Origin of the sequence: Pseudomonas haemolytica (genome assembly GCF_009659625.1) — a bacterium.
GTDB classification, from domain to species: domain Bacteria; phylum Pseudomonadota; class Gammaproteobacteria; order Pseudomonadales; family Pseudomonadaceae; genus Aquipseudomonas; species Aquipseudomonas haemolytica.
This window is the reverse complement of record NZ_VOIW01000007.1, coordinates 1-56,243: the sequence shown is the minus strand read 5'-3', so window position 1 is coordinate 56,243 and position 56,243 is coordinate 1. Positions and strand designations below refer to the sequence as shown.

Annotated in this window: 52 protein-coding genes and 1 pseudogene (1 of these 53 running past the window's edge); 20 read left to right on the top strand and 33 right to left on the bottom strand. The window is 60.5% G+C overall.

All coding sequences use genetic code 11. The features are described from left to right. Positions 1-138, top strand: the final stretch of a protein-coding gene (locus FRT59_RS21970; protein ID WP_032879544.1) for a DUF1244 domain-containing protein. It extends 159 nt beyond the left edge of the window; only the last 138 of its 297 coding nucleotides appear in the window; the start codon falls outside the window, past its left edge; it ends in the stop codon at positions 136-138. Further along, entirely contained in the window at positions 131-472 is a 342-nt protein-coding gene (locus FRT59_RS21965; protein ID WP_034115947.1) for a HopJ type III effector protein, read from the top strand. The genes FRT59_RS21970 and FRT59_RS21965 overlap by 8 nt, the downstream gene beginning before the upstream one ends. A gap of 182 nt (positions 473-654) precedes the next feature. On the opposite strand, the gene trxB is transcribed toward FRT59_RS21965, so the two are convergent. Continuing rightward, on the bottom strand, positions 655-1,617 hold the full coding sequence (gene trxB / locus FRT59_RS21960; RefSeq protein WP_003194076.1) for a thioredoxin-disulfide reductase: 963 nt from the start codon (positions 1,615-1,617) through the stop codon (positions 655-657). A 294-nt stretch (positions 1,618-1,911) separates the two neighbouring features. Between trxB and cysZ the strand changes: the two genes are divergently transcribed. The 3 genes from cysZ to FRT59_RS21945 all read left to right on the top strand — a co-directional run bounded on the left by cysZ (position 1,912) and on the right by FRT59_RS21945 (position 4,240). Further along, the gene (gene cysZ / locus FRT59_RS21955) at positions 1,912-2,676 is read left to right on the top strand and encodes a sulfate transporter CysZ (RefSeq protein WP_153872399.1); all 765 of its coding nucleotides are present in this window, start codon (positions 1,912-1,914) and stop codon (positions 2,674-2,676) included. 54 nt (positions 2,677-2,730) lie between these two features. Further along, positions 2,731-3,909, top strand: coding sequence for a glycosyltransferase family 4 protein (locus FRT59_RS21950; protein WP_153872398.1), 1,179 nt, complete (start codon positions 2,731-2,733; stop codon positions 3,907-3,909). Positions 3,910-4,060: 151 nt separating this feature from the next. Then, entirely contained in the window at positions 4,061-4,240 is a 180-nt protein-coding gene (locus tag FRT59_RS21945; RefSeq protein WP_034115950.1) for a hypothetical protein, read from the top strand. 49 nt (positions 4,241-4,289) lie between these two features. Here the strand turns inward: FRT59_RS21945 and FRT59_RS21940 are convergent, their stop codons facing one another. The 7 genes from FRT59_RS21940 to rplU all read right to left on the bottom strand — a co-directional run bounded on the left by FRT59_RS21940 (position 4,290) and on the right by rplU (position 9,928). Beyond that, positions 4,290-5,393, bottom strand: a complete 1,104-nt coding sequence (locus FRT59_RS21940) for an NADH:flavin oxidoreductase (RefSeq protein ID WP_153872397.1) — start codon at positions 5,391-5,393, stop codon at positions 4,290-4,292. Positions 5,394-5,612: 219 nt separating this feature from the next. Further along, positions 5,613-6,095, bottom strand: a complete 483-nt coding sequence (locus tag FRT59_RS21935; protein ID WP_034115952.1) for a glutathione peroxidase — start codon at positions 6,093-6,095, stop codon at positions 5,613-5,615. A 101-nt stretch (positions 6,096-6,196) separates the two neighbouring features. Then, a complete protein-coding gene (locus tag FRT59_RS21930) occupies positions 6,197-6,661 on the bottom strand; it encodes a CreA family protein (protein WP_034115953.1) in 465 nt (154 codons plus the stop codon). 16 nt (positions 6,662-6,677) lie between these two features. Continuing rightward, positions 6,678-7,793, bottom strand: a complete 1,116-nt coding sequence (proB, locus tag FRT59_RS21925) for a glutamate 5-kinase (RefSeq protein WP_153872532.1) — start codon at positions 7,791-7,793, stop codon at positions 6,678-6,680. Between the two features lie 111 nt (positions 7,794-7,904). Beyond that, the gene (gene cgtA / locus FRT59_RS21920; RefSeq protein ID WP_005791308.1) at positions 7,905-9,128 is read right to left on the bottom strand and encodes an Obg family GTPase CgtA; all 1,224 of its coding nucleotides are present in this window, start codon (positions 9,126-9,128) and stop codon (positions 7,905-7,907) included. Positions 9,129-9,321: 193 nt separating this feature from the next. Continuing rightward, a complete protein-coding gene (gene rpmA / locus FRT59_RS21915) occupies positions 9,322-9,579 on the bottom strand; it encodes a 50S ribosomal protein L27 (protein ID WP_003176049.1) in 258 nt (85 codons plus the stop codon). A gap of 34 nt (positions 9,580-9,613) precedes the next feature. Beyond that, the gene (rplU, locus tag FRT59_RS21910; protein ID WP_003176051.1) at positions 9,614-9,928 is read right to left on the bottom strand and encodes a 50S ribosomal protein L21; all 315 of its coding nucleotides are present in this window, start codon (positions 9,926-9,928) and stop codon (positions 9,614-9,616) included. 239 nt (positions 9,929-10,167) lie between these two features. Here rplU and FRT59_RS21905 point away from each other — a divergent pair, with 239 nt between their 5' ends. The 3 genes from FRT59_RS21905 (at position 10,168) to FRT59_RS21895 (ending at position 12,122) form a co-directional block, all read left to right on the top strand. Continuing rightward, positions 10,168-11,136 (top strand): polyprenyl synthetase family protein, encoded by a 969-nt coding sequence (locus tag FRT59_RS21905; protein WP_034115955.1) that lies wholly within the window; start codon positions 10,168-10,170, stop codon positions 11,134-11,136. Positions 11,137-11,363: 227 nt separating this feature from the next. Further along, a complete protein-coding gene (locus tag FRT59_RS21900; RefSeq protein ID WP_034115956.1) occupies positions 11,364-11,705 on the top strand; it encodes a zinc ribbon domain-containing protein YjdM in 342 nt (113 codons plus the stop codon). Positions 11,706-11,864: 159 nt separating this feature from the next. Continuing rightward, positions 11,865-12,122 carry a PA4570 family protein gene (locus tag FRT59_RS21895; protein ID WP_003194088.1) on the top strand — a complete coding sequence of 86 codons (258 nt, stop codon included), beginning with the start codon at positions 11,865-11,867 and terminating at the stop codon, positions 12,120-12,122. Positions 12,123-12,185: 63 nt separating this feature from the next. On the opposite strand, the gene bamJ is transcribed toward FRT59_RS21895, so the two are convergent. Next, positions 12,186-12,803 carry a BamJ family beta-barrel-assembly machinery protein gene (bamJ, locus tag FRT59_RS21890; RefSeq protein ID WP_034115957.1) on the bottom strand — a complete coding sequence of 206 codons (618 nt, stop codon included), beginning with the start codon at positions 12,801-12,803 and terminating at the stop codon, positions 12,186-12,188. A gap of 280 nt (positions 12,804-13,083) precedes the next feature. On the opposite strand from bamJ, the pseudogene FRT59_RS27575 reads away from it, so the two are divergent. Together FRT59_RS27575 and FRT59_RS27570 are read left to right on the top strand one after the other, a co-directional pair. Beyond that, a pseudogene (locus FRT59_RS27575) lies at positions 13,084-14,148 on the top strand (methyl-accepting chemotaxis protein); the annotation flags it as partial. Continuing rightward, the gene (locus FRT59_RS27570; protein ID WP_370706066.1) at positions 14,140-15,003 is read left to right on the top strand and encodes a methyl-accepting chemotaxis protein; all 864 of its coding nucleotides are present in this window, start codon (positions 14,140-14,142) and stop codon (positions 15,001-15,003) included. The pseudogene FRT59_RS27575 and the gene FRT59_RS27570, both read left to right, overlap by 9 nt. A gap of 640 nt (positions 15,004-15,643) precedes the next feature. On the opposite strand, the gene FRT59_RS21880 is transcribed toward FRT59_RS27570, so the two are convergent. Genes FRT59_RS21880 through FRT59_RS21865 form a run of 4 tightly spaced genes read right to left on the bottom strand, consistent with a single transcriptional unit; the run spans position 15,644 to position 19,743 of the window. Beyond that, complete coding sequence (locus FRT59_RS21880) at positions 15,644-16,012, bottom strand: glyoxalase superfamily protein (RefSeq protein WP_034115959.1); 369 nt, start codon at positions 16,010-16,012, stop codon at positions 15,644-15,646. Between the two features lie 29 nt (positions 16,013-16,041). After that, positions 16,042-17,505 (bottom strand): N-acyl-D-amino-acid deacylase family protein, encoded by a 1,464-nt coding sequence (locus FRT59_RS21875; protein ID WP_153872395.1) that lies wholly within the window; start codon positions 17,503-17,505, stop codon positions 16,042-16,044. Position 17,506: 1 nt separating this feature from the next. Continuing rightward, positions 17,507-18,367 (bottom strand): MurR/RpiR family transcriptional regulator, encoded by an 861-nt coding sequence (locus FRT59_RS21870; RefSeq protein ID WP_034115961.1) that lies wholly within the window; start codon positions 18,365-18,367, stop codon positions 17,507-17,509. Positions 18,368-18,393: 26 nt separating this feature from the next. Continuing rightward, positions 18,394-19,743 carry a GntT/GntP/DsdX family permease gene (locus FRT59_RS21865; protein ID WP_152612274.1) on the bottom strand — a complete coding sequence of 450 codons (1,350 nt, stop codon included), beginning with the start codon at positions 19,741-19,743 and terminating at the stop codon, positions 18,394-18,396. Positions 19,744-19,989: 246 nt separating this feature from the next. Between FRT59_RS21865 and FRT59_RS21860 the strand changes: the two genes are divergently transcribed. After that, a complete protein-coding gene (locus FRT59_RS21860) occupies positions 19,990-20,370 on the top strand; it encodes a lysozyme inhibitor LprI family protein (protein ID WP_153872394.1) in 381 nt (126 codons plus the stop codon). A 2-nt stretch (positions 20,371-20,372) separates the two neighbouring features. Here the strand turns inward: FRT59_RS21860 and FRT59_RS21855 are convergent, their stop codons facing one another. The 4 genes from FRT59_RS21855 to FRT59_RS21840 form a co-directional block, all read right to left on the bottom strand. Beyond that, positions 20,373-21,818 (bottom strand): SulP family inorganic anion transporter, encoded by a 1,446-nt coding sequence (locus tag FRT59_RS21855; protein ID WP_034115964.1) that lies wholly within the window; start codon positions 21,816-21,818, stop codon positions 20,373-20,375. A 207-nt stretch (positions 21,819-22,025) separates the two neighbouring features. Then, complete coding sequence (locus tag FRT59_RS21850) at positions 22,026-22,919, bottom strand: NAD-dependent epimerase/dehydratase family protein (RefSeq protein WP_153872393.1); 894 nt, start codon at positions 22,917-22,919, stop codon at positions 22,026-22,028. Between the two features lie 103 nt (positions 22,920-23,022). Next, a complete protein-coding gene (locus FRT59_RS21845) occupies positions 23,023-23,919 on the bottom strand; it encodes a LysR substrate-binding domain-containing protein (protein WP_034115966.1) in 897 nt (298 codons plus the stop codon). Positions 23,920-23,971: 52 nt separating this feature from the next. Next, entirely contained in the window at positions 23,972-24,736 is a 765-nt protein-coding gene (locus tag FRT59_RS21840) for a sulfite exporter TauE/SafE family protein (protein ID WP_153872392.1), read from the bottom strand. Positions 24,737-24,920: 184 nt separating this feature from the next. On the opposite strand from FRT59_RS21840, the gene FRT59_RS21835 reads away from it, so the two are divergent. Next, positions 24,921-25,811, top strand: coding sequence for a LysR substrate-binding domain-containing protein (locus FRT59_RS21835; RefSeq protein ID WP_153872391.1), 891 nt, complete (start codon positions 24,921-24,923; stop codon positions 25,809-25,811). Here FRT59_RS21835 and FRT59_RS21830 read toward each other — a convergent pair. Beyond that, positions 25,757-27,163: an amino acid permease gene (locus FRT59_RS21830; RefSeq protein ID WP_198809863.1), complete on the bottom strand. Its 1,407-nt coding sequence runs from the start codon at positions 27,161-27,163 to the stop codon at positions 25,757-25,759. The genes FRT59_RS21835 and FRT59_RS21830 overlap by 55 nt on opposite strands. A gap of 100 nt (positions 27,164-27,263) precedes the next feature. After that, positions 27,264-28,514 (bottom strand): kynureninase, encoded by a 1,251-nt coding sequence (gene kynU, locus FRT59_RS21825; RefSeq protein WP_153872390.1) that lies wholly within the window; start codon positions 28,512-28,514, stop codon positions 27,264-27,266. A gap of 144 nt (positions 28,515-28,658) precedes the next feature. On the opposite strand from kynU, the gene FRT59_RS21820 reads away from it, so the two are divergent. Then, positions 28,659-29,132: an Lrp/AsnC family transcriptional regulator gene (locus FRT59_RS21820; protein WP_003194103.1), complete on the top strand. Its 474-nt coding sequence runs from the start codon at positions 28,659-28,661 to the stop codon at positions 29,130-29,132. Between the two features lie 131 nt (positions 29,133-29,263). On the opposite strand, the gene catA is transcribed toward FRT59_RS21820, so the two are convergent. Genes catA through FRT59_RS21805 form a run of 3 tightly spaced genes read right to left on the bottom strand, consistent with a single transcriptional unit; the run spans position 29,264 to position 31,663 of the window. Beyond that, positions 29,264-30,193, bottom strand: coding sequence for a catechol 1,2-dioxygenase (catA, locus tag FRT59_RS21815; RefSeq protein ID WP_153872389.1), 930 nt, complete (start codon positions 30,191-30,193; stop codon positions 29,264-29,266). Between the two features lie 39 nt (positions 30,194-30,232). Beyond that, complete coding sequence (gene catC, locus FRT59_RS21810; protein ID WP_034115972.1) at positions 30,233-30,523, bottom strand: muconolactone Delta-isomerase; 291 nt, start codon at positions 30,521-30,523, stop codon at positions 30,233-30,235. 12 nt (positions 30,524-30,535) lie between these two features. Then, complete coding sequence (locus tag FRT59_RS21805) at positions 30,536-31,663, bottom strand: muconate cycloisomerase family protein (RefSeq protein WP_153839176.1); 1,128 nt, start codon at positions 31,661-31,663, stop codon at positions 30,536-30,538. A gap of 114 nt (positions 31,664-31,777) precedes the next feature. Between FRT59_RS21805 and FRT59_RS21800 the strand changes: the two genes are divergently transcribed. Beyond that, positions 31,778-32,653, top strand: coding sequence for a LysR family transcriptional regulator (locus FRT59_RS21800; protein WP_153872388.1), 876 nt, complete (start codon positions 31,778-31,780; stop codon positions 32,651-32,653). 132 nt (positions 32,654-32,785) lie between these two features. On the opposite strand, the gene FRT59_RS21795 is transcribed toward FRT59_RS21800, so the two are convergent. Then, the gene (locus FRT59_RS21795; protein ID WP_153872387.1) at positions 32,786-33,778 is read right to left on the bottom strand and encodes an AraC family transcriptional regulator; all 993 of its coding nucleotides are present in this window, start codon (positions 33,776-33,778) and stop codon (positions 32,786-32,788) included. A gap of 310 nt (positions 33,779-34,088) precedes the next feature. On the opposite strand from FRT59_RS21795, the gene antA reads away from it, so the two are divergent. The 4 genes from antA (at position 34,089) to FRT59_RS21775 (ending at position 38,472) form a co-directional block, all read left to right on the top strand. After that, positions 34,089-35,480 (top strand): anthranilate 1,2-dioxygenase large subunit, encoded by a 1,392-nt coding sequence (gene antA, locus FRT59_RS21790; RefSeq protein ID WP_153872386.1) that lies wholly within the window; start codon positions 34,089-34,091, stop codon positions 35,478-35,480. Next, entirely contained in the window at positions 35,480-35,971 is a 492-nt protein-coding gene (antB, locus tag FRT59_RS21785) for an anthranilate 1,2-dioxygenase small subunit (protein WP_153839180.1), read from the top strand. Before antA ends, antB begins: the two co-directional genes overlap by 1 nt. Before the next feature lie 18 nt (positions 35,972-35,989). Next, complete coding sequence (gene antC / locus FRT59_RS21780; protein ID WP_153872385.1) at positions 35,990-36,997, top strand: anthranilate 1,2-dioxygenase electron transfer component AntC; 1,008 nt, start codon at positions 35,990-35,992, stop codon at positions 36,995-36,997. Positions 36,998-37,068: 71 nt separating this feature from the next. Then, on the top strand, positions 37,069-38,472 hold the full coding sequence (locus tag FRT59_RS21775) for an amino acid permease (RefSeq protein ID WP_034115979.1): 1,404 nt from the start codon (positions 37,069-37,071) through the stop codon (positions 38,470-38,472). A 147-nt stretch (positions 38,473-38,619) separates the two neighbouring features. Here the strand turns inward: FRT59_RS21775 and kynA are convergent, their stop codons facing one another. Together kynA and kynB are read right to left on the bottom strand one after the other, a co-directional pair. Further along, the gene (gene kynA / locus FRT59_RS21770) at positions 38,620-39,492 is read right to left on the bottom strand and encodes a tryptophan 2,3-dioxygenase (RefSeq protein WP_153872384.1); all 873 of its coding nucleotides are present in this window, start codon (positions 39,490-39,492) and stop codon (positions 38,620-38,622) included. Beyond that, positions 39,489-40,139 (bottom strand): arylformamidase, encoded by a 651-nt coding sequence (kynB, locus tag FRT59_RS21765; protein ID WP_153872383.1) that lies wholly within the window; start codon positions 40,137-40,139, stop codon positions 39,489-39,491. The genes kynA and kynB overlap by 4 nt, the downstream gene beginning before the upstream one ends. A 240-nt stretch (positions 40,140-40,379) precedes the next feature. On the opposite strand from kynB, the gene FRT59_RS21760 reads away from it, so the two are divergent. Then, positions 40,380-40,724, top strand: coding sequence for a cupin domain-containing protein (locus FRT59_RS21760; RefSeq protein ID WP_153872382.1), 345 nt, complete (start codon positions 40,380-40,382; stop codon positions 40,722-40,724). 48 nt (positions 40,725-40,772) lie between these two features. Here the strand turns inward: FRT59_RS21760 and mmsB are convergent, their stop codons facing one another. Beyond that, on the bottom strand, positions 40,773-41,660 hold the full coding sequence (gene mmsB, locus FRT59_RS21755) for a 3-hydroxyisobutyrate dehydrogenase (protein WP_034115983.1): 888 nt from the start codon (positions 41,658-41,660) through the stop codon (positions 40,773-40,775). Positions 41,661-41,675: 15 nt separating this feature from the next. Further along, complete coding sequence (locus tag FRT59_RS21750) at positions 41,676-43,193, bottom strand: CoA-acylating methylmalonate-semialdehyde dehydrogenase (protein ID WP_034115984.1); 1,518 nt, start codon at positions 43,191-43,193, stop codon at positions 41,676-41,678. 133 nt (positions 43,194-43,326) lie between these two features. Between FRT59_RS21750 and FRT59_RS21745 the strand changes: the two genes are divergently transcribed. Further along, positions 43,327-44,274 (top strand): LysR family transcriptional regulator, encoded by a 948-nt coding sequence (locus tag FRT59_RS21745; protein ID WP_153872381.1) that lies wholly within the window; start codon positions 43,327-43,329, stop codon positions 44,272-44,274. A 92-nt stretch (positions 44,275-44,366) separates the two neighbouring features. Here the strand turns inward: FRT59_RS21745 and yfiB are convergent, their stop codons facing one another. The 6 genes from yfiB to recC form a co-directional block, all read right to left on the bottom strand. Next, a complete protein-coding gene (gene yfiB / locus FRT59_RS21740) occupies positions 44,367-44,858 on the bottom strand; it encodes an outer membrane lipoprotein YfiB (protein WP_153872380.1) in 492 nt (163 codons plus the stop codon). 5 nt (positions 44,859-44,863) lie between these two features. Then, positions 44,864-46,126, bottom strand: coding sequence for a diguanylate cyclase DgcN/YfiN (gene dgcN / locus FRT59_RS21735; RefSeq protein ID WP_034115987.1), 1,263 nt, complete (start codon positions 46,124-46,126; stop codon positions 44,864-44,866). After that, on the bottom strand, positions 46,123-46,689 hold the full coding sequence (gene yfiR / locus FRT59_RS21730) for a regulatory sequestration protein YfiR (RefSeq protein WP_034115988.1): 567 nt from the start codon (positions 46,687-46,689) through the stop codon (positions 46,123-46,125). Before yfiR ends, dgcN begins: the two co-directional genes overlap by 4 nt. Before the next feature lie 142 nt (positions 46,690-46,831). Next, the gene (recD, locus tag FRT59_RS21725) at positions 46,832-48,901 is read right to left on the bottom strand and encodes an exodeoxyribonuclease V subunit alpha (protein ID WP_153872379.1); all 2,070 of its coding nucleotides are present in this window, start codon (positions 48,899-48,901) and stop codon (positions 46,832-46,834) included. After that, on the bottom strand, positions 48,898-52,569 hold the full coding sequence (recB, locus tag FRT59_RS21720) for an exodeoxyribonuclease V subunit beta (protein ID WP_153872378.1): 3,672 nt from the start codon (positions 52,567-52,569) through the stop codon (positions 48,898-48,900). Before recB ends, recD begins: the two co-directional genes overlap by 4 nt. Then, on the bottom strand, positions 52,566-56,018 hold the full coding sequence (gene recC, locus FRT59_RS21715) for an exodeoxyribonuclease V subunit gamma (RefSeq protein WP_153872377.1): 3,453 nt from the start codon (positions 56,016-56,018) through the stop codon (positions 52,566-52,568). Before recC ends, recB begins: the two co-directional genes overlap by 4 nt. Positions 56,019-56,243 lie beyond the last annotated feature (225 nt).

Below are 56,243 nucleotides of genomic sequence, written 5' to 3'. Positions count from 1 at the left end.
CGCCAGATCGAGGTCAGCCTCGATGATGCCCGTGAAGTGGTGTACGGCATGCCGTACGCCGAATGGAAAGCCCAGTACCAGCAAGAAGCCAATGCCGACCAACAGGCCGCGTTTGCCAAAGGAAAACCCCATGACTGATTTGAATACACTGCGCGCCAGCCTCAACAGCGGCGAACACGTCTTTGCCGATACCCTGGCCTTTATCGCGGCCGGTTACGACTACCAGCCACAGGCTTTCACCAATGGCACGGTGGAAAATGCTGCCGGGCAAAATGAAGGTTCGTGCAAGACGCTGGGATTGGCGTTGCTGGAAGGGTTGAACGACCAGGAAGCGTTGCTGGCGTTTGGTGAGCATTACCGTTCGGTGGTGGCGACGCCTGAGGGCAGTGACCATGGCAATATTCGGGCGCTGATTGCCCATGGGTTGGCAGGGGTGAAATTTGCTGCGCAGCCCCTGAGCCGCCAGTCCTGAGTCAAACACCAATCAAAATGTGGGAGCGGGCTTGCTCGCGAAAGCGGTGTATCAGAGCCAGATTCAGTGCCTGGCACTCCGCTTTCGCGAGCAAGCCCGCTCCCACACTTGTATTGCATTGATCATTAAATCCAGCGCATAAAAAACCGGCCTCTCAGCCGGTTTTTTTCATTTCAACAGGTTTAGAACGAAGCGTCCTTCAACCCATCGAGGTAACGCTCGGCATCCAGGGCCGCCATGCAACCGGCGCCGGCCGAGGTGATGGCCTGGCGATAGACGTGGTCAGCCACGTCACCGGCAGCGAAGATACCTTCGATGTTGGTCGCGGTAGCATTGCCTTCACGGCCGCCTTGCACCACCAGGTAGCCGTCCTTGGCCTCCAGCACGCCCTCGAACAGCGAAGTGTTCGGGGTGTGGCCGATGGCGATGAATACGCCGTCGACTTTCAGCTCGTCGAAGCTGCCGTCGTTGTTTTTCAGGCGAGCACCGGTTACACCCATGTTGTCGCCCAGGACTTCGTCCAGGGTGGCGTTGAGCTTGAGGATGATCTTGCCTTCAGCCACACGGGCATGCAGCTTGTCGATCAGGATCTTCTCGGCGCGGAAGGTCTCGCGGCGGTGAACCAGGGTCACGGTGCTGGCGATGTTGGCCAGGTACAGCGCCTCTTCCACGGCAGTGTTGCCGCCGCCGACCACGGCAACCGGCTTGTTGCGGTAGAAGAAACCGTCGCAAGTCGCGCAGGCAGAAACGCCCTTGCCCATGAACGCTTCTTCCGACGGCAGGCCCAGGTAACGCGCGCTGGCACCCGTGGCAATGATCAGCGCGTCACAGGTGTACACACCGCTGTCGCCGGTCAGGCTATAAGGCTTTTTCGAGAAATCGACTTTGTTGATATGGTCGAAAACGATCTCGGTTTCAAAGCGCTCGGCGTGCTCTTTCATACGTTCCATCAACACCGGGCCGGTCAGACCGTGGACATCACCCGGCCAGTTGTCGACTTCAGTCGTGGTGGTCAACTGACCGCCCGCCTGCATGCCAGTGATCAGCAGTGGCTTGAGATTGGCCCGGGCAGCGTAGACAGCCGCGCTGTAACCGGCAGGGCCGGAACCGAGAATAATCACTCGGGAATGACGGGTATCAGACATGACTCACTCCTATCGACCGCCCGGACCACAGGGCGGCTGGAATAAAAAAGGACCGCGAAGCACTTGGGGAAGGCTTTAACTCGCCAGGTCCTGAAAAATAATGGGTGCAGCGTATCGAGGGGGGCAAGATTAAGGAAATACGCATTAACAATCCAGCTCATAGGTGCGCTCTATGCCCTTGATCAGGTTAATCGACGCCTTTGTAACCCCGGATGTCGCCTGCCGGCCCGTGCTTTCACATCGTGCGCAAAGCCGGTAAGGTCGGCGCGTTCGCTATCCTGCTCGGAGTTCTCCATGCCTGCCCCTGCTCTTTCCGGCCCGCAATACCTGCGTGAAGGCCTCAAACTGGTGTTGAGCCCTGGCCTGCGCCTGTTTGTATTGCTGCCGCTGGCGATCAACCTGGTGTTGTTCGTCGGTTTGATCTATTTCGCCGGCCATCAGTTCAGCCTGTGGGTCGATAGCTTGATGCCGACGCTGCCCAACTGGCTAGGCTTTTTGAATTACCTATTGTGGCCGCTGTTTGTCGTGCTGGTGGTGCTGATGGTGTTTTTCACCTTCACCATGCTCGCCAACATCATCGCGGCACCGTTCAATGGCTTTCTCGCGGAGAAAGTTGAAGTGGTGGTGCGGGGCACCGATGACTTCCCGCCGTTCAGCTGGAGTGAGCTGGCAGCAATGGTCCCGCGTACCCTGGCCCGGGAAATGCGCAAGCTGGGTTACTTCCTGCCACGCGCCATCGGCCTGTTCATCCTGTCGTTCATCCCGGTAGTCAACCTGATCGCGGCGCCGCTGTGGTTGCTATTTGGCGTATGGATGATGGCGATCCAATACATTGACTACCCGGCGGATAACCACAAGCTGGGCTGGAACGAAATGCTCGCCTGGCTGCGCCAGAAACGCTGGCAGAGCATGAGCTTCGGCGGCATCGTCTACCTGGTGCTGCTGGTGCCGGTGGTCAATCTGTTGATGATGCCGGCGGCAGTGGCCGGGGCGACGCTGTTCTGGGTGCGTGAGCAAGGCGCCGAGGCGATGGCGGGGCAAGCGGTGGCCACGTCATAAATCCATCATCCCACTGACACAATGACGACATGGCCCACGGTGACACTGTGGGTCATGACGAGAGCTTCGCTTCACATCGCCCTGATTACTGAAACCTTCCCGCCGGAAATCAACGGGGTGGCCAATACCCTCGGCCGCCTGTGCGAGGGTTTGCGCTCGCGTGGTCACCAGGTCGAACTGGTGCGCCCCCGCCAGGGCGCTGACCAGAGCCGGTCGAGTGACGATCAATTGCTGCTGTGTCGCGGCTGGCCACTACCGGGTTACCCAGGGCTGCAATGGGGGCAATCGTCGATGCACAAATTACTCAGGCGCTGGGCCCGACAGCGCCCGGATGTGTTGTATATCGCCACGGAAGGCCCCTTGGGCCTATCCGCCCTACGCGCAGCACGACGCCTGGGCATCAGTGTTGTCAGCGGCTTTCACACCAATTTCCAGCAGTATTCGAACCAGTATGGCTTGAGCCTGCTGAGCCGCATGGTCACCCATTACTTGCGCTGGTTTCATAACCGTTCGAGCCTGACCCTGGTGCCAAGCGCCAGTCAGCGCCTGGAGCTGGGGCGCCGGCATTTCGAGCGCCTGGGGATGCTGTCACGGGGCGTCGACAGTCAATTGTTTCACCCAGCCAAACGCGACAACGCGTTGCGGGAAAGCTGGGCATTGAACAATGAACAAATCGCGGTGCTGCATGTAGGGCGGTTGGCCCAGGAAAAGAACCTCGGCCTGCTCAAACGCGGCTTCGAGACGTTGCAGGACCGTTACCCAACGCGCCAGATGAAACTGATCATCGTCGGTGATGGGCCACAACGGGCGATGCTGGAAAAAGAACTCCCCGAAGCGATTTTCTGCGGTGCCTTACGCGGTGAAGAACTGGCGCGGCACTACGCGTCCGGCGATGTGTTCCTGTTCCCCAGCCTGACAGAAACCTTCGGCAACGTGGTACTGGAAGCCATGGCCTCGGGGCTGGGCGTCGTGGCCTACGACCAGGCGGCTGCAGCCCAGCATATTCGCCATGGCTACAACGGCGTGCTGGCGATGCCTGGGGATGAAGATGCCTTTTGCGACGCCGCCAATTGGCTGCTGGAGGAAACAGAGAGCTTGCGGCGCATGCGCCTGAATGCGCGCCAACATGCCAGTCGCCAAGGCTGGGCAGCGATTATCGAGCAATTCGAGCATCACTTACGCGGTGTATGCGGGGAGAGTTTCGCCCTTCCAGCGCAATCTTACGTGCGCTGAACAATCTGCCAATGATATGAAGCGTGCGGCGAGCCTGTTACAGGCCACTCAAGTTTTGCCTGGTATTTAAAAGGGGAACCATTGGCCGCAGAACGCCAACCATTGATACCTGCTGGCCAAGCAGGCCCTTTTAATAATGGAGATATTGAACATGCCAACTTATGGAATGGGTGTACGTAATGGCGTCAACATGCCAACCGCGGAATGGACACGCCAGCAGCAATGGCTGGATCAAGCGCGTGCAGAGCCGCCAACCTACGGTCAGCCTGGGCATAAAGACACACTCAAGACCGATCACCACAAAGAGCTGAATAAGCGACCCGAGTATTAACCCCTAAAGCGACAAAACTCCCTGTGATCATCACAGGGAGTCCGGCCCCTTAGACCAGAGTCGTCAACGCCTCACGACTGAACGGCAAGATGTCGCCCTCGCGCCCCTCGCGCACCTTCACCGCCCAATCCGGGTCAACCAGCAGCGCACGGCCCACCGCCACCAGGTCGAACTCATCATTGTTCAGGCGCTCCAGCAGCTTTTCCAGGCTGGCAGGTTGTGCGACCTTGTCGGTGTTGACCATGAACTGCAGGAACTCGCCATCCAGGCCGACGCTGCCCACGGTGATCGTCGGCTTGCCGGTAAGTTGACGTGTCCAACCGGCCAGGTTGAGGTCGGAGCCTTCAAATTCCGGCTCCCAGAAACGGCGGGTGGAACAGTGGAAAATATCCACGCCGGCGTCAGCCAATGGCTTGAGAAACTCAGCCAATGCCTCCGGGGTTTGCACCAGGCGCGCGGTGTAGTCTTGCTGCTTCCACTGGGAGAAACGCAAGATAATCGGAAACGCCGGGCCGACCGCAGCACGGGTCGCCTGGATCAGCTCGATGGCAAAGCGCGAACGGTTGGCCAGGCTACCGCCGTATTCGTCGGTGCGCTGGTTGCTGCCTTCCCAGAAGAACTGGTCTACCAGATAACCATGGGCGCCGTGGATTTCCACGCCGTCCATGCCGATGGCCTGGGCGTCCTTGGCGGCTTGGGCGAAGGCATTGATCACGTCCTTAATGTCCTGGGCAGTCATACCGTGTACGACCACCTTGCCGTCCTTGAGCTTCTCCATCGGGCCGTAGGCTGGAACGCTGGCATCAGGCTCCGTACCAATACGGCGCACACTGCCCACATGCCACAGCTGCGGAATAATCTTGCCGCCTTCGGCGTGCACGGCGTCGACCACTTTCTTCCAGCCGGCCAGCGCGGCTTCACCGTAGAAATGTGGGACATTGGGGTAGCCATTGGAAGCCTGATGACCGACCACTGTGCCTTCAGTGATGATCAGGCCCACACCGGCAGCCGCACGACGGCGGTAGTACTCGATGACTTGGGAGTTGGGTACGCCACCCGGGGAGAACGAACGGGTCATCGGGGCCATGACGACGCGGGAGGACAATTGCAGTGCACCCAGTTGAAACGGTTTGAACAAGGCTTGGACAAGCATGGAGCACTCCACCGGGAAGAAATTTATGACGATTATAATATGGGGAGTGAGTAGTGCTTGATAGCACTATTGATCTGGGTGATTAAGGGGGTAAATGCAGCCGAATACCTGTAGGAGCGAGCTTGCTTGCGAAGAACTCAAGGACACGCGTCAAACCAGGATAAGCGCGTTATCGTTGGCGATCTTCGCGAGCAAGCTCGCTCCTACAGTGGGTATGTTTCAGCTCAGGGCTTTTTCGATGGCCTGGATGATAGTCGGGTCGTCCGGGGACGTACGTGGCGAAAAGCGCGCAAGTACCCGGCCATCCTTACCCAACAGGAATTTCTCGAAGTTCCAGGTGATATCACCCGGAAACTCGGCGCCCTCGCCCGCCAGCAGGCGATACAACTGATGACGATCCGGACCGTTCACCTCCAGCTTGCTGCCCAGGGGAAAGGTCACACCGTAGTTCAGGCTGCAGAACTCGCGGATCTCTTCCTCGCTGCCCGGCTCCTGGCCTGCAAACTGGTTGCACGGCAAACCGAGCACCGTGAACCCCTGGTCCTTGTACTGCTGGTAGAGGTTTTCCAACGCCGCGTATTGCGGGGTCAAACCACATTTGGACGCCACATTGACCACCAGTACAACCTGGCCCTTGAAGGGGGCCAGTGGCAGCTCTTGTCCGTCCAAGGCTTTGAGTTTCAGATCGTGGAAAGCACTCATGACGAACTCCAGATATCCCATGTTCTTTGCATTGCAGCCTTTGGAGCTTACAACCCGCAAGGCTGCAATCATAGACGCCGATGACAAAACGCGCCTGCGGGTTACTGAGCGGTCGGCCACGGCAAAATCGGGATCGCTGTTACCGCGTTCTGCGGGCTGCCTTCGATCAGGCGGTCGCTGTAGACCAGGTACACCAGGGTATTGCGCTTCTTGTCGAGGAAGCGCACCACCTGCATGGTCTTGAACACCAGCGAGGTACGCTCCTTGAATACTTCGTCACCGTCCTTGAGCTCGCCCTTGAAGTGGATCGGGCCAACCTGGCGGCAGGCAATCGACGCTTCAGCGCGGTCTTCGGCCAGGCCCAGGCCACCTTTGACACCACCGGTCTTGGCGCGGGACAGGTAACAGGTCACGCCATCGACCTTGGGGTCGTCAAACGCTTCGACCACAATCCGGTCGTTAGGGCCGACAAACTTGAACACCGTCGAGACCTGGGCGATTTCTTCGGCCGAGGCCAGCAGTGGCATGACCAATAACAGGCCGAGTAATCCCTTCATTACACGCATCGGGTATTCCTTTCGTTTAAACCAGGATGAGGTTATCGCGGTGCACCAGCTCCGGTTCCGCCATATAGCCCAAGAGTCCGACAATGGCGTCAGACGATTGTCCAATAATCTTCTGCGCCTCGAGAGCGCTGTAGTTGGCCAGGCCACGGGCGATCTCACGACCGTCCGCGACGCACACCACCATCTCACCACGGCGAAAGCTGCCCTGTACCAGCTTGACGCCCACCGGCAGCAAGCTCTTGTTGCCTTGGGACAACGCCGACACCGCGCCCTCGTCCAGCACCAGGGTGCCACGGGTTTGCAGGTGTCCGGCCAGCCATTGCTTGCGCGCCGCGAGCATGCCGCGTTCCGGTGATAGCAGCGTACCGATGCGCTCACCGGCCTTGAGGCGATCCAGCACACGCTCCAGGCGCCCGCCCACGATGATGGTGTGGGCGCCGGAACGCGCAGCCAGGCGCGCAGCGCGCAGCTTGGTCTGCATGCCACCACGGCCCAGGGCACCGCCGACACTGCCGGCGACTGCATCCAGCGCCGGGTCATCGGCGCGGGCTTCGTAGATCAACTGGGCGTCGGGGTTGTTGCGCGGGTCAGCGTCGAACATGCCATCGCGGTCGGTGAGAATCACCAGCAGGTCGGCCTCTACCAGGTTGGCCACCAGGGCGGCCAGAGTATCGTTGTCACCGAAACGGATTTCATCGGTGACCACCGTATCGTTTTCGTTGATCACCGGGATGACCTTGAGCTCCACCAGCGCGCGCAATGTGCTGCGGGCGTTGAGGTAGCGCTTGCGGTCGGACAGGTCGTCGTGGGTCAGCAGGATCTGCGCCGTGTGGCGGCCGTGCTCGGCGAAGCTGGACTCCCAGGCTTGCACAAGGCCCATCTGACCGATGGCGGCGGCGGCTTGCAGTTCGTGCATCGCGCTGGGTCGCGCGGTCCAGCCGAGGCGGCTCATACCGGCGGCAACGGCCCCGGACGACACCAGCACCAACTCGACACCTGCTTCATGCAAGGCCACCATCTGCTCGACCCAGACGCTCATGGCTGCGCGATCCAGACCTTTGCCGTCCGCCGTCAGCAGCGCACTTCCGATCTTTACGACCCAGCGCTGCGCACCTGTCACTTTGCTCCGCATCATCTTCAACCTTAAAGTGAGGGCCGCGCGACCCAGCGCCGCCCATAACGTTATACCCGGATACCAAAACGCCGCTCTATAAGGAGCGGCGTTCAAGTTTATCGCAACGGATCAGTCGCGCACGTAAATGATTTCCGGGCCATCTTCATCATCCACGTCTTCTTCGTCCCAGTCATCGTCGCCGATGTCGTGGACCGATTTCACGCCGCTGCGGCGCAGGGCGCGCTGGTCGTCCAGGGCCTGCAACTGGGCGCGGGCTTCGTCTTCGATCTGCTGGTCGAGCTCGGCGAGCTCGGCCTTGAATACCGGGTCGGCCGCCAGGCGGTCGGCGCGGTCTTCCAGGTAACGCATGATGTCGCGGGTCAGGCGCTCAGTGCCTTCTTTGGCAATGGCCGAGATCACATAGACCGGACCTTCCCACTCCAGGCGATCGACGATCTCCTTGACGCGCTCTTCGTGCTCTTCCTCGAGGATCTGGTCGCACTTGTTCAGTACCAGCCAGCGATCACGCTCGGCCAGGGCCGGGCTGAACTTGGTCAGCTCGCTGACGATCACTTCGGCGGCGTCCGCTGCACTGGTGTCATCCAACGGCGCCATGTCAACGAGGTGCAACAGCAAACGGGTGCGGGACAAGTGCTTGAGGAAGCGAATCCCCAGGCCTGCGCCGTCGGAAGCGCCTTCGATCAGGCCGGGAATGTCGGCGACCACGAAGCTCTTCCAACGGTCGACGCTGACCACGCCCAGGTTTGGCACCAGGGTGGTGAACGGGTAGTCGGCGACTTTCGGCTTGGCGGCCGATACCGAACGGATGAAGGTACTTTTGCCGGCGTTCGGCAGGCCCAGCAGGCCAACGTCTGCCAGTACTTTCATTTCCAGCTTCAGGTCGCGCTGCTCGCCCGGCTTGCCCGGCGTGGTCTGGCGCGGTGCACGGTTGGTACTGGACTTGAATCGTGTGTTACCCAGACCGTGCCAGCCGCCCTGCACAACCATCAGCTTCTGGCCGGCCTTGGTCAGGTCGCCAATCACTTCCTGGGTCGCGGAGTCGATGATCGTGGTGCCGACCGGTACGCGCAGTACCAGGTCTTCACCTTTTTTACCGGTGCAGTCGGTGCTGCCGCCGTTGGAGCCACGCTCGGCATCGAAGTGCCGGGTGTAACGGTAGTCGACCAGGGTGTTGAGGTTTTCGTCGGCCATCATGTAGATGGAACCGCCGTCACCGCCGTCACCGCCGTTTGGGCCACCGTTTTCGATGAATTTTTCGCGACGGAAACTCATGCAACCGTTACCGCCATCGCCTGCTTTTACTCGGATGGAAACTTCATCAACAAACTTCATAACAAAACGCCTCTCGCCGCATGGACGAGCTTAAGAAACCAAGACATAAGACTCTTGCAAAAATGAGCGCAGCGACCTCAATCAACGACCGCACAACCAGCGCTTGAGCCCATCACAAACAGCTTTGCAAGAGACTCACCCCACAAACGAAAAAGCCCCGTCGCAAGACAGGGCTTTTCCAGCGATCTCGCAATTAAGCTGCGACAACGCTCACGTAACGGCGGTTGAACGCGCCCTTTACTTCAAACTTGATCACGCCTTCGATTTTCGCGAAGAGGGTGTGATCTTTACCCATGCCTACACCGTAACCGGCGTGGAATTGGGTGCCGCGCTGACGCACGATGATGTTGCCCGGAATGATTTTCTGGCCGCCATACATCTTAACGCCAAGGCGTTTGGCTTCTGAGTCGCGACCGTTACGGGTACTACCACCAGCTTTTTTGTGTGCCATGAGTCAATTCTCCTAGTGAGGAATTAGGCTGAAATTAAGCCTGAATACCGGTGATTTTGATCTCGGTGTACCACTGGCGGTGGCCCATACGCTTCATGTGGTGCTTACGACGACGGAACTTGATGATGCGGACTTTATCGTGACGACCTTGGGAGATCACTTCAGCCACAACGGTAGCGCCAGCAACAACTGGAGCGCCGATGTTCACGTCATCGCCATTGGCGACCAACAGAACGCGATCAAAAGTAACGGATTCGCCGGTAGCGATTTCCAGTTTTTCGATCTTCAGGTATTCACCTGGGGCGACCTTGTATTGCTTGCCACCAGTAACAATTACTGCGTACGACATGGTATTTCTCCGATAATCCTGCTCACCCAGCGCTTTATAAGAAGAGGTATTGGCTGGCATGGCTGCATGGGATGGACGTCCCGAATGCAATTGCGTAAGGCAGGTGCTGCCCAGGAAGTTCAGGGTGCGCGATTGTACGCAAGCCTTTGAAGCGTTGCAAGTAGCCGTCTATCGCGCCTTGACACTAGGGGGCCTGAGTCCTAGCATGCCGCGCAACCCTTCTGGAGCGACTGTCGCTGATGCAACCCCAAGCTTTCTACCGCGCGGTCGCGGACGATTTTAGCGCCGTCGACGGCATCATCAAGCAGCAGCTGACGTCTAAAGTGCCGCTGGTCTCCAAAATTGGCGACTATATTACGTCGGCGGGCGGCAAACGCCTGCGTCCTTTATTAGTACTGCTGTGTGGCAAGGCCCTGGGCCGTGAAGGCGATGACCTGCGCCTGCTGGCCGCCACCATCGAGTTCCTGCACACCGCCACCCTGCTGCATGACGACGTGGTCGACATGTCCGGCATGCGCCGTGGCCGCGAGACCGCCAATGCCATGTGGGGCAACGCGCCGAGCGTGTTGGTGGGTGACTTCCTGTATTCGCGCTCGTTCGAAATGATGGTCGAGCTGGGCTCGATGCCGGTGATGAAGATTCTTTCACAGGCCACGCGCATCATCGCCGAAGGCGAAGTGTTGCAGTTGTCCAAAGTCCGCGACGCCAGCACCACCGAAGAAACCTATATGGAAGTGATTCGCGGCAAAACCGCGATGCTCTTCGAAGCCTCAACCCACAGCGCCGCTGCACTGTGTGGCGCCACTGCCGAACAGGCCGAGGCGCTGCGTACCTTTGGTGATCACCTGGGCGTGGCGTTCCAACTGGTGGACGACCTGCTCGACTACAAGGGCGACGCCGAAACCCTGGGCAAGAACGTCGGTGACGACCTGGCCGAGGGCAAGCCGACCTTGCCGCTGATCTACACCATGCGCGAAGGCACGCCGGAACAGGCCGCCCTGGTGCGCAAGGCGATCCAGAAAGGCGGGATCGAAGACCTGGAGGCTATCCGTGCCGCCGTCGAAGCCTCAGGTTCCCTGGAGTACACCGCACAACTGGCGCGTGACTACGTGGCCCGTGCGATCAAGTGCCTGCAAGCACTGCCTGCCAGCGAATACCGGGATGCATTGGTTGAGCTGAGCGAATTCGCGGTGGCGCGTACTCACTGAGCAATATCTGAGAACGCGGGCTAGTGTGGGAGCGGGCTTGCTCGCGAAAGCGTAGTGTCAGTCAATATCTTATAAATTGACCTACCGCTTTCGCGAGCAAGCCCGCTCCCACATTTTGTTTGTATTGCCAATATTTAGAATGTATTGCCACTCTAGGCGGCCCTACCCAGCCACAAACCCCTATATAATGTGCGACTTTTAGCCATCCTGACTTTCAAGGAGCTTTAGTGAGCACGTTGCCACCCTGCCCAAAATGCAATTCCGAATACACCTACGAAGACGGCGCCCAGCTGATCTGCCCGGAATGCGCCCATGAGTGGTCCGCCAATGGCGAGGCCGAAGTGGCCAGCGATGAAACCGTGAAGAAAGATTCTGTGGGTAACGTCCTGCAGGACGGTGACACCATTACCGTGATCAAGGACCTCAAGGTCAAGGGCACGTCCCTGGTGGTCAAGGTCGGCACCAAGGTCAAGAACATTCGCCTGTGCGACGGCGACCACGATATCGACTGCAAGATCGACGGTATCGGCCCGATGAAACTCAAGTCCGAGTTCGTGCGCAAGGTCTGATCCTGCTGTATCCATCCCGCGCCCGCCGCGGGATGGCGTTTTGCCCTCCCCGTTGATCGAACGCAATACCCACACAGAAAAACCCAGAAACCGCCAATAGACACTTGCTATTCTACGAATAAGAATTATTCTCATTGAAACCCATCAAGGAGAACGACCATGACTTATTTGATAGATGCCTGGCTGGACCGTCCACACCCTTACCTGCGGATCCTGCATCGGGAAACCGGCGAAGTCTGTGCGGTGCTTGAGGAAGAAGCGCTGAACGAACTGCAGGATCAGGGAGACCTGGACGTCAATGGCCTGAGTTCCAGTGAGCCTGGAGTACTGAAGGAAGTGGTGAGGAATTTATTTCTGTTCTGCTATGCCCGTGCGTTGCGCCCGGCGACGGAGCTGAATGGCAAGTTCCATCCATGAACAACCTGGCAAATCCCTGTTGGGGCGAACGCATTCGCCTCAACAGGTAATCAACAACAGGTCTTACAGAACGTCGAGCAGCTCGACGTCGAACACCAGAACGCTGTGCGGCGGGATGCTGCCAACGCCTTGAGCGCCGTAAGCCAGTTCGCTCGGCACGTACAAACGCCATTTGCTGCCGGCATTCATCAGTTGCAGGGCTTCGGTCCAACCGGCGATCACGCCGCCAACCGGGAATTCTGCAGGCTGGCCACGCTCGTAGGAGCTGTCGAACACAGTGCCGTCGATCAGGGTGCCGTGGTAGTGAGTACGCACTTGATCTTCACGGGTCGGCTTGGCGCCGGTGCCGGCAGTCAGCACTTCAAATTGCAGGCCGGAAGCCAGGGTGGTGATGCCATCACGCTTGGCGTTTTCAGCCAGGAATGCCAGGCCTTCGCCTGCTGCGGCTTCAGCCTTGGCAGCGGCTTCGGCTTGCATGATTTCGCGGATCACTTTGAAGCTGGCAGCCATTTGCTCTTGGTCAACACGGCTTGGCTTGCCCGCGAACGCGTCGGTCAGGCCAGCCAGGATCGCGTCCAGGCTAACGCCCGGTGGCGGGTTGTCGCGCAGTTGGTCGCCCAACTGACGGCCGATACCGTAGCTGACGCGGGTTTCGTCGGTGGACAGATTAACTTCGGACATGAAGAGGCTCCGCTGTAGGGCAACACGGTTTCCCGCGTCGCCCAGAACTAAAAGGGCCCGCAGACTAGCACACAAGACCGGCCCGTGATCAGCCCCCCTCCCCGGCTACCAGAGCGCCAGGTCGTAGGTCAGGTACAGCCGCAATGGCGCCCCTTCGTCACCCCGCAAGAAAAGTACTTCAGAATCATCCTTTGCCGCCGATACAGCCCTACACATCTTGGCTGGCTCAAACAACAACACACCGTCCAGCAGACAGACATCACTCTTCAAGGAGCTTTCGATGAACAGCTGGTTCGGTAACATCAGCGTCAACCTCAAACTCGGCCTGGGCTTTGGCCTGGTGCTGGTCCTCACCTCGATCCTGGCACTCACCGGCTGGACCAGCCTGGGCGGCTTGATCGACCGTAGCAACTGGATGAGTGACATCACCCAGCTCAACGCCTCGCTGACCAAGCTGCGGATCGTGCGCCTGCAATACATGCTGGCCAACGGCGACGAAGCCGTGGCGCAGAACGTGCAGACCAGCCTCGATGCCTTCGCCGCCCAGCAACAGAAGCTGCTGGACACGTTCAAGAGCCCGGAAAACCTCAAGCTGCTCAATGACCAGAAAGCCGTCATTACCGCTTACCGCCAGTCCCTGAATAAAATGCGCGAGGCCTACCGTAATGGCAACGCTGCACGCGACGTCATGGGCGCCAAGGCCGACATCGCCAATGCACAAATCAATGCGTTGGAAGCCAATGTGCAGCAGTCGCCCGATAGCCCGGAGCGCTTCAGTCAATTTTTGGCCGTGACCCAAGCCAAGAGCGAGTTCCAGCAGGCTCGCTACGAAGTGCGCGGCTATACCAATAGCCCGAGCGCCGAAACCGAAACCCGTGCCGCTGCGCAAATCGAAAAAGCCGTCGCCGGTTTGAAAGCCCTCAGCGCCGCATTCGGTGCTGGCCAGCAAACCGCATTGACCGCACTGGAAACCGCGCTCGGTGACTATCGCAGCGCCGTGCAAAGCTACAAGGCAGCCAACGCCAACATCGTTACCGCCCGCGCCGAAATGACGACACAAGGCGCCGATATCGTCACGATCAGCGACAAGCTGTACGACATCCAGCTGGAACGTCGCGACACTGAAAGCACTCAGGCCCGTAGCCTGCAATTGATCAGCACCTTGCTGGCCCTGCTGGTCGGCATCATCGCTGCCTGGGTGATCACCCGCCAGATCACGCGCCCGATCCAGGACACGCTAGCCGTGGTGGAACGCATCGCTTCCGGCGACCTGAGCCACAACATCCAGGTGACCCGTCGTGATGAGCTGGGCGTGTTGCAACAAGGCATCCAGCGCATGGGCACGACCCTGCGCGAGCTGATCAGCGGCATCCGCGATGGCGTGACTCAGATTGCCAGCGCCGCCGAAGAATTGTCGGCGGTGACTGAACAGACCAGCGCCGGTGTGAACAGTCAGAAGATCGAGACCGATCAGGTCGCCACCGCCATGCATGAAATGACCGCCACCGTGCAGGAAGTGGCGCGCAATGCCGAACAGGCTTCCCAAGCCGCGTCCGACGCCGACGGGCAAGCCCGCGAAGGCGACAAGGTGGTGGCCGAAGCCATTGCCCAGATCGAGCGATTGGCCGCCGAAGTAGCGCGTTCCACCGACGCCATGACGCACCTGCAGCAAGAGAGCAACAAGATCGGCAGCGTCATGGACGTGATCAAGGCCGTGGCCGAACAGACCAACCTGCTGGCCCTCAACGCCGCGATTGAAGCCGCACGTGCCGGTGAAGCCGGCCGTGGCTTTGCCGTGGTCGCCGACGAAGTGCGTGGCCTGGCCCAGCGTACGCAGAAATCCACCGAAGAAATCGAAGGCCTGGTGGCCGGCTTGCAAAACGGTACCCAGCAAGTGGCCAGCGTGATGAATAACAGCCGTAGCCTCACCGACAGCAGCGTCGAGCTGACGCGCAAGGCAGGCGTATCCCTGGAGAACATCACCCGCACGGTGTCGAACATCCAGTCGATGAACCAGCAGATTGCAGCGGCCGCCGAACAGCAGAGCGCCGTGGCCGAAGAGATCAGCCGCAGTATTGTGAATGTGCGGGATGTGTCCGAGCAGACAGCGACGGCCAGTGACGAGACGGCCAAGTCGAGTGTGGAATTGGCGCGTTTGGGCAGCCAGTTGCAGCAGATGGTCAGTCATTTCCGGGTTTGAAAAACCAAAAAAGCCGCCTCGATTTAAGCCGAGGCGGCTCCACTTCTCAGACCTTACAGGTCATCAAAGCTGTCCCGCAGGAATGTCCACACGTGATAAACACGTAGGGCATTTACTACGAGGTTCCACGTACGTCGTGCAAGCTTAGACATACTCGGCCCTCCTTGAGTTGGGCCCCACCTCCAGCGCACTTACCGGAACACGTGAGCCTTTGGACGCGGGTCAATGCGTCCTTTGAGGTGGCCGGGCTAGTGGTCCTTCCGCATCAATCCGGCACGGATTACTAGCCCGTGGCGGTCGGTCCAGAATTCGCGCGCATACCCGGCCCCCCCAAAAGCGACAAACGCAGAACGGGGAAGATCCTAACCAACATTCCCGTCTAAGGTGTGTCCAACAGTGGTCAAATATCCAGTATCGCCCGATAGATTCATTGCAAGCTTTTGCAGTCAAATCAGGCAAGAGAAAGATGCCTAAAGTATCCATGCCGGCCATCGTTCCGTGTTGCGTGACGACGTGACCGGCGGTAGTATCCACCTGCGGGTCAATGCGTCCTTTGAGATAGCAAACCCCAGCCACTCACTGGGTTTGCAATAAAAAACCGCCCTACTAAGGCGGTTTTTTATTGCCTGCCATTTCCCCATCAGCCCTCGCCTTCCTCGACAAACACCAGCCGATTCCCAAACGGATCACTGATGCTCATCTCCCGCGAGCCCCAAGGCGTTTCCTCAACCCCGGGCTTGGCATAACGGTAATCTTTGGCCAGCAACTGCTGCTGATACGCGTCCACTTCTGTCGCCTGAATCCGCACCGCCGACCCCGGCGACGCATCGCCATGGTGCTCGGACAAATGCAGCACACACTCGCCCAGTGACACTTGCAGGTACAACGGGAAATTCGCCTCGAAACGATGCTGCCAATCGACCTTGAACCCCAGGAAGTCGACGTAGAATTCCAACGCCTTGGCCTCATCGAAAATCCGCAGGATGGGGGTGACTTTTCCTAAGTGCATGGCGACTGCTCCGTGTGTGAGAACGCCCACTATAGAGACGAAAACCCGCCACGCAAATCCCCACTGCGCGCCAGGAATCGCCCCGGCCGCTGACCATTGGCCTGCCCATCGCGGTAACTCAACACGCCATTGACCCACACGCCATCAATCCCTTCTGCCGCCCGTTGCGGCGCCTTGAAATCGGCCACATCGCGCACCCGCAGCGGGTCGAACAGCACCAGGTCGGCCCAGTACCCTTCACGGATTTCGCCACGCTCGGATAAGCCAAAGCGCGCTGCCGATAAACCGGTCATCTTGTGCACCGCCGTGTGCAACGGGAACAAGCCGACATCCCGGCTGAAGTGCCCCAGCACCCGTGGAAACGCACCCCACAAGCGCGGGTGGGGAAACGGGTCTTCGGGCAACCCATCCGAGCCCACCATCGACAGCGGATGGGCGAGGATGCGCCGCACATCGGCTTCATCCATGCCGTAATAGACTGCGCCAGCCGGTTGCAGGCGACGGGCAGCGTCGAGCAGCGAAACGCCCCACTCGGCAGCGATATCCTGCAAGTCGCGCCCGCCCATTGCCGGGTGCGGCGTCGACCAGGTGATGGTGATGCGAAACGCGTCGGTGACTTGCTTGAGGTCCAGGGTCGAGGAGCTGGCGGCATAGGGATAGCAATCACAGCCCACTGGATGATTTTTTGCCGCGGCTTCAAGCGATGCCAACAACTGCGGACTACGCCCCCAGTTACCGGCACCGGCGCATTTAAGGTGGGAAATGATCACCGGTACCTTGGCATGACGGCCGATCAGAAACGCCTCCTCCATCGCCTCCAGCACCGGCTCGAATTCGCTGCGCAAATGGGTGGTGTACACCGCACCGTAGGCCGTCAGCTCTTCGGTGAGTTGCAACACTTCATCGGTCTCGGCACTGAACGCGCTGGCGTAGGCCAGGCCTGTGGACAAACCCAGGGCGCCGGCTTCCAGGCTCTCTTGCAACTGCACGCGCATCGCCGTGATTTCACCGGGCGTGGCCGTGCGGTGCAGGTCGTCCATATGGTTGCTGCGCAGGGCTGTGTGGCCGATCAATGCGGCGACGTTCACCGCCGGATGGGCGTCTTGCACTGCGTTGCGATAATCGCTGAACCGCGGATAGCAGAACGCCTCACTGTTGCCCAGCAAGTTCATTGGGTCCGGCGGGGCGCCGCGCAAACTCACCGGCGAGGCACTGATGCCACAGTTACCGACAATCACCGTGGTCACGCCCTGGCTGAGCTTGGGCAGCATCTGCGGCTGGCGGATCACCACCGTGTCATCGTGGGTGTGCACATCGATAAAGCCCGGTGCCAATACGCGGCCATGGGCGTCGATGACCTGTTCGGCCTCGGCTGTGGACAAGTCGCCAATCGTCTTGATACGCCCTTCATGCAATCCCACGTCGGCGACATACCCTTCGGCGTTGCTGCCATCAATGATCAGCGCCTGGCGAATCAGCGTGTCGTACTTCATATCAATCTCCAAGCGGCAGGCTGTCGGGGCCGCCGCGGTAATCGTCCAGGGCCAGTTTGATCCGGCGCAGGCGTTCCTGGTTGTCGTCCGGCAGGGCCAGCGCCAGCTCAGTGGCGAGCAGGTCGATGGCCAGCAACATGCCGTAGCGGGCCGCGGTGGGTTTGTAGATAAAACTGGTTTCCGCCGGTTGCAGCGGCAGCAACACATCTGCCAACTGCGCCAGGGGGGAATCGGCAAGCGTGATAGCGACGATGCGGGCGTCGTAGTTGCGCGCCAGCTTCACCACATCCAATAGCTCGGGCGTCAGCCCGGTGAGGGAGCACACGATCAAGGCATGTTCCGGCCCCAGGGTCGCAGCGGTGACACGCATCATCACCGGGTCATGGCTGGCGGCAATCGGGTAGCCCAGCCGCACCAGGCGCACCTGCAATTCATCACTGCACAGGCTCGACGGGCCGCCCATGCCGAACGCATGGATCATGCGCGCCTTGCCCAGCAGGTTGACCGCATCGACGAAACTGCGTTGATTGAAACCCGACAGATGCTGACGCAACGTCGCCTCGATATCGCCCAGGATCTGCCGATGAAATGCCGACTGTTCCGGCAACCCCGCAGGGTCCAGAAAGCGGCTGCCCACACCACTGGCCTGGGCCAATTGCAGGCGCAAATCGCGCAAGTCACGGCAACCGACGCTGCGGGCAAAACGTGACAGGGTGGCGGTACTGACCTCGGCCCGCTGGGACAACGCCTCCAGGCTGGCCGAGGCGGCAAAGCCCACATCCTCAAGCATCAGCTTGGCGATACGCCCTTCGCCGGCGCTGAAAGAGTCCTGGCGGGCGCGGATCTGGTAGAGGATGTCCATGGGGGCTCCGGGTTACAGAATGAGGCTCATAAAACCAGTGACAAGCCGTAGGTGAGACCGAAGGCGACCACCGAAATCAGAGTCTCCAGCACGGTCCAGGTCTTGAAGGTCTGGATCACCGTCATATTGAAGTATTCCTTGATCAGCCAGAAGCCACCGTCGTTGACATGGGAAAAGATCACCGAACCCGCACCGGTCGCCAGCACCAGCAATTCGGGGTGTGGATAACCCAAGCCCAAGGCGACCGGCGCGACCACGCCCGACGCAGTGGTCATGGCTACCGTGGCCGAGCCGGTGGCGATACGCATCAGGGCGGCGAACAGCCAGCCCATCACCAGCGGCGACAAGTGGAACGCATGGGCCAGGCCGAGGATTTCATTCGTCACACCGGCGTCCACCAGGATGCGATTCAACCCGCCGCCCGCACCCACCAGCAAGGTAATGCTGGCGGTCGGCGCCAGGCATTCGTTGGTGAATTTGAGAATCGACTCACGGTTAAAGCCCTGGGCCAGGCCCAAGGTCCAGAAGCTCACCAGGGTCGCCACCAACAGGGCGATCACCGAGTTGCCGATAAACAGCAGGAACTGGTTAAAGCCGGTGCCCGGGGTGGAAATCACGTTGGCCCAGCCGCCGATCATCATCAGCACCACCGGCAACAGGATGGTGCCCATGGTCAGTGCAAAACTGGGCAGGCGGGTGCGCGGTTCACGCTCGATGAACTGGCGCTCCAGCGGGTTTTCCGCCGGCAGGTGAATGTACGGCACGATGAATTTGGCGTAGACCGGGCCGGCGATGATCGCCGTGGGAATACCAATCAAAATCGCATACAGCACGGTCTGCCCGACCGAGGCGTTGTAGGCCAGCACCGCCATCATTGCCGCCGGGTGCGGCGGCACCAGCGCATGCACCACCGACAGGCCGGCGACCATCGGCAGGCCGACCATCAGGATCGACACGCCCACGCGCCGCGCCACCGTAAAGGCAATCGGCACCAGCAGCACAAAACCGACCTCGAAAAACAGCGGCAGCCCCACCAGGAACGCGATGCACACCATCGCCCAGTGGGCGTTGCGCTCACCGAAGCGGTTGATCAGCGTACGCGCCACCTGCTCGGCGCCGCCGGATTCGGCCATCATCTTGCCGAGCATGGTGCCCAGCGCCACCACCAGGGCGATATGCCCCAGGGTTTTACCCACACCCGCCTCATACGACCCCATGATGGTGTCCGCCGGCATCCCGGCCATCAGCGCCAGGCCGATGGACACCAGGGTGATGACGATAAACGGGTTGAGTCGGTAACGTGCAATCAGCACGATCAATGCAATGATGGCGATGGCGGCGTATGCCAATAGCCCGAAGCCCGGTGATGCGGCCATGCGGTACTCCTCGGAAAGGGTCACGTCGAATTGGTTGTGAAACTCATAAATCATTACCGAGGAGTATTTTCAATTTTTATGAAAGTAATTTTCGCCCACAGATAAGCGCTGTCGCTTGGGGATATGTGCAACGCCAGCCTATGAAAATTCGGGGGGTGTTCTTACATGAAGATCAGAGGATGCCGGAAACTCAAGCGCCGCCCTCGAGTCATAGAATGCGCCTCTACTCTGTTCAGGAAACCGCCCATGATTCGCACCACAATCGCCGCCAGCGCCCTGCTTCTTGCCCTATGCGCCAGCGCCTATGCCGCCGACAACGCCGCATTGAAAAAATGCATGGACAGCGCCAACACCACTGCGGACATGGTCAATTGCAACGCCAGGCAAACCAAGGTGCAGGACGAGCGCCTGAACCGCGCCTACAAAACCGCCCTCGCCGCCCAGGAAGGCGCGCGCAAGCAGCAATTGCAAGACGTGCAGCGCCTGTGGATCAAATACCGCGATGCCAATTGCTCCTTCGCCGGCAGTGCCACCGGCGGCACTATTGATCAGGTCAACGGCTCCGGCTGCGTGCTCGACATGACCCAGACCCGCGCCCAGGAGCTCGAAGACCTGGTCGGGCCGTAATATCAGTCATGCTGAACCTTGGCACGCTTGAGCAGCTTCTTGCAGCGCTCGGATAAATGCAGCACCCGCAGGTGTTTGCCGGCCTTGGTATAGCGCTCGCGCAGGGTCATCAGTGCGGCAATCGCCGAATAGTCGACAAAGCTCAGGTGACGGCAATCCAGCGTGACCTGGGCCGGGTCGTTGGCCGGGTCGAATTGATTCAGGAACGGCGTGGTCGAGGCAAAGAACAAGGTGCCATGCAGACGGTAAAGCTTGCTGCCGTCGGCCTCCAGGTGTTCATCCGCGTACAGCTCCCGCGCCTGTTGCCAGGCAAAGTTAAGCGCGGCGATAACGATGCCGCACAGCACAGCGGTGGCCAGGTCGGTAAACACGGTGATGATCGTCACCGCCATGATCACCAGTACGTCATTGAGCGGCACCTTGTTGATCACCCGCAGCGACGCCCAGGCGAAGGTCTGCTGCGACACCACGAACATCACGCCTACCAACGCCGCCAGCGGAATCCGCTCGATCAGCGGTGACAGAAACAGAATGAACAACAGGATCATCACCCCGGCAAACACGCCAGAGAAACGCCCGCGCCCGCCGGAGCTGAGGTTGATCACGGTTTGCCCGATCATCGCGCAACCGCCCATGCCACCGAACAGGCCCGAGACCATATTCGCCGCGCCCAGGGCCACGCTTTCGCGGTCGGGGTAGCCACGGGTCTCGGTGATTTCGTCGGTGAGGTTGAGAGTCAGCAGGGTTTCCAGCAGGCCGACCATCGCCATCAGAAACGCGTAGGGCGCGATGATGCCGAGGGTTTCCAGGGTCCAGGGAAGTTGCGGCAGGGCGAAGCTCGGCAAACCGCCGGCGATATGCGCCATATCGCCCAACGTGCGCGTCGGCAGGCCAAGCAGGTACACCGCCAGGCCGACACCCAGAATCGCCACCAACGCGGGCGGCACGGCCCGGGTCAGGCGTGGCAGCAAATAGACAATCGCCATGGTCACCCCAACCAGCCCCGTCATCACATACAACGGCGTGCCACTGAGCCAGCTGTCGCCGCTCTTGAAATGCTCCAATTGCGCCAGCGCGATAATAATCGCCAGGCCGTTGACGAAACCAAGCATCACCGAGTGCGGCACCATGCGCACCAGCTTGCCCAGGCGCAGCAGCCCGAACGCGACCATGATCAACCCGCCCAGCAGCACCGTCGCCAGCAGATACTCCACCCCGTGTTGTACCACCAGCGCGACGATCACCACCGCCATCGAGCCGGCCGCGCCCGAGACCATGCCCGGGCGACCGCCGAACAGCGCAGTGAGGGTACAAATGATAAAAGCGCCGTAGAGCCCCATCAGCGGGTTGAGATGGGCGACCAGGGCGAAGGCGATACATTCGGGCAGCAGCGCGAAAGACGTGGTGAGGCCGGCCAGGGCATCGGCGCGCAGACGGGTGAGGTTCATGGAGTACCAGGGCGTTGCGGGGGATAAGGCGAGGAATGGTACGGAATTGCAACGGGATGGGCCAGTAAAGTGTAACTACAAGTGAACCGAGTCGCCGCCATCGGGAGCAAGCCCCCTCCCACACTTGAATGCATTCCAAAGTTGGAACTCGGTCAAATGTGGGAGGGGGCTTGCTCCCGATAGCAGCTCCTCGGTCTCAAGCGAACATCACACCATCTCGTTGCGAATCCACTCCACCACCGACGTACGCTTCGGCACCCAGCCCAGCAATTGGCGCGCATGCTTACCGCGCACCCGGCTATTGGAGCCCAGGCCATAGTTGGCCATTTCATAACCCCACTCGGCCTCAGCCTCGGCCAATGGCCAATCCTGCGGCTCGCCCAGGTTCAGCGCTTGGGCAATCGCGGTGGTCATGTCGATAAACGCCGCCTCACTGCTTTCCACAAAGTAAAACGTACCCGGTAGATTTTTGGTCAGCGCCAGCAGGTACAGGGCCACCACGTCTTCGATATGCACGTTGGACCAGATGTTCTGCCCTGGGCCCACATGGCGCACCACACCACTTTTGCGCGCCTGTTTGAGCAAGCGCGGCAATTGCACGCTGTCACGCTTAACGCCCAGGCTGTGGCCGTAGATCAGCGTGTTGCAGATCACCGCCGAATTCACGCCGTTGCTGGCCGCTGCCAGGATCAGGTTGTCGATCGCCACGCGTGCGGCCTTGTCGACAGTCGGCTCCGGCAGGTTGTCTTCGAAATAGATGACATCGCTGGCCTTACCGCCCGACGCATCGCCGACGATGCTCGAACCGCTGGTGTGCAGGAACGGTTTGTTCGAGCCTTTCAACGCGGCCAGCAAGGTTTCTACGGCGGCACGATGATCGCTGCTGGCGGCATTGATAACGGCATCGGCTTTGCGCGCCTGTTCGGTCAATACGGCGCTGTCGTCGAGAGTGCCAATCACCGGGGTGATGCCCAGGGCGGTCATCTCGGCAGCTTGTTCGGCGCTGCGCACCAGGCCGGTGACGTGATGGCCGGCCTTGACCAGGCCGGTGGCAATGGAACCGCCGATAAACCCTGCGGCGCCGGTAACGAATACGTTCATGGAAGTGACTCCTGACTGGGTAAGTGATGGGTCCAGTATCAAGCACCCCTCCCGGCCGAATAAGCCCGTATTGCCCAATTCACTCTTGCGTATAGGTCACGAATCAGCAGGCATACCGCGCCAGCTTGGCTTGAATGAAGTCCAGGAAGCACTGAATGCGCAATGCCAATTGCGAGTTACGGTAGAACACCGCATGGATCGGCTGGCGATAGCCGCTGTTGAACGCCTCCAGCACCGGCACCAGGCGCCCGGCATCGATGTCGTCGACCGTCATGAAGTTCGACAGGCAGCAAATGCCCTGCCCTTCCAGCGCCAACTGCCGCACGGTTTCGCCACTGGACGCACTGACGCTGGGCTGGATCAGCCAGCGGTCACCTTCCACATGGCGCAGCGGCCAGTGGTTGAGGGTGTCGGTGTGGGTGAAGCCAAGCAACGTGTGGGCGGCCAATTCGGTTACCGTCGTCGGCGTGCCGTGCTGCTTGAGGTAGTCGGGGCTGGCGAGGATATGCAGCGGGGTAGAACCCAGGGAACGGGCATGTAAGGTCGAGTCGGCCAGGGCGCCGATACGAATAGCGATGTCGGTACTTTGCTCGAGCAGGTCGATGATCAGGTCATCGCTGTTCAGCTCCAGTTGGATGTCCGGGTAGCGGCTGCGAAATTCGGCGATGTACGGCACGATCCCATGCAGCATGAACGGCACTGCGGCGTTGATCCGCAGGCGGCCCGCCGGTTTTTTCTGGCGCGACGACAGGCGTTCTTCCAGCTCATCCATCTGCGCCAGGATCACCTTGGCTTGCTCGAAGAAGTACTTGCCCTCCTCGGTCAGGTCCATGCGTCGTGTGGTGCGGTTGATCAGCGTGGTCTCGAGCTTGGCTTCCAGGCGCGACAATGTGCGGCTCACCGCCGACGGTGTCTGCCCAGCCTGCTCCGCAGCGGCAGAAATCGAACCGCACTCAATCACGCTGACAAAAATCTGTAGCTCATCGGACCGGGCTTTCACAAGCGCTCCCTCGTTATCGGTTCAGCGCAGCTTACACCGAGAGGCAGGACACTTAACCACTGATCAACAGATGGCCTCCCAGCAACGCCATGCCGATGAAGAACACACGCTTGAACAGCACCGCGCTGATACGCTGGCGCAGTGCCTGGCCTAGCCACATCCCCAACAGCGCTGGCACCAGGGCCAACAGCGAGGCGCCGATTTCACCGCCACCCAAGGTGCCACGCCACGCCAGTCCCGCGGCCAGCGCCAGCGTCGACACGCTGAACGACAGGCCCAGCGCCTGCACCAACTGATCGCGATTCAAGCCCAAGGCTTGCAAATAGGGCACAGCGGGAATCACGAACACGCCGGTAGCCGAGGTGATAAGGCCGGTGACGACCCCGCACAGCGGCCCCAGCCAACGCTCGGTTGCCGGGTTTACCCGGAACACCGGCAGGAACAAGCCGCTCAATGCGTACACCAGCAACGCCGCGCCCAACCCTCGCACCACCCAAGGCCCGCCGCCCATGCCCAGCCACAAGGTACCAAGCCCGGTACCGAGGAAAATCAGCAACAGCATGGGCCACAGGCGTTTGAGCAAGGCACTCAAATGGCCACCGAACGCCAGTTGCCAGAGGTTGGTGATAGTCGAAGGAATGATCAGCAGAGCCGCTGCCTGCGCCGGTAACATAGCCAGGCTGAGCATGCCCATGGCTACGGTAGGCAGGCCGAGGCCGATGATGCCCTTGACCGTGCCGGCCAGCAGGAAGGTGGTGATGATCAGCCCTGTCAGGGCTGGGCCAAGGTTTTGGTAGAACGCTAGGAAGGTATTCATGGACCTATCTTGGCGCTTTTCAATGATCGGGGAAATTCGCCATATACTGAGGCAGCCTCTTGTTTTTTGTGAGGCTGATGCCCTCTTCGCGAGCAAGCCCGCTCCCACACTTGAATCGCATTCCAACTGTGGGAGCGGGCTTGCTCGCGAAGGGGCCCGCACAGTCACCGGAAAACTTCCCGCCATGCACTTTGACCTGATCGACCTGCGCCTCTACCTGCACATTCTCGACACCGGCAATATCACCGCCGGTGCGGCCCGCAGCCATTTGTCCCTGGCTGCCGCCAGCGCACGCATCCGGGCGATGGAGTCGTCACTGGGCATCGCGTTTCTCGACCGTGGCCGCCGTGGCGTCACCCCAACGCCTGCGGGCAAAGCCCTGGCCCGGCACGCTCGCTTGCTGCTGCAACAGGCCGACCACCTGCAACAAGACCTGGCCGAATACGCCAATGGCGTCAAAGGCCAGGTACGGCTGCTGTGCAACACCACCGCCCTCAGCGAATACCTGCCTGAACTGCTGGCGGATTTTCTGCGCGAACACCCCAACCTCGATATCGACCTGCAAGAGCTGCCCAGCCTGCGCATCACCCACGCATTGCGCCAGGGCACGGCCGACCTGGGGATTATTTCCGATGCAGTGGACACCCACGGCTTGCAGGCCCTGGCGTTTCGCGACGATCCGCTGGTGCTGATCATGCCCCTTGACCACCCGTTGACCACAGCCAGTTTCATCGACAGCTTGCAGTACGACTATGTGGGCCTGGCGGCCGACAGCGCGCTGGCGGTGTACTTGGAGGAACAGGCGTTGCACGCAGGCTTTCGCCTGCAAACGCGCATTCGCGCCGACGGTTTTGATGGGTTGATTCGTATGGTTGCCGGGGGCGCTGGCCTGGGCATCGTGCCTCAGGCCGCCTTGGAACGTTGGCCGTCGCAGCGCCGCTTCAAGGCCCAACCGCTGCAAGAAGAATGGGCCTGTCGCAAGCTGCTGTTATGTGCACGCTCCTTCGAACAACTGCCGGGTTACGCCAAGGCTTTGTTCGACGCCTTGGCCCTGCCCTTGCGGAAAAACCCGTAATACACCGCCGACAGAATCAGCAGAAACGGCACGCCAAACACCAGGGTCATCTTGAACGCCTCGGTGAAATAGGTGGTGATCATCACCGCCCCCATCAGCACCAGCCCCAACAGCGTGCTGTAGGGAAACAAGCGCAGCTGGAACGACAACTTCGCCCCACCATGACGTTTGCGGTAACGACGGAAGAACAGGTGCGTGAGAAAGATCATGAACCAGGTGAAGATCGCACCAAACATCGAGATCGCCATCATCAGGGTGAACGAGCTTTCCGGGTACACCAGGTTAAGCAAGGTCGCCAGGGCGATGCCCGAGCTGGACAGCAACAAGGCATTCAGCGGGATACCGTTCTTGCTCAAGGCACCCATGGCCTTGGGGGCGAAACCGGCACGGGACAGGCTGAACATCATGCGCGTGGTGATGTAGAGCTGACTGTTCATCGCCGACAGCGCCGCGATCAGGATCACGAAGTTCATCACTCCAGTAGCGCCGGGAATGCCGATGGTCTGCATCACCGTCACGAACGGGCTCTGAGTCTGGCCGGCCTGGTTCCACGGCACGATGGCGAGCATCAGCGCCAGGGTCAGCAGGTAGAACACCACCAACCGCACGATGGTGGCGCGAAAGGCTTTCTTCACGGCCTGCTCCGGGTCGGCAGCTTCACCAGCGGCCACGGCGATCATCTCGACGCTGAGGTAGCTGAAGATCGACACAATCACCGCGATCCACATGCCGCTCAAGCCATGGGGAAAAAAGCCGTCATGGGCCGTGTAGTTCTGCACGCCATAGTCCGGGTTGCCGGAGCCGAACACCACATACACCGCAAGGATGATGAAACCGACGATGGCGCTGATCTTGATCGTCGAGAACCAGTATTCGAAGTTGCCGAAGGTCTTCACGCTGATGGCATTGAGCAGGATCAACACGCTGGAAAACGACACGATCCACACCCATTCCGGCACGTTGGCGAACCAGTACTTCATGTACATCGCCACCGCCGTGACCTCGGCGCCCACCGCCAGCACAATCGCCGCCCAGTAGGCATAGCGCACCAGGAACCCGGCCAGTGGGCTGATGTAGAACTCGGCGTAGGCGCCAAAGGAGCCGGAGGTGGAGTGGGCCACCGTCATCTCCGCCAGGCAGCCCATCAGCAACAAGGTGATCAACGCGCCAATGGCGTAGCTCACCAGCACGCTCGGCCCGGCATAGCCGATGGCATAGGCGCTGCCCATGAACAGCCCTGTGCCGATGGCGCCACCGATGGCGATCATGCTCATCTGGCCGGAGGTGAGCTGGCGCCTAAGGCCCAACTCGCGGTGGGTAATCTCTGCAAAGCCGTTGTCTGGCGTGGTCACTGGTGTGCCCCTTTATTATTGTGATTGCACTATTTAACTGATGACACAGGTCTCCTGTGGGAGGGGGCTTGCTCCCTCCCACATTGGTTTTGCGGTGCTCTTAAGTAACGCTGTTGCGAACTTTGAACTGCGGCTGGTCCCAGGCTTTCTGGTCAAGAATTTCACCGAGGATTTCCACGGCGTCCCACACCTCGGTAAAGCGCGTATACAGCGGCGTGAAACCGAAGCGCATGATCCGTGGTTCGCGGTAATCGCCGATCACGCCGCGGGCGATCAGAGCCTGGATCACTGCATAACCTTCGGGGTGTTCGAAGCTGACGTGGCTACCCCGCCGGGCGTGTTCACGAGGGGTGATCAACGTCACGCCATGGGCGGCGCAACGGCTTTCGACCAACGAGATAAACAGGTCGGTCAATGCCAGGGATTTAGTGCGCAGGCTGGCCATATCGGTCTGGGCAAAAATCTCCAGGCCGCATTCCACCATGGCCAACGAGGTAATCGGCTGCGTACCGCACAGGTAGCGCGCAATGCCGGCGCTGGGTGCGTAGTTGGACTCCATCGCGAACTGGCGGGTATGCCCGAACCAACCCGACAACGGCTGGCGCACCAGGTCCACCAACGCCGGGTTGACCCACACAAATGCCTGGGAGCCCGGCCCGCCGTTGAGGTATTTGTAGGTGCAGCCAATCGCATAATCAGCGCCGGCCTGGTGCAGGTCGACAGGTACCGCGCCGGCCGAATGCGCCAGGTCCCAGAGGCTCAGCGCGCCGCACTCATGGCTGAGGGCGGTGAGCGCTTGCATGTCGTACATGTAGCCGGTCTTGTAGTTGACGTGGGTGAGCATCACCACCGCCACGTCCGCGTCGATGGCCTGGGGCAGTTCGTCCGGGCTGTTGACGAGACGAAGGGAATAGCCCTGTTGCAGCAGTTCAGCGAGCCCCTCGGCGATATACAGATCGGTGGGGAAATTACTCGCTTCGCTGACGATCACCTTGCGCGCCGGTGCCCGTTGGCGCTGCACACTCAACGCGGCGCTGAGCACCTTGAACAGGTTGATCGAGGTGGTATCGGTGATCACCACTTCGCCATCGCGCGCACCGATCAGCGGCGCCAGGCGATTGCCCAGGCGCTGGGACAAATCCGCCCAGCCAGCGCTGTTCCAACTGCGGATCAAGCCATTGCCCCACTCCTCGGCGATCACCTGCTGCGCCCGCTCCAGCGCCGCCACCGGGCGAGCGCCGAGGGAGTTACCGTCGAGGTAGATCACCCCCTCGGGCAAGGCGAACTGGGCGCGCAGTGGCGCCAATGGATCCTGGGCGTCGAGGGCTTGGCAATGGCTTCGAGTGGTCATGGGTCGTCCTGGTTTTTATAAGTGAATATGGAGCAAATAATGAACGAAGATTTACAGAATTTTCGTGCAAAGTGGTGGGTAACAGGCTAATTAAGCTGTAGGAAATTCGAATTTAACCTCTAAACACGCGGATATATTCTAAGCATGATTCTCGACGCCACCGACCTGCGCCTCCTGCACTTTCTGCAACAGGATGGGCGTATCAGCAACCAGGAACTGGCGGAAAAAGTCGCGCTGTCGCCGTCCGCGTGCCTGCGCCGTTTACGCTTGTTGGAGAGCGAAGGAATCATCAGCGGCTACCGCGCGGTGCTGAATGCCGAGCAGTTGGGGATCGAGCTGGAAGCCATCGTGCACCTGTCGTTACGCCAGGATGTGGAAGACTGGCATGAGACGTTTATCAAGAAGGTGCAAGGCTGGCCGGAAGTGGCGAGCGCCTACGTGATCACCGGCGCCAGCAACTATGTGCTGCGGGTGCAGGCGCGTAACCTCAAGCATTTTTCCGACTTTATCGTGAACCACCTGAACCGCACGGCGGGGGTGATGGATATCCGGTCGGAGATTGTGTTGCAGAAGATCAAGGATCGGGATGAAGTGTTGGATCTGGTCCTACGCAAATAACACCATCACTGCAGATCAATGTGAACTAAATGTGGGAGGGGGCTTGCTCCCGATAGCGGTGGGTCAGTGAGTAAATAGGTGACTGACACTCTGCTATCGGGAGCAAGCCCCCTCCCACATTTTGTCCGCATTCAGTCTTCGAGGGCGCGGACTCGTTGCATGCGTTTTTGCTCCACCGGTGCATCAGCCACCTGCAACTCAAAATCAAAATCAATCTGCGCAAACCGCCCCTCCACACCAAACTCCCGCGCCAACTGCGGATCGTCACTGAAGCAAATCTCGGCAATCAGCTCATCCCGCGTGGCATAGGCAAAGTCATCATGCAGGTACGGGTCATCCGACAGGTTGATCTGCGTGGTCAGGTGCCGGTGCCCGGGCGCGGAGATGAAGAAGTGGATATGCGCCGGCCGCTGCCCATGGCGCCCCAGTTGGTCGAGCAACTGTTGCGTCGGCCCGGTTGGCGGGCAGCCGTAACCCGAAGGCACGATGCTGCGAAAACGGTAGTTGCCCTGGGCGTCGGTCTCGATGCGTCGGCGCAGGTTGAATGCCGACTGGGTCGGGTCGAACCACGAATAGGTACCGCTCGTATTGGCCTGCCACACATCGACAATCGCCCCCGCCAGCGGCTTGCCCTCGGTATCGCGCACTTGCCCGCGCATGAACAACGGCACCGCGTCGTCCTTGCCATCATCCAGCCGCGCTTCGTACTTGGACAGTGGCGCACCGGCAACGTACAACGGGCCTTCGATGGTGCGCGGTGTGCCGCCGGACTTGCCGGCTTGCTCATCGGCGGCGTCCATCAGCAGGTCCAGGTAATGCTCCAGGCCCAACCCCGCGGCGAGCAGGCCGGCCTCCTGATTTTTACCCAACTCATTGAGGTAGTTGACCGCCTTCCAGAACTCTTGCGGGGTCACTTCCAGGTCTTCGATGATGTTCACGGTGTCACGCAGGATCCGATACATCAGCGCCTTGGTGCGCGGGTTGCCGGCATCATTGAGGTTGCCGCTGGCTTCTTCGAGAAACTGTTGGGCATGGGCAGTCTGGGACAGGTGGATGGTCATGGTGCACTCCTCATCTTGTTATTAGCTTTAAAAAGGGGCTCAGCGGTCGTCTGCATGGATCGACGACGGGTGTCGGCACAGGGCATTCACTTCAATAGCCATGTAGGGAAACAGCGGCAGTTGCATCAGCAGGTCATGCAGGTCTTGCACGCTGTCGACATCGAATACGCTGTAGTTGGCGTAGTGCCCGGCGATGCGCCACAGGTGGCGCCATTTTCCCTCTTGTTGCAGGCGCTGGGCCAGGGCTTTCTCTTCGGCCTTGAGGCTGGCGGCGCGCTCGGGGTGCATGTCGACGGGCAGGTTCACGGTCATTTTTACGTGGAACAACATGGCAAGTGCCTCTTAGCGTTTGTCACGACGGAAGAACGCCAGGCGCTCTTCATCGAGCGTCAGGCCCAGGCCCGGCGCAGTGGAAACATGCAGCTGGAAATCGCGATACACCGGTTGCTCGGTGAGAATGTCTTCGGTGAGCAGCAACGGCCCGAACAGCTCGGTGTCCCACGCCAGTTTGTTCAGCGTGAGAAACGCATGGGCCGAGGCCAGGGTGCCGATACCACCTTCGAGCATAGTGCCGCCGTACAGGCCGATACCGGCCGCTTCGGCGATCGCTGCCGTGCGCAAGACCGCACGCGGGCCGCCGTTCTTGGCGATCTTTAGGGCGAACACCGTGGCCGCACCTTCGCGGGCCAGGTTGAAGGCGTCCTCGACACACTCGATGGACTCATCGGCCATGATCGGCACCGGGCTCGACAGGTTCAGCCGGGCCATGCCGCCACGGTTATTGCGTGAGATCGGTTGCTCGATCAAGTCGATGCCGTTATCACCCAGCACCTGGCATGCCCGCAGCGCCACGGCTTCATCCCAGGCCTGGTTGACGTCGACGCGCACGCTGGCGCGCTCGCCCAGAGCTTTCTTGATTGCGATCACATGGGCCAGGTCGCGGCTGACTTCGCCGGCGCCGATCTTCAACTTGAAGATGCGGTGACGGCGCAGGTCGAGCATCTTCTCGGCCTCGCTGATGTCCTGTTCGGTGTTGCCGCTGGCCAGGGTCCAGGCCACTGGCAGCGCATCGCGTACACGCCCGCCGAGCAGTTCGCTGACCGGCAGGCCCAGGCGTTTACCGAGGGCGTCAAGCAAAGCGCTTTCGATGCCGGACTTGGCAAAGGTGTTGCCGCGAATGCTGCGCTCCAGGCGCAACATGGCGGCGTTGATATTGCTCGCGTCCTGGCCGATCAACAGCGGCGCGAAATGGCGGTCGATGTTGATCTTGATGCTGTCGGGGCTTTCATTGCCGTAGCTCAGGCCACCGATGGTGGTGGCTTCACCAATGCCCTCGATGCCGTCAGCGCAACGCAGGCGGATGATCACCAGGGTCTGGTTTTGCATAGTGTGCATCGCCAGCTTATGCGGGCGAATGGTGGGGAGGTCGACGATGAGGGTTTCGATCGACTCGATGGCGCAGATCGGCATGGCAATACCCGTTGGGTTCTTTATAGGTTTTGGCCGATTCTGTGCCGTATCTTTGCGAGGTTCCAATATAGAATGGGTCTCAATCAATACCTTTAAAGTATGAAAGGAGCCGACATGGAACTGCGTCACTTGCGCTATTTCCAGGTGCTGGGCGAGACCCTCAACTTCACCCGCGCCGCCGAACGCCTGCACATCGCCCAGCCGCCCTTGAGCCGGCAGATCCAGCAACTGGAGGATGAGCTTGGGGTCACTCTGCTGGAACGTAGCCGGCCCTTGCGGCTGACCGAGGCTGGGCGGTTTTTCTATGAGCATGCCAATGTGCTGCTCGAGCAACTGGGCAAGGTCTGCGACAACACTCGGCGCATCGGCCTGGGCGAGAAGACCTGGTTGGGCATCGGCTTTGCGCCCTCGACCTTGTACGGCGTGCTGCCGGAATTGATCCGGCGGCTGCGCAACCATGAGGCCCTGGAGCTGGAGTTGGGCTTGTCGGAGATGACCACCCTGCAGCAGGTCGAAGCACTCAAGGCTGGGCGCATCGATGTGGGTTTCGGGCGGATTCGCATCGACGACCCGGCCATCGTCCAGCGGGTGCTGGTGGAGGATCGCCTGGTGGCCGTGCTGCCCAGCGGCCACCCGTTGCTGGGCGCACCCGCCACCCTCGCCCAGTTGGCCGCCGAGCCCTTTGTGCTCTACCCGGGCAACCCGCGCCCCAGTTATGCCGACCATGTGATCGCGCTGTTCGATGCCCACGGTTTGAGCGTGAAGGTAGCGCAGTGGACCAACGAGTTGCAGACCGCCATCGGCCTGGTGGGCGCGGGTATGGGCGTGACGTTGGTGCCGGCATCGGTGCAGGTGTTGCACCGGGCGGATATTGGCTATACGCCGATTGTGGAAACCACCGCGACCTCTCCGATCATTCTCAGCCGACGGGTGAATGATCAGTCGCCTGGGCTCAGTCATTGCCTGCAACTGGTGGAAGAGTTGATCTGAGATCTTCCGATCACCACACATCCCCTGTGGGAGCGGGCTTGCTCGCGAATGCGGTGTGCCAGTCAATACATGTGCCGGCTGAGCCACCGCATTCGCGAGCAAGCCCGCTCCCACATTTGATCGTCATCAGGTTCAAGTACTGCGCAGGCGCTTGCGCTGCAACGTCTGGCTGGGAGATTCATCGAACAGCTTGCGGTACTCCGCCGAAAACCTGCCCAAATGAGTAAACCCCCAACCCAGGGCGATTTCAGAGATGGTACGGACCGTGCCATGTTCAAGAATCTCCTGGCGCACAGCCCCCAACCGATGCTTCTTCAGATAAGCCATGGGCGACAGCGCGAAGTACTTGCGAAACGCATCGAACAGCTTGAACCGCGACACCCCTGCTGCCACTTCCAGGTCTTCCAGGTGCACCGCCTCACGCGCGTTGTCATGGATGTATTGCCGCGCACGGATCAGGTAATGCGGCAGTTTTACCCCCAGCACGTCACGCAGTTCTTCGGAGTAGTTATTCGGCTGGGCCAGGATCAGCCCCTTGATCAATGAGCTTTCCAGGTCGCGGGTAAACGCCGCCTGTTCGTACAACTCGCTGCTGCATTCCAGCTCGGCGATGAAATAACGCGCCATGCGCCACCACGCGGCCGGGGCGCCGTCCACCGCGTCCATCACCGATTCAAAGCGCAGCGGCGCGTCGATGGGCCGTTGCAGCAAACCTTCCAGCGACTCGCTCATCGCCGCGCGGGTAATCACCACCTGCAACTTGCGGCAGTCTCCGGAAATCGCCAGCACCTGATGTTCATTGGGCGAAATGATTACGCCAAGGTCGCGGTTGGAACTGAGGCGCTCACCGTTCTTGCTCAGCTCCTGCTCGCCCACCAGCGGCAGGCTCAGGCTGTAGCTGCTGAAGTGCTCGGCGTCTTCGATGTCGATGGTCACGTCGGTGCCATATTCGATCACACCCAAGGTGGTGGCGCGGGACTTGAACACATTGGCACTGTGGTGAAAACGCAGGCGCTCGGGCGTCGCCGTTGCCAGGCGATGGGGCCCACAGATGCCGGACATCCAGCTGCGGGCACCCTCCAGGTCGAAGCGTTGAATATGAATATCGCGTGTCTGGCTACTCATCAGGCTGCACCCACGGCGGTTAGGCGTTTGCGCGCTCTGGCGGCGCGTCGTTGAACATCGACAGCAAGTTCCAAGCCACGCCAGCGCGGTTGCCACTGAGTGGATAGCAAAGGCCGACTATGTGGATAAACCCCAGGCTGTTACGACCTTCACCTGCAATCACAGTAGCGCATGCCGTCACCTGCGCGCACCGGCGTGGGTATTTGCTGCCCAACTTTGCGGCCCAGCTTCCCCCATTAAGCGGATAGCCCAGCACCTCGTCGCAGCCTCTTAATGGTTCACCGTTTAGCCATGATCAAAGGTGCCTCCCATGAGTGGTGCAAGAAGCGTCGAGCAGTGGAAAAGCTTTATCGAAAGCTGCCTGGATTTTCGCCCGACCGATGCGGTGTTTCGCATCGCCCGTGACATGTTCACCGAGCCCGAGTTGTTCGACCTGGAGATGGAACTGATCTTCGAGAAAAACTGGATCTACGCCTGCCACGAAAGCGAACTGGCGAACAACCACGACTTCGTGACGATGCGCGCCGGGCGCCAGCCGATGATCATCACCCGCGATGGCGAGGGCCAACTCAACGCGTTGATCAATGCCTGCCAACATCGCGGCACCACCCTCACCCGCGTGGGCAAGGGCAACCAGTCCACCTTCACCTGCCCGTTCCACGCCTGGTGCTACAAGAGCGACGGCCGGCTGGTGAAGGTCAAGGCACCGGGGGAATATCCAGAGGGTTTCGATAAAGCCACCCGCGGCCTGAAAAAGGCCCGCATCGAAAGCTACAAGGGCTTTGTGTTTATCAGCCTGGACGTGCAGGGCACGGACAGCCTGGAAGACTTCCTCGGCGATGCCAAAGTGTTCTTCGACATGATGGTGGCGCAATCCGCCACTGGGGAGTTGGAGGTGCTGCCGGGCAAGTCGGCCTACACCTACGACGGCAACTGGAAACTGCAGAACGAAAACGGCCTGGACGGTTATCACGTCAGCACCGTGCACTACAACTACGTGGCCACCGTGCAGCATCGCCAGCAGGTGAATACCGAGAACGGCACGGGCGCAAGCACGACGCTGGACTACAGCAAGCTTGGCGCCGGTGACGCAAATACCGACGACGGCTGGTTTGCTTTCAACAATGGCCACAGCGTGCTGTTCAGCGACATGCCCAACCCCAGCGTGCGCTCCGGCTACGCCACCATCATGCCGCGCCTGGTGGAAGAGCACGGCCAGCAAAAGGCCGAGTGGATGATGCACCGCCTGCGCAACCTCAACATTTACCCCAGCCTGTTCTTCCTCGACCAGATCAGCTCACAGCTGCGCATCATCCGCCCGGTGGCCTGGAACAAGACCGAGATCATCAGCCAGTGCCTGGGCGTGAAGGGTGAGTCTGACGCGGATCGCGAAAACCGCATTCGTCAGTTCGAAGATTTCTTCAATGTTTCGGGCATGGGCACGCCGGATGACCTGGTGGAATTCCGCGAAGCCCAGCGCGGTTTCCAGGGGAGGCTTGAACGCTGGAGCGATATCTCACGAGGCAGCCACCGGTGGGAAACCGGCCCCACGCCCAACAGCGAGGCCATCGGCATCCAACCGGCAATGACCGGCACCGAATTCACCCACGAAGGCTTGTACGTCAACCAGCATCGCAACTGGCAGCAGTTCCTGCTCAAGGGCCTGGACCAGCGAGCGCTGACCCTGCGGGAGGTGAAGTGATGAATGCGCAATTGCAGTACCAGATCGAGCAGTTCTTCTACCGCAAGTCCCAATTGTGCGATGCCCAGGACTGGGACGCCTACGTGCAGTTGTTCGACCCGCAGAGTGAGTTCCACCTGCCGCAATGGGACTCGGAACACGTCTACACCCGCGACCCCAAGCGCGAGATGTCGTTGATCTACTACGCCAACCGTTCGGGCCTGGAAGACCGAGTGTTCCGCCTGCGCACCGGCAAGGCCGCCTCGGCGACGCCAATGCCGCGCACCTTGCACTTGATCAATAACGTACGCATTGCCGAGCAAGCCGACGGCACGCTGGAAGTGCGCTTGAACTGGCACACGCTGTTCTATCGCCTGGCGACCTCGGAGCAGTTTTACGGGCACGCGACCTATCGCCTCAAACCCGAGGGCGACAGTTGGTTGATCACCCGCAAGCACGCGTTACTGCTCAACGACACGATCAACTCGGTGCTGGATTTCTATCACCTCTGAAGCACCGGAGCTTTCTAGATGAATCACAAAGTAGCCTTCAGTTTTGCCGATGGCAAAACCCTGTTCTTTCCGGTCGGCGCCAATGAAATCCTGTTGGATGCGGCCCTGCGCAACGGCATCAAGATCCCGCTGGATTGCCGCGAAGGCGTATGCGGTACCTGCCAGGGCCGCTGCGAATCGGGGGATTACACCCAGGACTATGTAGACGACGAGGCCCTCTCCAGCCTCGACCTGCAACAACGCAAGATGCTCAGTTGCCAGACTCGAGTGCAGTCCGACGCCACCTTCTACTTCGACTTCGATTCAAGCCTGTGCAATGCGCCCGGGCCGGTGCAGGTACGCGGTACGGTGAGCGACGTGCAGCAGGTGTCCACCAGTACGGCGATCGTGCAGGTGCAACTGGACCAGCCACTGGATTTTCTGCCCGGCCAGTACGCTCGCGTCTCGGTGCCCGGCACCGACAGTTGGCGCTCTTACTCCTTCGCCAATCGCCCGGGCAATCAATTGCAGTTCCTGGTGCGCCTGCTGCCTGATGGAGTGATGAGCAACTACCTGCGGGAACGCTGCCAGGTGGGTGATGAAATGCTGCTTGAGGCGCCATTGGGCGCGTTCTATCTGCGCCACGTCACCCAGCCGCTGGTGCTGGTGGCGGGCGGCACCGGGTTGTCGGCATTGCTGGGCATGCTCGATGAACTGGCAGCCAGCGGCTGCGTACAACCCGTGCACCTGTACTACGGCGTGCGCGGCGCCGAGGACTTGTGCGAAGCGGCGCGTATCCAGGCCTATGCCGCGAAAATCCCGGACTTTCGCTATACCGAAGTGCTCAGCGCACCCTCCGAGGACTGGCCCGGCAAACGTGGCTACCTCACCGAACATTTCGACCTGGCCGAATTGCGGGATAGATCGGCGGATATGTACGTGTGCGGCCCCCCTCCAATGGTCGAATCCATTCAACAATGGCTGGCGGATCAGGCACTTGATGGCGTTCAGCTGTATTACGAAAAGTTTACGCAGAGTAATATCTGACCCTCAGCACTTCTGAGGGGCCGATGCGGCGTGCACTCACCCTTGAGAAAAACAAGTAGAAGGGAATGTTAATGGCGGATGACATGGTTAACCCGGTGGGCCTCAAGCGTGGCCTGAAGAACCGGCACATTCAGCTGATCGCTTTGGGAGGGGCGATTGGTACAGGCTTGTTCCTCGGCTCGGCCGGGGTACTCAAGTCGGCGGGGCCGTCGATGATCCTGGGCTATGCGATTGCCGGGTTTATCGCGTTCCTGATTATGCGCCAGCTCGGCGAAATGATCGTCGAAGAGCCGGTAGCCGGCTCCTTCAGCCACTTCGCGCACAAATACTGGGGCGGTTACGCAGGCTTTTTGGCGGGCTGGAACTATTGGGTACTCTACGTCTTGGTGGGCATGGCCGAACTGACGGCCGTGGGCAAGTACATCCAGTTCTGGTGGCCAGAGATTCCGACCTGGGTCAGCGCGCTGGTGTTCTTTGTCGCGGTTAACCTGATCAACACCCTGAACGTGAAGTTCTTTGGTGAAGCCGAATTCTGGTTTGCGATCATCAAGGTGGTAGCGATTGTCGGCATGATCGTACTCGGCTGCTACCTGTTGTTCAGCGGCACTGGCGGCCCGCAAGCCTCGGTCAGCAACCTGTGGAGCCACGGCGGTTTCTTCCCCAATGGCGGCATGGGGCTGTTGATGTCCATGGCCTTCATCATGTTCTCGTTCGGTGGCCTGGAACTGGTCGGCATCACCGCTGCCGAGGCCAGCGAGCCACGCAAGGTGATCCCCAAGGCGATCAACCAAGTGGTGTACCGCATCCTGATTTTCTACGTCGGTGCGCTGACCGTGCTGTTGTCGCTGTACCCGTGGGATCAACTGCTGCAAACCCTCGGCGCCTCGGGCGACCCCTACAGCGGCAGCCCGTTTGTGCAGATCTTCTCGCTGATCGGCAACGACACCGCCGCCCACATCCTCAACTTCGTGGTGCTGACCGCGGCGTTGTCGGTTTACAACAGCGGCGTGTACTGCAACAGCCGCATGCTGTTCGGCCTGGCCGAGCAAGGTGACGCACCCAAGGCGCTGATGAAGCTCAACAAGCAAGGCGTACCGCTGCGGGCGTTGGCGATTTCGGCGTTGGTAACGATGCTGTGCGTGGTGGTCAATTACGTCGCGCCGCAAAGTGCCCTGGAGTTGTTGTTTGCCCTGGTGGTTGCTTCGCTGATGATCAACTGGGCGCTGATCAGCATCACCCACATCAAGTTCCGCAAGGCCATGGGCGAGCAAGGCGTGACGCCGTCGTTCAAGACCTTCTGGTTCCCGTTCAGCAATTACCTGTGCCTGGCGTTCATGCTGATGATTATCAGCGTGATGCTCGCGATCCCGGGTATTCGCGAATCGGTGTATGCGATGCCGGTTTGGGTGGGGATTATTTACGTGGCCTATCGGCTGCGCGTAAGTAAGACGAAAGCGGTAGCCGCAGCGCAGTAATACCAATGTGGGAGGGGGCTTGCTCCCGATAGCAGTATGTCAGCCGGTATATCTGGTGACTGACACTCCGCCATCGGGAGCAAGCCCCCTCCCACATTTTTAACTGCATTCCAAATGAAAAGCCCCGGTGATCCGGGGCTTTTTTGTTTAGAGGGTGGAACGCACTCGCCAGAGTTCGGGAAACAACACGGTGTCGAGCATCTTGCGCAGGTAACCCACGCCTTCAGTACCACCGGTGCCAGGCTGGAAACCGATGATCCGCTCCACGGTCGTGACATGGCGGAAGCGCCATTGGCGGAATGAATCCTCCAGGTCGATAAACTTCTCGGCCAACTGATACAAATCCCAATAACGGCTAGGGTCGCGATACACCTCACGCCACGCCGCTTCAACAGATTCATCATGCACCGTGGCCGCCGTCGGGTCGCGTTCGGCGCGCTTGGGGTCAATCGCCAGCCCGGCCTTGATCATCAGGTTAATCGCCTCGTCATACAGCGACGGCGTGGCAATCGCCACCTGCAGTTGCTGCAACAATTGCGGGCGATGCGCATGGGGCCGCAGCAGCGCCGGGCTCTTGTTGCCAAGGATGAATTCGATCTCGCGGTACTGGAACGACTGGAACCCCGACGACTGCCCCAAGAACGGGCGAATCGCCTTGTACTCCGACGGTGTCATGGTCGCCAGCACCGCCCAGGCGTGCACCAGTTGATCAAAGATCCGCGACACTCGCGCCAGCATCTTGAACGCCGGCGGCAACTCGCCCAGGCGCACGTGTTCGCGGGCGGCCTTGAGTTCGTGGAGCATCAGCTTCATCCACAGCTCCGAAGTCTGGTGCTGGATGATGAAGAGCATTTCGTTATGATCCGGCGACAGCGGGTGCTGGGCGCTGAGAACCTTACCCAGGTCCAGGTAGTCGCCGTAGCTCATGGACTCGGAAAAATTCAATTCGGCGTTATGCCATTCTTCCGGTGGCTGGGCGTCGGCAGGCTTATATTCTGGAGAGAAAGGACATTGGCTCATCGCGTAGGCTCCTTGAGCGGGCGCAGGATTGCGCGGACCGGGCTGGCATCGAGGTTGGCAAAGCGCAGCGGCAGCGCGATCAACTCATAGTCGCCCTCCGGTACCTCATCGAGCACGATGCCTTCGAGGATCGCCATGCCGTGACGGGCTACGGCGTTGTGCGAATCCATGGTCTTGGACTGTTGCGGGTCCAGGGACGGCGTGTCGATACCAATCAGGCGCACCCCCAGGCCGGCGAGCAGCTCGATGGTTTGCGGGGCGATGGCGGTGAAATTCGAATCCCACTCGGTGAGTGGCGCTTGTGGATAAGTGCGCAATAGTACGCGCTCCGGCATGTTATCCACACGCCCTTGCAACTGATGAGGCTGTACCAACGCGCCGCTGCCCAGGCAATGCAGTACCCGACAAGGCCCCATGTACACATCCAGCGACACCTCGCCAATCGGCGCGCCGTCGGCGCTGTAATGCAGCGGGGCATCCACATGGGCGCCGGTATGCGGTGACAAGGTCACGCGGCCCACATTCACCGGGCACTCAGGGCCGAACTGCCACACGCGCTCTTCCTGGAACGGCGTATCGCCCGGCCAGGTCGGGGTCGCCGTGCTCAAGGGCGGGCTGATATCCCACCACGTTTTTATTGGGTTCATTGCAAGGCTCTCACTGGGTACTGGGGTGAATGATACGAGGGCCAGCTCTGAATTTTCTTGCGAATTCTCGCGTGAGACGGGAATTCTTTCGCACGAACTGCGAGGAAACAGCGAATTGATGATGGGATATATCAAATAGACCCGGCTGCGCTTCTGGGCATCCCGATGTCGAGTACAGACCACCAAGCCTGCCTGCGACGCTATAGGGTTCGACTCTTCATCCCTTGCCTCGGAGTCATCATGTCCAAGCCCATCACCGTACTGCGCGACACCCACCCACTGCCGGTCCTGGATGCCTGCAAGTGGGAAAAGCTCGAAGGTGACCCACACACCGTCAACCTCAACGCCTACACCAGCGAAGACGGCAGCAAAATCATGGGCACCTGGATCTGCACACCGGGCAAGTGGTACGTGGAATATGTGAAGTGGGAATACTGCCATTTCCAGGAAGGCTACTGCGTGATCACGCCTGATGGCATGCAGCCGATCCATCTACGCGCTGGGGATATCTTTGTGGTGGAGCCGGGGATGAAGGGGACGTGGGAAGTGGTTGAGACGGTGCGTAAGTATTTTGTGTTCGCCTGACCCGCAAAACCCGGGAGCCAGTCATTGGCTGGCTCCCGGAAAAATGCCCTACTCAGGCTTGCGATAACTGTTGATGATCGCCGAGAAGTCCTTACCCCCTTCCCCACGCTGGCTCATTGATTGATACAACTGCTGGGCCACCGCACCGAGGATCACCGGCTGGTGTGCCTGGCGCGCCGCTTCAGTGGCAAGCCCCAAATCCTTGAGCATCAGGTCGGCGCCGAAACCACCGGTATAGCCGCGCGATGATGGTGCAGTTTCAATCACACCCGGCCACGGGTTGTAGGTATCGGAACTCCAGCAGCGCCCAGTGGAGCTGTTGATGATGCCGGCCAGCACTTGGGTGTCGATGCCCAATGCATCGCCCAGGGCCATGGCTTCACTGACGCCGACCATGCTGATACCCAGTAGCAGGTTGTTGCAGATCTTGGCTATTTGCCCGGTGCCAACCTCGCCGCAGTGCACGATATTGCGGCCCATCTGCGCCAGTACCGGTTGCAGGGTGGCGAACAGTTGCGGGTTGGCGCCGACCATAAAGGTCAGCGTCCCGGCTTGCGCGCCGCCGGTGCCACCGGACACCGGTGCATCGGCCACTGCCACGCCCTGTTTTGCCGCCGCGGCCGCTACATCACGGATGGTCTGCGGGTCGATAGTGCTGCAATCCACCGCTGGCACACCTTGGCCGATGCCTGCGAGCACGCCATCTTCATTCAGCCAGACGCTGCGCACATGGGCGGCGGCCGGCAGCATGGTAATCACCAGTTCAGCGTCTTTCGCCGCATCACGGGGCGAACTGCTGATGGTGCCGCCGAGTTCGGCCAACTCTTTGAGTACCGTCTGGTTAAGGTCGAACAGGTTCAGCCGGTGGCCGGCCTTGATCAGGTTGCGGGCCATGGGTGCGCCCATGTTGCCCAGGCCGATAAATGCAATCTTCATGGTCGTCTCCCGGGATCAGCGCAGGTTGATGGTGGTGTTAACGCCATCGTTGACCGTGTCGTCGTCGAACCAGCGGCTGGTGACGGTTTTGGTCTGGGTGTAGAACTGCACCACTTGCTTGCCGTAGGGGCCGAGGTCGCCAAGCTTGGAGCCGCGCGAGCCGGTGAAGCTGAAGAACGGTACAGGCACCGGGATCGGGATGTTGATACCGACCTGGCCCACATCGATTTCGCTCTGGAACTTGCGCGCCGCCGCACCGCTCTGGGTGAACAGGCCAGTGCCGTTGCCGAACGGGTTGGCGTTGACCAAGGCGATGGCCTCATCAAGGGTCGCGACTTCAAGCACCACCAACACTGGTCCGAAGATTTCCTCGGTGTAGATGCGCATGTCAGTGGTCACGCCCGAGAACAGGGTCGGGCCGACAAAGTTACCGTGCTCGAAGCCCGGCACCTTGATGTCGCGGCCGTCCAGTTCGAGCTTGGCGCCTTCTTTCACGCCGCTTTCGATCAACTCCAGGATGCGTGCCTTGGCGCGCTTGGAGATCACCGGACCAACGTCCGTGCCGGCTTCGCTGCCCGCGTTGACCTTGAGCTTCTGCGCCAGGGCCTTGAGATCCGGCAGCCACTGCTTGGACGCGCCCACCAGCACCACCACCGACGTGGCCATGCAACGCTGGCCTGCCGCGCCAAAACCGGCGCCGACCAGCGCATTGAGGGTGTGTTCACGGTTGGCGTCTGGCAGCACCACCGCATGATTCTTGGCGCCCATCATCGATTGCACGCGCTTGCCGTGCTTGCCGGCGAGGTCGTAGACATGGGTGCCCACGGCAGTCGAACCGACGAAGGACACGGCCTTGATGTCTTTATGGGTACACAGTGCATCCACCACGTCCTTGCCGCCATGCACCACGTTGAGCACGCCAGCCGGCACACCGGCTTCCAGCGCCAGCTCCACCAGCAGCATGGTCGACAGCGGGTCCTGCTCGGACGGCTTGAGCACGAAGGTGTTACCGCAAGCGATGGCCATCGGGAACATCCACAGCGGAATCATCGCCGGGAAGTTGAACGGGGTAATGCCGGCGCACACGCCGATGGGCTGGCGCAGGGTGTAGGTGTCGACGCCGCCGGCAACGTTCTCGGCAAACTCGCCCATTTGCAGGGTGCCGATGGAGCAGGCGTGTTCGACCACTTCCAGGCCACGGAAAATATCGCCTTCGGCATCGGCAATGGTCTTGCCCTGCTCGGCGCTGAGGACGACGGCGATACGCTTGGAATGTTCGCGGATCAAGGCTTGCAGCTTGAGCATGATGCGCATGCGCGCGCCGATCGGCGTCAGCTTCCAGGTCTGGAAGGCGCGATGGGCGGCGTCGATGGCGGCGTTGACTTCATCGGCAGTGGCAAATGGGACTTTGGCCAGCACTTGCTGGGTGGCCGGGTTGACGATGTCTTGCCATTCGGTGGTCTTGGACTCGACCCACTCGCCGTTGATCAGCAACTTGACCTGTTGCACGGAAATATCGGCAGATGCGTTCATGTGGTCTCCAGAATCTTGTATTTATGCAGAGAACCAAGGCGTTGAATCGCCTTGAAGAATGAGGCGTTCGGACTGTTTTTGGAGTATAGATGTGCAAACTTCTAATAAGAACGCACATAAAAGCCGGTCCAATATGCAAAAAAACATCACCTCCCTGGGCTCCCTGAACTGGGATGACCTGAAGTTTTTCCTCGAAGTGGCCCGTACCCGCAAGGCCAGCGTGGCCGCCAAACGCCTGGCAGTGGACTACACCACTGTGTCGCGGCGCATCAGCTCACTGGAAGTGTCGCTCGGTACCCTGCTGTTCGAAAAATCCCGGACCAGCGGCTTTGTCCTCACCCCCGAGGGCCAGCGTTTGCTCGGCTACGCGGAGTCGATCGAAAGCACGTTGCACATGGCCTGCGAACAAGTCTCCGGCTCCGGCGTGGCGCTGTCCGGCCATGTGCGCATGGGCTGCACCGAAGGTTTCGGCAGCTTCTTTGTCACTCCGCAACTGAGCCATTTCGTCGACACCTACCCGGCGATCTCGGTAGACATCCTGCCCCTGCCCCACTTCATCAGCCTGTCCAAGCGCGAAGCCGACATCGTCATCGCCCTGGAACGCCCGGAACACGGGCCATATGTGTGTTGCAAACTGTGCGACTACAAACTCCAGCTGTACGCCACTCAGGATTACCTCGACCAACACCCGCCGATCCGCAAACCCGCGGATTTGGCCGAGCATCCGTTTATCAGCTATGTGGATGACCTGGCGTTCAGCTCGGAGCTGCTGTACCTGGCCAACGTAGTGCCCGGCGCCAGCGCCAGCCTGCGCAGTACCAGCGTGATCGCGCAGTACGTGGCGGCACAGCAAGGGCGGTCGATGGCGATATTGCCGTGCTTTCTGGCGGCGCAGGATCCGCGCTTGTTGCCGGTGCTGGGGGAGCAGATTGCGATTACGCGGCAGTTCTGGATGTATTGCCGGGAGGATCTGCGCAAGTTGAAGCGGATTACGTTGTTGTGGGATTACATCAGGGAGGTGACAGAGCAGAATCAGGGGTTGTTGATGGGGGAGACGCGGGAGATGCGGTTTGCGGAGTGAGACGCCTTGAACCACGCAGATCGCAAATGTGGGTGGGGGCTTGCCCCCTCCCACATTTTGAATGTATTTCAAGTTAAGGCAGGTGAATTGCCTTAGTCCGCGATCACTACGATCGACACCCGCCGATTCTCGGTTCGACCCGCCGTCGTCGTATTCGACGCCACCGGCTCGCTGCTGCCCAGGCCACGCAGTTGGATATTTTCTTCTTTCATACCCACATTGGTCAGCACCTTGCCCACGCTTTTGGCGCGGCGCAGGGACAGCGCCACGTTGTAGGGTTCTTTGCCCGAGGCGTCGGTGTGGCCGTCAACGCGCACGCGCTCGATGCCTGCGCCTACCAGGGCCTTGCCGATGCGTTCGACGATGGCGGTGCTGGGTTTGTTGAGGGTTTCGACGTCGCTGCCAAACAGCACTTTGCCGGACAGGCCGAAGGCCCAGCCTTCATCGGTCAGCTCGAAGCCTTGTTGTTTGAGTACGGCAACTTGCGCCGGGGTCAGGCCCTTGGGCGGTGGCGTCTGACAGCCGCTGAGGGCCAGGAAGGCAACGAGTAACGAAATAAACAAAACGCGTGTGTTAGCGAACAAGGGAATCAACTCCTGTGTTGAACGTTGACGACGGGGTGCTCCGACTCCGCCGTTTGCTGGCCGCCCGAGGACTGTCGTTTGGCCTGGTACATCGCCGTATCGGCGGCGTTGAGCAAGGTGCCGGGAGTGGCGCCATGATCGGGATAAATGGCGATGCCGATACTGAGGGAGGTCAACACCTCGGTGCCTCCGGGCAGTGGGATCGGCACGTCCATGCTTGAAATAATTTTGTCGGCGATGCGCTGGGCGTCTTCGGCCTTGTGCAGCGGCGCGAGCAATACCGCAAATTCATCGCCGCCCAGGCGCGCCACCAAGTCATTCTCACGCAGTTGCGCACGCACGCGGTCGGCAACGGCCACCAGCACGGCGTCGCCGGCGGCGTGGCCGAAGCTGTCGTTGATATCTTTGAAGCGGTCGCTGTCGAGAAACAGCACCGCCACTCGCTCGTTAACCTTGGCAGCACTGCGCAAGGCGCGGATCAAGCGGCCTTCGAAGAACGCGCGGTTGGGCAGACCGGTGAGGCTGTCGTGGCTGGCCTGGTGAGCCAGGGTTTCGTTCTCGCTTTGCAGGTGACTCTGCCAGGCTTCCATCTCGCCCAGCAGGGCGTTGAAGTCGCTGCCCAGGCTGTCGAGTTCGGCGATCTGCGCCGAGGGTACGCGGCGGTCGAAGTCGCGCTCGCTGCGGGCGGCGTGGGCCACGGCGGCCAATCGTTGCAATGGCACGGTGATGCCATTCAACAGACGTCGCGACAGGTGCAAGGCCACCCAGGCGCTGAGAGCGGTGCAGATCAGAATCCCGACCAGGCCGCTGAGCAAGAAGCGCAACAGGCTGCCACCATGGCCAACCAGGTGCAGGCTGCCCACGGTTTGCCCCTGGCGCAGGATCGGCTGGCTGATGGGCTGTTCAAGCAGGGCATGCGCTATTTGCAGCTCGACCCGTGACAACATGCCAGTTTCCGGGCGCACCCAGCGCGCCAGAAGCTTGCCGTTGATATCAAAGACTTCCGCCTGGGCCACTTCCTCCGTGGAGGCAATCAGGCTCAGGGCCTCGGTGGCCGCCGCGCTGTCGTTGAAGACCACCGCCGCTTCCACGGTGTAGTTGATGGAACGGGCGATCAGGTGCAGGTTGTGCTCGGCGTACACACGCAGGGCGAGTACACCGAGCAGGGTCAGGGAGACACTGGCCAGGGTTACCGCCACCAGGGCCAGGATCATATGCCCACGGGCAATGACCGAACGCAGGGTCGGCCGCACTTTATTACGACTCATGACCCAGGCGCTCGACGGCGGGATAACTGCAACACGCTGGGATGGATGCGCACGCCGCTGCGAGCGACGGAATCCAGGTTGACCTCGAACGATACCTGCTCATCGCCCACCCGCAGGCAGAACAGGCTGCCCACCGTGCATTGGTCGCCCCCTTCGCTGATGCTGAGCACTGGGTGGCCAATCAGCGAGGTGAACAAGCGGTTGCGCTCGTCGGCAGTGAGTTTGCCGATGTAGACGGCGTCACAGGCGCTGACAATATCGGGATTATCGACCAGCAGGCGGCGCACCAGCACCGGACGGCCGGTGGCTTGTGTGGTGCCTTTGACCAAGTCATCGGTGTACTGGGTCGGCCCGACAATGCACAGCCGCAACTGCGCAGGTTCCACCGGCCACCGGGCATAGCTGAGGATACCGAGAACCACTTGGGTGACCGACTGGGCGCGATGATCAGCCGGGCTGGGCGTCTGCGCCCATACGTGGGGCGCGAGCAGGCACAGAACCGCCACCAGTAACATGCGTCTCCAGCTCAAACTGCGCTCTGTGGGCGAGACAGCCACGTTCATGCAGCAATTCTCTCCGGTGTTTTCCAAGGTGATGCCGCAACGATAGCACAGCGGCGAAAATTCCCACGAAACACAGCTTGCGCGGGGCGCACTATTTTTTCAGAAAAATCAGACATCTGAATCAGAAATATTGCATGACCAATTAGTCAGTTTTTTCAGGCATAGCGTCCAGCTCCAGCATGAGTCCGCTCAAGCGTTTAACCTTGCGCCGCACCGCTTCCTCAAACACGCCTCCCCGCAGCTCGATCAGGCTGAACCAACGCTTGGCGCGGGTGATGCCGGTGTAGATCAGCTCTTTGGTCAGCACCGGGTTCAGGGCATCCGGCAGGATCAGTGCGGTGTGGGTGAACTCCGACCCCTGGGATTTGTGCACGGTCATTGCGTACACGGTTTCCACGTCATTGAGCCGGCTGGGCAACACGAAGCGCACGCCACCCTGGCCATCGTTTCGCGGGAAGGCCACGCGCAGCACTGGGGGGCCACCGTCGCTTTCGGGCAATTTCAGCGCGATGCCGATATCGCCGTTCATCAGGCCAAGGCCGTAGTCGTTGCGGGTCATCAGCACCGGACGGCCTTCGTACCACTGTTCGTCGCCTTCGATCAGACGCACTTTGCGCAGGGCCGCAGTGATGCGCAGGTTCAGCCCCTCGACACCCCATGGGCCTTTACGCACGGCGCAGAGCAGTTGGAACGCGTCGAAGGCTTGCAGCAATTGTTGCGCCCAATGGGTCCAGGCGTGATCGTCACGCGGTGTATCGAGAGGTGGGCGTGCCGATTGCAGCAGGTTCAGATAGTAGCGATAGCCTTGGGCACCCTCGCCCTGCCCGTCCAGTACCAGGCGCTCAAGGGCGTGATCCTGTTCGCCCTTGAGGCTGACGCAGAACAGGTCGTCGTGACGACGTGCGGCTAACAGCTGGCGGGCCTCTTCGGCGTTTTGCTGGTTGACCCAGCGCGCCAGTTGGCCGATGCCGCTGCCTTCCCCGAAGCGTCGCGAATAGCGCAGCATCACCACTTGCTGGGCCAGGGGATGGCTACCGTCGAGATCTTCTTGCAGGCCGCTGGCACTGAGGTCTTCGCCGCTGACCGCTTGCAGCCATTGGCGCGTGTGCGGGCTGTACCAGCCGGCTTCGGCATCGCGGCACAAATCGCCGAGTACGGCCCCCGCTTCCACCGACGCCAGCTGATCCTTGTCGCCCAGCAGTATTAAGCGGGCATGGGGCGGCAAGGCGTCGAGCAGGTTGGCCATCATTTCCAGGTCGATCATCGAGGCTTCGTCTACTACCAGCACATCCAAAGGCAATGGGTTACCCAGGTGATGACGGAAGTGCCGAGTTCCCGGGCGGCTGCCCAACAGGCGGTGGACAGTAGTGACCTGGGTCGGGATTTTTTCCCGCACATTGTCGGGCACTGTCAGCGACAGCACTTGCTGACTGATGGATTCGGTCAGGCGCGCCGCGGCTTTACCGGTCGGCGCGGCCAGGCGGATGCGCAACGGGCTGCCGGCCTCCACGGCGGGCGCCTGCAAAAGTGCGAGCAGGCGTACCACCGTGGTGGTTTTGCCGGTGCCGGGGCCGCCAGTGACAATACTGAATGCGCCACGGGTCGCCAGCGCGCAGGCAAGTTTTTGCCAGTCAATCACGCCATCGGGCGCCGGTTGATCGAACAGGCGATTGAGGCGCTGCGGCAAATCGGCGGCGGCCCTTTCCACGGTCGCCAGGCGCAAACGCAGGGCACTGTCGATACGTCGCTCGTAGGCCCAGTAGCGGCGCAGGTACAGACGTTTGCCAGACAACACCAACGGCCGGCTCTGGGCCGCGTCGCTGCTATCGACCGCCAGCGCGACCAGTTGGCTGCAAGCCAGGGCATGACACCAATGGGCGCCGTCCAGACCGTGCAGCAACTGCGACGGCAGCAGCATGGCCCCGGTGTGCAGGTCGCCTTCGGGCGGCAGTGACAGGGCGAAATCCGGCGCATTAAGGGTTTCGAACAGGTCCAGGCAGACATGACCATGGCCCAACTGGTGGCTGGTCAAGGCTGCAGCCAACAGCACCAATGGATCAGAATGGGGATCAAGCTCGTACAGGAAGCCGACGAACGCTTTGTCCAAGGCACGCAACCAACCACGCTCGACCCAACGCTCCAGCAGTTGCAACAGGTCCGCGGCGCGGTTGAGGGGCAATAGCTCCTCCAGCGGTAACGGCGACAGGCTCATAGCAGCACTCCTTGTTCCCAGGCGGGCTCAACCTTGGGCGGAATGGGCTTGCCCTGGAACAACAGGTCCAGCCCCTCGATCAGCTCACGGGGCGGCCGGGTGAAATACGCACCCTGGCTCACCGACTGGGTACCGCGCAGGAACAGGTACAGAGCACCGCCGACATGCTGGTCGTAATCGTAATCCGGCAGGCGTGCCTTGAGCTGGCGGTGCAGGGCCAGCAGGTAAAGTACGTATTGCAGGTCGTACCGATGCTCAAGGATCGAATGCTCCATGGCATCAAAGGTGTAGGCCGAATCGTCAGGGCCGAGCCAGTTGGATTTGTAATCCGCCACGTAGTAGCGGCCATCGTGCTCGAACGTCAGGTCGATAAAACCCTTGAACATACCGTTGAGCAGCACCGGTTCGGCGGCCACGCGGGAGACACCGCCGTGGGTGTGTTGGCACACAAGTTTGTCGAGGGCAAGCACATCGACTTTGTGACTGGCGAACCAGAACTCCATTTCGATCTGGTACTGCTGCAGGCCGCTGAGGGTGACGTGCTCGTTGTACAGGGGCAACGGCGTTTGCAGCAGATGACCCAGCCAGCCGCTGAGGGTGACGATCCAGCCTTCCCAGTTGCGTCGGTTACAGCGAGCGCCCACGGCTTTTTCGATGGCCTCGGGCGTCACGTTGAAACCCTCTTCACCGGCCCACTCCAACAAACCGTGAAGGAAGGTGCCTGGATTGGGGCCGCGTGGGAAACGGTGAATATCACCGCCGGACGCCACCACTTCCCGTGGTGCATCAGGGTCGAGGCGCTCGTCGTCGAACAGCTTCTGGGCCTGTGGGCTTTCTGGCGCTTCGAGGTTGGCGGCGCTCATGCTGTCGCCAATGCGCAAGGCGCTGTAGGACGCGATCCACCAGTTTTCCGCAGCCTTGCGTTTAGGCAGCAACGGCGCGAGCAAGGTCGCTTCATTGCGCGGCGGGTGGAACACGATGTCTTGCGCATCCGGCACAAGGGCATAACTGATCGCCGGGCAGCCTTCCTGCAAGTCCAGCAACCAGCGCGCCAGACCGGCGGACTCGCCCAGCGACGCGCCGGCACCGAGCAAATAGCCCAAGGCCGACAGGTGCAAGACCGAGCTGCTGTTATTGCCACGCTTGAGGTCGGCGATGCCCAGCCAGCACGCGTGTTTGGCGCGGGTCAACGCCACGTAGAACAAGCGCAGGTCTTCGGCCAGGCGCTCGTCGTCGGCTTGGGCAATCAGCTCGGCCGTCGGCCGCAGGCTCACTTGGGATCGGCCCTGTTCATCGTGGTAATGCAGCGGCAAGCGACTGCCATCCACGGGTTTGGCCGAACAGATAAAGGGCAGAAACACCAAGTCGTATTCCAGGCCCTTGGATTTGTGGATGGTCACCACTTTGACCAGTTGCTCATCGCTTTCCAGGCGCAGGATCTGTTCTTCACCGGCCTGACCCGACAGCGCCAGGTGTTCGGCCAGATGACGAATCAACGCCTGCTCACCATCCAGTTCCGAGGCGGCCTGTTGCAACAGTTCACTGAGGTGCAACAGGTTGGTCAGCACACGCTCGCCATCGCTGCGGGCGATAAGGGTTTGCGGCAGCTTGAAGTCATGAAGCAGGCGACGCAGCATCGGCAGCACGCCTTGGGTACGCCAGATGGAACGGTAGCCGCGGAACTGCATGACGCGGGATTCCCACGCCAGTTCGTCCTGGTTCAGACGCTCCAGTTCCGCCAGCGACAGGTTCAAGGTGATGCAGGCCAACGCGGCGCGCAGCGGGCGCTCGACATCCGGCTCGGCGCACGCCTTGAGCCAGGCCAACAGGTCGTGGGCTTCCTGGGCGGCGAACACCGAGTCTTTATCCGACAGGTACACACTGCGCACGCAACGGCTGGCCAGCTCGGCACGCACGGCCTGGGCTTCCTTGCCGTCGCGCACGAGGATGGCGATGTCTGACGGCAGCACACCCTTGAAGCTGTGATCTTTTACAAAGCCTGCGGTGCCTTGCTGCCCACCATTGAGCAACGCGACGATCTGCGTGGCGCAGGCGGCAGCCAAGTGCTGACGATAAACCGCATTGGAGATCGGCTGGTCGGTGGGCAGGTGCCAAAGGTTCATGGCCGCAAGCGCTTGGCCGTCGACCTGCAGGTGCTCTCTGCGGCCCTGGGACAGTACCGGGTGGAACGGCACCGGGTTTTCGCCATCGGGCTCGCGAAACAGGAACGCGCCACGGCCGGTTTCCGCACGCTGGAACACGTGGTTCACCGCCTCGACCATCGCATGGCTGGAACGGAAGTTGGTGCCCAGGGTGTGATGACGACCGGTGGTGGACTGCCGGGCACGCAGGTAGGTGTAGATGTCGGCGCCGCGAAAGGCGTAGATCGCCTGCTTAGGGTCGCCGATCAGGAACAAGCCACTGTCAAGGTGGTTTTCCTCGATGCGGTAGATGCTGTCAAAGATGCTGTATTGCACCGGATCGGTGTCTTGGAATTCATCAATCAGCGCCACCGGGAACTGCTCGCGGATCACGCTGGCCAAGCGCTCGCCACCGTCGGCTTGAAGGGCGGCGTTGAGGCGGATCAGCATGTCGTCGAAGCCCATCTCTGCGCGGCGACGTTTCTCTTCTTCGAAGCGTTTACCTACCCAGCCGGCAGCGTGTTGCAACACCGCCGCGTCTGGCGTTGGCAAAGCGTCGAGGCTGGCCTTGAGGCCGGCCATGGCGTCGATCCCGGGGTGCTGCGGCGGTTCGCCCTTCCAGGCTTCGGCCATGCCGTCGGGCGTGAGGCGCGTGAAGCCGGTGCCGATGTCCAGTTGTTCCAGGGTTTCATCAGCGGCCCAGGCGCTGATCTTTTCGAACCAGGGTTCGAAATAGCGCGCTTGCATCTTGCGCCCATCGACAGCTTTGGCCGCGACGGCTTGCAGGCAGATATCCCGCAGCTCGACGGCCCATTGTTGCCAAGGCGCCTTCAGGTTTACCAGCGCGGCACGGCGTTCTTGCAGGCAGGCGTTGATCAGTTCGGCCGGCTCGCGGCTTTCGTCGGTTGGCCGCTCGCTGCCGAACAGCGCACGCACTCGCGGCATCAGTGCAGCGGGGCCGCCCCAATGGCTGCGCACCCAGTTGAGCGCGTCGTCGTGCATCGGGTAGCAGAACAGCCGCCAGTAGTCGCGCAGCACTTCGCCCAGCAGGTCGCTGTGGTCGGTTTCCAGGGTCTGGGTGAACAGGCTGCCGCTGTCGAACGCGTGTTCGCGCAGCATGCGCTGGCACCAACTGTGAATCGTCGAGACAGCGGCTTCATCCATCCATTGCGCGGCGATGTCCAGGCGGTTGGCGCAGGCGGGCCATTGTTCAGGGGCGTATTGATCGCGCAAGTCGGCGATCAACGCATCGGGCTGCTCGATTTCGTCGCGGAAGAAACGCGCGGCTTCGGCCAGGCGGATGCGGATGCGTTCACGCAGCTCTTTGGTAGCGGCGTCGGTGAACGTCACAACGAGGATTTGCGGCGGTAGCAGTTCGCGGCCGAAGCCGGAGTCATCACCACCGTGGCCGAGCACCAGGCGCAGGTACAAGGCAGATATGGTGAAGGTCTTGCCAGTGCCGGCACTGGCCTCAATCAACTGGCTGCCTTTAAGCGGGAACGCCAGGGCCAAAGGTTTGCCAATCATGCGCCGGCCTCCGTGTTGGAGAGTGATCGCCATGGGGCGTTGATCAGGGGGCGATACAGGGTTTCGCACCAGCCTTCGAATTCTTCACTGGCAACCAAAGAGGCGTAGTCGGGAAATTGTCGCGTGAGTGCGGGCGTTTCGCGGCGCTCGCCGTCGGTGGTTATGCCATCGCCTTCGTAGGCTTTACTGGCCGCGGCTTGGGCCTTGGCAGGATCGGTCTGGCCGAGCCAGGCGAAGGCGGTTTTCACCGCGACAGGCAGCGGTGTGCTCATGCCGGTGTGCCAGGCCAGCAGCAGGTGGCCAAGGATTTCCTGCGCAGTGGGCTTATCCAGCGGGGCCAGCAGCAAGGTGTCGTCACTCGCGACCAGGCCAGTGCTCAATGGCAGGCCGCAGGCGCAGGCCACCACATGGTTGACCCAAGGGCGGATCAGGCGATGCCACTTGCGGGTCTTGATCGAGCCAATGCTGTTGGGGATGGTGGTAACGCTTAACAAGCCACCATCAGCGCGTCGATGCAGGCCGCTGATCCAGCCTTCAAGCTGGATGCCCTGATACTCGAAACTGATCGGTTCAGCGCCGGTATGCGGGGTTGGCCAAAGCGCCAGAAGTTGTTGATAGCGCTGCACCAAATCAGGCAACGGCTCGATCAGCTCATTACGCAGACACTCACCAAAACCGACCATCGGCAGCAGGCCGCTGCCTTGCAGGCGCAGGGCCTGGGCATTGAGGGCCTGGTCGAGGTGATCAGGCTGGGTCAGTGCGGCGCTCAGCAGGCTGTCGCTGAGGCTGTAACGTTGCAGCGCGTCCAGGACGAAAGGCTCTTCGTCGGCCAGCGGCACTTCGGCGGCTTCGAAGAACACTTTCAGACGCTGACTGAAGAAATGTTTAACCGGGTTGCGCAGGAAATCCTGTAACTGGCCGAGGCTCAAGGGTTCTTCCTGTTGATGTTGCGCCAACGCATTCTCTGAGCTGATGGCGACCGGCGTTTCATGCAGTAATTGCCATTCGCGCGCATAGCTGAACAGCGGATCACCTGCGTGGAAGTAGCGGGCGCTGAAGGGCTGGAGCGGATGCTCCTGGGTCATTGCGTCGATAAGCGCTTCATCGTTTTTGACGTGCTGCCAGCCGCTGGCGAGGTGATCGCGCAATTGACCGATCAACACAGAGGCCGGGCGATCGCTGTTGTCGCGGATGCTGCGGCCTACCCAACTGATATAGAGCTGGTCGCGGGCCGACAGTAGCGCTTCGAGCAGTAAGTAGCGGTCGTCTTCACGGCGTGAACGGTCGCCGGGGCGGTAGTCGCTGCCCATCAGGTCGAAGTCCAGGGGCGGCTGGGCACGCGGATAGTCGCCGTCGTTCATGCCCAGCAGGCAGACCAGCTTGAATGGGATCGCCCGCATGGGCATCAGGGTGCAAAAATTGACAGCTCCAGCGAGAAAGCGCTGGGACAGGCGCCCTTGATCCAACCCGGCCAGCCATGCCTCACGGACCACGGTAAGCGGTAACTCATCCTGCAATCCAACAGCCTCGCAGGTTTCCAGCCAGGTCTCTCTTAATTGTTCGAGATGGCCTAGCAGGTAGTCATCGTGCTCACTGCTGGGCAGGAAAAACAGCTGCATCAGGCGTTGCAGTCGCTCGCCCCACACCTGGGGAGAGGCTGGTTGTGAGAGCGCCTGATGGGCGTCGTTCAAGGCATCGAGCAAGGCTACTAGTGGGCCGATCAGCGCCGCATCGAGGCCGCCGATTTCGTCGTAGGGCTCAATCCCGGCGCAGGCCGTGCCAGTGCCGACGGCATAGCCCAGCAACATACGGCGCAGGCCGAATCGCCAGCTGTTTTGCTCCAGCGCTTGAGGTAAACCTAACCCGGCGCGTTGCTCGGCGTTGAGCCCCCAGCGGATGCCCGCGCCTTCGATCCAGCGATGCAAGGTGGGCAGGTCGCGCTCTTTGATAGCGAAACGTTCGCGCAGGGCGGGAACGTCGAGCAGGTCGAGGATTTCGCTGACGGGGAAGCGGCTGTCGGGGAGTTTCAGCAGGTGTTCGACGGCGATCAGCAGAGGGTCGCGGCCGCGTTGGCCTTGGTCGGTGAGGGTGAAAGGGATGAAGCGTGGGTCGTTGCGTTCAAGCTGGCCGAAAACCGCACGGATGTGCGGCGCATAGCTGTCGACGTCGGGGACCATGACGATGATGTCCCGGGGGCGCAATGCTGGGTCGGAACTGAAGCGTTGGAGCAGTTGGTCGTGAAGGATTTCCACTTCGCGCTGGGCGCTGTGGGCGATGTGGAAACGGATCGAAGCATCGAGCTCCAGGTCGACAGCGGGCCATAGCTCACGGGTTTCACTCAGTGGGCGCAGTTCGAGGATATCGTCCTGGAGCTGGTTGAGCAGCGTGGTGGGTTGGCTGTCGCTGAACAGGTCAATGCGGCCATCGCGGAATGCGGCGCGGTAGCTGTTGGGGTCATCGTAACTGTCCAACAGGCTGATGTAATCGCGGCCCTGCTTGCCCCAGGCGGCGAGCAACGGATGGGCGTGCTGATGCAAGGTTTGTGGGTCGATGGTGACCGGCATACCCGCTTTGCGCGCCTGGCGTTTGTATTCGTTACGCAGCAAGTCCTTGTCGGCGACGATGTCGGACCAGTGGTGGCGGCAAGGGTTATGTACGCAGAGTAGCACTTGGCTGAAACGGGCCAGGCCCGCCAGGGCTTCCAACGCTTGTGCCGGGAGCGATGAAATGCCGAAGACAATCACCCGGGAAGGTAATCCTGGAGGTGCTTGCTCAAGAGTGTTGATGCGTTCGATAAAGCGCTGGTGAACGCCGGCTCGACTTTGTGCCATGCCCTCTGCCCCCACATCCAGCAGCAGCGCACGCCATAACTCGGCTTGCCAGCAATTGGCAGGGTTGAGGGGTTTGGATTCGCCTCGTCCATTGCGCAGTTGGTGTCGGCCTGCGGCCCAATCCTCTAGCCAATCCGCGCGGTAAACCTGGTATTGGTCGAACAAGTCAGCCAGGCGCTCGGCGAGTTGGTAGCGTTTGCGCAGGTCGGTGTCTTGGGTCAGGAAGCGTTGTAAAGGTTCGAAGTGCGGCTGGTCAATCAGCTCGGGTAACAGTCGCATGAGACGCCAGGTCAGCGGAGCTTTATCGAGCAAGGACTTCGGCGGGATTTCGTCACGACCCAAAACCATGCGGTAGAGCTGCCACATGAAGCTGCCAGGCAGTTGCACGTCGATTGCAGCAGCAATGCCGCAACCGCCCATATCGTCTTCTTCCGGATCTTCGGCCAAGGCCAGCTTGAGCCATTGAGCGATGCCGTTGCTTTGTACCAGGGCGATTTCGTTTTCCAAAGGCGCCAGTGGGTAGCGGCGCATCCAACTGACCACCAGGCTTCGCAGTTCATCCAGGCGGTTGCCGTGAACCACCATGAATCCAGCGCTGAGGGACATTGCGTCCGGCATAACGGCTTCCTTGGGAAAAGCAAAATCGAGGGGTGGACTTTAGCACTGTGGTGCACGGCCCGGACACATGACTGACAGGTGTGCGCAGACATGGTGGACACTTTTCAAGCGCCCAAAACAAAACCCCAACTGCTTTCGCAATTGGGGTTTCGGAATTTAATCTTGACGATGACCTACTCTCACATGGGGAAACCCCACACTACCATCGGCGATGCATCGTTTCAC

What these genes read in the sequence shown, in the direction of transcription:
- FRT59_RS21965 (WP_034115947.1), top strand. Translation starts at nt 131, where the DNA reads ATGACTGATTTGAATACACTGCGCGCCAGCCTCAACAGCGGCGAACAC.
- trxB (WP_003194076.1), bottom strand. Translation starts at nt 1,617, where the DNA reads ATGTCTGATACCCGTCATTCCCGAGTGATTATTCTCGGTTCCGGCCCT.
- cysZ (WP_153872399.1), top strand. Translation starts at nt 1,912, where the DNA reads ATGCCTGCCCCTGCTCTTTCCGGCCCGCAATACCTGCGTGAAGGCCTC.
- FRT59_RS21950 (WP_153872398.1), top strand. Translation starts at nt 2,731, where the DNA reads ATGACGAGAGCTTCGCTTCACATCGCCCTGATTACTGAAACCTTCCCG.
- FRT59_RS21945 (WP_034115950.1), top strand. Translation starts at nt 4,061, where the DNA reads ATGCCAACTTATGGAATGGGTGTACGTAATGGCGTCAACATGCCAACC.
- FRT59_RS21940 (WP_153872397.1), bottom strand. Translation starts at nt 5,393, where the DNA reads ATGCTTGTCCAAGCCTTGTTCAAACCGTTTCAACTGGGTGCACTGCAA.
- FRT59_RS21935 (WP_034115952.1), bottom strand. Translation starts at nt 6,095, where the DNA reads ATGAGTGCTTTCCACGATCTGAAACTCAAAGCCTTGGACGGACAAGAG.
- FRT59_RS21930 (WP_034115953.1), bottom strand. Translation starts at nt 6,661, where the DNA reads ATGCGTGTAATGAAGGGATTACTCGGCCTGTTATTGGTCATGCCACTG.
- proB (WP_153872532.1), bottom strand. Translation starts at nt 7,793, where the DNA reads ATGCGGAGCAAAGTGACAGGTGCGCAGCGCTGGGTCGTAAAGATCGGA.
- cgtA (WP_005791308.1), bottom strand. Translation starts at nt 9,128, where the DNA reads ATGAAGTTTGTTGATGAAGTTTCCATCCGAGTAAAAGCAGGCGATGGC.
- rpmA (WP_003176049.1), bottom strand. Translation starts at nt 9,579, where the DNA reads ATGGCACACAAAAAAGCTGGTGGTAGTACCCGTAACGGTCGCGACTCA.
- rplU (WP_003176051.1), bottom strand. Translation starts at nt 9,928, where the DNA reads ATGTCGTACGCAGTAATTGTTACTGGTGGCAAGCAATACAAGGTCGCC.
- FRT59_RS21905 (WP_034115955.1), top strand. Translation starts at nt 10,168, where the DNA reads ATGCAACCCCAAGCTTTCTACCGCGCGGTCGCGGACGATTTTAGCGCC.
- FRT59_RS21895 (WP_003194088.1), top strand. Translation starts at nt 11,865, where the DNA reads ATGACTTATTTGATAGATGCCTGGCTGGACCGTCCACACCCTTACCTG.
- bamJ (WP_034115957.1), bottom strand. Translation starts at nt 12,803, where the DNA reads ATGTCCGAAGTTAATCTGTCCACCGACGAAACCCGCGTCAGCTACGGT.
- FRT59_RS27570 (WP_370706066.1), top strand. Translation starts at nt 14,140, where the DNA reads ATGGGCACGACCCTGCGCGAGCTGATCAGCGGCATCCGCGATGGCGTG.
- FRT59_RS21880 (WP_034115959.1), bottom strand. Translation starts at nt 16,012, where the DNA reads ATGCACTTAGGAAAAGTCACCCCCATCCTGCGGATTTTCGATGAGGCC.
- FRT59_RS21875 (WP_153872395.1), bottom strand. Translation starts at nt 17,505, where the DNA reads ATGAAGTACGACACGCTGATTCGCCAGGCGCTGATCATTGATGGCAGC.
- FRT59_RS21870 (WP_034115961.1), bottom strand. Translation starts at nt 18,367, where the DNA reads ATGGACATCCTCTACCAGATCCGCGCCCGCCAGGACTCTTTCAGCGCC.
- FRT59_RS21865 (WP_152612274.1), bottom strand. Translation starts at nt 19,743, where the DNA reads ATGGCCGCATCACCGGGCTTCGGGCTATTGGCATACGCCGCCATCGCC.
- FRT59_RS21860 (WP_153872394.1), top strand. Translation starts at nt 19,990, where the DNA reads ATGATTCGCACCACAATCGCCGCCAGCGCCCTGCTTCTTGCCCTATGC.
- FRT59_RS21855 (WP_034115964.1), bottom strand. Translation starts at nt 21,818, where the DNA reads ATGAACCTCACCCGTCTGCGCGCCGATGCCCTGGCCGGCCTCACCACG.
- FRT59_RS21850 (WP_153872393.1), bottom strand. Translation starts at nt 22,919, where the DNA reads ATGAACGTATTCGTTACCGGCGCCGCAGGGTTTATCGGCGGTTCCATT.
- FRT59_RS21840 (WP_153872392.1), bottom strand. Translation starts at nt 24,736, where the DNA reads ATGAATACCTTCCTAGCGTTCTACCAAAACCTTGGCCCAGCCCTGACA.
- FRT59_RS21835 (WP_153872391.1), top strand. Translation starts at nt 24,921, where the DNA reads ATGCACTTTGACCTGATCGACCTGCGCCTCTACCTGCACATTCTCGAC.
- kynU (WP_153872390.1), bottom strand. Translation starts at nt 28,514, where the DNA reads ATGACCACTCGAAGCCATTGCCAAGCCCTCGACGCCCAGGATCCATTG.
- FRT59_RS21820 (WP_003194103.1), top strand. Translation starts at nt 28,659, where the DNA reads ATGATTCTCGACGCCACCGACCTGCGCCTCCTGCACTTTCTGCAACAG.
- catA (WP_153872389.1), bottom strand. Translation starts at nt 30,193, where the DNA reads ATGACCATCCACCTGTCCCAGACTGCCCATGCCCAACAGTTTCTCGAA.
- catC (WP_034115972.1), bottom strand. Translation starts at nt 30,523, where the DNA reads ATGTTGTTCCACGTAAAAATGACCGTGAACCTGCCCGTCGACATGCAC.
- FRT59_RS21805 (WP_153839176.1), bottom strand. Translation starts at nt 31,663, where the DNA reads ATGCCGATCTGCGCCATCGAGTCGATCGAAACCCTCATCGTCGACCTC.
- FRT59_RS21800 (WP_153872388.1), top strand. Translation starts at nt 31,778, where the DNA reads ATGGAACTGCGTCACTTGCGCTATTTCCAGGTGCTGGGCGAGACCCTC.
- FRT59_RS21795 (WP_153872387.1), bottom strand. Translation starts at nt 33,778, where the DNA reads ATGAGTAGCCAGACACGCGATATTCATATTCAACGCTTCGACCTGGAG.
- antA (WP_153872386.1), top strand. Translation starts at nt 34,089, where the DNA reads ATGAGTGGTGCAAGAAGCGTCGAGCAGTGGAAAAGCTTTATCGAAAGC.
- antB (WP_153839180.1), top strand. Translation starts at nt 35,480, where the DNA reads ATGAATGCGCAATTGCAGTACCAGATCGAGCAGTTCTTCTACCGCAAG.
- antC (WP_153872385.1), top strand. Translation starts at nt 35,990, where the DNA reads ATGAATCACAAAGTAGCCTTCAGTTTTGCCGATGGCAAAACCCTGTTC.
- FRT59_RS21775 (WP_034115979.1), top strand. Translation starts at nt 37,069, where the DNA reads ATGGCGGATGACATGGTTAACCCGGTGGGCCTCAAGCGTGGCCTGAAG.
- kynA (WP_153872384.1), bottom strand. Translation starts at nt 39,492, where the DNA reads ATGAGCCAATGTCCTTTCTCTCCAGAATATAAGCCTGCCGACGCCCAG.
- kynB (WP_153872383.1), bottom strand. Translation starts at nt 40,139, where the DNA reads ATGAACCCAATAAAAACGTGGTGGGATATCAGCCCGCCCTTGAGCACG.
- FRT59_RS21760 (WP_153872382.1), top strand. Translation starts at nt 40,380, where the DNA reads ATGTCCAAGCCCATCACCGTACTGCGCGACACCCACCCACTGCCGGTC.
- mmsB (WP_034115983.1), bottom strand. Translation starts at nt 41,660, where the DNA reads ATGAAGATTGCATTTATCGGCCTGGGCAACATGGGCGCACCCATGGCC.
- FRT59_RS21750 (WP_034115984.1), bottom strand. Translation starts at nt 43,193, where the DNA reads ATGAACGCATCTGCCGATATTTCCGTGCAACAGGTCAAGTTGCTGATC.
- FRT59_RS21745 (WP_153872381.1), top strand. Translation starts at nt 43,327, where the DNA reads ATGCAAAAAAACATCACCTCCCTGGGCTCCCTGAACTGGGATGACCTG.
- dgcN (WP_034115987.1), bottom strand. Translation starts at nt 46,126, where the DNA reads ATGAGTCGTAATAAAGTGCGGCCGACCCTGCGTTCGGTCATTGCCCGT.
- yfiR (WP_034115988.1), bottom strand. Translation starts at nt 46,689, where the DNA reads ATGAACGTGGCTGTCTCGCCCACAGAGCGCAGTTTGAGCTGGAGACGC.
- recD (WP_153872379.1), bottom strand. Translation starts at nt 48,901, where the DNA reads ATGAGCCTGTCGCCGTTACCGCTGGAGGAGCTATTGCCCCTCAACCGC.
- recB (WP_153872378.1), bottom strand. Translation starts at nt 52,569, where the DNA reads ATGATTGGCAAACCTTTGGCCCTGGCGTTCCCGCTTAAAGGCAGCCAG.
- recC (WP_153872377.1), bottom strand. Translation starts at nt 56,018, where the DNA reads ATGCCGGACGCAATGTCCCTCAGCGCTGGATTCATGGTGGTTCACGGC.